This window comes from Blautia sp. Marseille-P3087 (assembly GCF_900120195.1).
Classification (GTDB): Bacteria; Bacillota; Clostridia; order Lachnospirales; family Lachnospiraceae; genus Blautia_A.
Map to the genome: position 1 here is coordinate 2,389,441 of NZ_LT635539.1, position 57,671 is coordinate 2,447,111.

Consider the following 57,671-nt stretch of genomic DNA (forward strand, 5'->3'; position numbering starts at 1 on the left):
TGGTCATGATCTGGTTGCAAATGTCAACATGTATGTGGTTTTGAAGATACGATAATGAAGCCGGAGCGGATAAAATCTGTTCCGGCTTTTATGTTTTATAAAGACAAGCATATAAAGGGTGAACACATGGAATTTTATCAGTTAAAAATCACAAGAAAAGGAACAAAACCTCCGATATGGAGACGCTGCCTGATACCGGCAGACATTAACTTTGAAAAATTGGCAGAAATGCTGCAGGACATTCTGGAATATCAGAGTACAGATCTGTATGAAATTGAATTTTTCCAGAAAAAAGTCAGAATTTCCAACCTGACTGCACAGGGAGCAGACACCGCAAAAGGAAACTATGAATATCTGGAAGCCAAAGATACAAAGACTTCAGAGTTTTTTGATACAGAAGCATGGTTTACCTTCCGCGTAAAAGAAGCGGATCTTCCGGAATACCGTGCAGATATTGAGAAAAAGGTTGAAGATGCAGAAATCAAAACAGCTGATGGTGTAAAGAAAGTTTCCACCCCGGTTATTTTGAAAGAGACAAAATCTTCGGACGATGATTTCTGGTCAAAAGAGTCAGAGGAAATCAATACACTTCTTAATAAAAAGTATGGTGTACTCGGACTTGCAGATGTGATCGCAAAGAAAATTACAGAGATGGAGCTGGAATCCGGAGCAGAGCAGCCGGAAGTTTCCTTTACAAGAAATCCGAAAGTAAAAGATTATCTGAATTCCTATAATAAAGAAGATCTGGTTGAAAGTGCAAAAGAACTGGAGATCCCGTATGAAGGACTTTCCAAAGAAGAGCTTGCAGAGCAGATTGCTGCGAAAGTGCTTGATCCGGAAGTGATGAAATCTATTTTTCTGCAGGCGGATGAATGGGAAATAGATGCTTTTGACCATGCATCTACAAGAAAATGTTTCCTTGCAACACATAAAGACTGGAAAGAACTGGAATGGTTCAGCAATAAGGGTTACATTGTAGCATACAGTGATAATCATGCAGAAGTTCCGCAGGAAGTTATTGCTGTTTATAATCAGATCAATACCCCGGAATTACAGGAAAAATGCCGTCAGCTTAGCTGGATGCGTTCCTGCCAGAGTATGATGGGACTGATTTATGCAATCGCACCACTCAAGATCGTATACCGCATGTACCGCAAACGCGATGGCTTCAGAGTGAACTATGAAAAGTTCATGGAAATTCTGAATGAGCTGTCTGAAAAAGATGATATATGCATCATAAAAGGTGATAAGATGATCTGGAAAGCGGTTCTTCAGGACAACCTTTATGAGAAGATCGAAGAGTTCCAGGGAGACAGAGACTTCTATATTCCGACAGTGGAAGAAATTCTGGACTATGCAAAACACGGATATCCTTCACAGGATGTTTCCTACAGAAAACTGGCTTCTTTCCTGAGAGATGAACTTCATATTTCAGAAGAAAAGATTGAAGAACTTCTTTACATTGTGTACAAAGAATTTTCCATGGATGGAATGCTTTCTGACATCATGGAAGAGTTCAAAAAACGTGATATTGTGTTTGATTCTGACCGTCAGATGGAGAGATTTGCTCCGATCATGATGGAAGTAAATAATAACACAAGAATGCTTGATTTCCGCGGATATACACCAAATGAGGTCAGCCGTGCCGAACAGGCTGCTGCCCCGGCCCCGGTTGCTCCGGCAATGCCGTCTTTCGTACCGATGGCAAATACTCCGGCAGTAAATATGAAGCCAAAGAAAAAAGTTTATCCAAATGATCCATGCCCGTGTGGAAGTGGAAAGAAATACAAGAAATGTTGCGGAAGAAACTGATATTTAATGAAAGCATAGGGTTTATACAGAAAGGTTGAAACAAAAATGAAATTATTGATTGTGCGTCATGGTGATCCTGATTATTCTATAGATTCACTGACTGAGAAAGGCTGGAGAGAGGCAGAGCTTTTATCCAAAAAACTTTCAAAACTTGACATCAAAGATTTTTATGTTTCGACTATGGGACGTGCGAAGGATACAGCTTCGTGCACATTGAAAAAAATGAACCGTACAGCAACAGAATGCGACTGGCTTCGTGAGTTTGATGTACTGATCCATCGACCGGATGTGCCTGACCGCAAAATCTGCGCATGGGACTGGCTGCCGCAGGACTGGACACAGGATGAGCGTTTTTATCAGTACGATCACTGGTTTGAGAATGAAGCCATGCAGGAAGCCAACATGAAATATTATTATGATCAGGTAACCGGTGAATTTGATAAAGTTCTTGCAGAGCATGGTTATGTCCGTGACGGACACTACTATAGAGTAGAAAAAGCTAATAATGATACGCTTGTCTTCTTCTGTCATTTCGGGCTGGGCTGTGTGCTTATAAGTCACCTGCTCAGTATGTCGCCGATGGTACTCTGGCATAATATGTGTGCAGCTCCGAGTTCTGTTACTACTCTGACAAGTGAAGAACGACGCAAAGGAATCGCAGGTTTCCGTATGAATTCCTATGGAGACATTTCCCATTTATATGCATATGATGAACCACCTGCATTTGCAGCACGTTTCTGCGAATGTTATGACAACGATGAACGACATGATTAAATAACAAAGACTATCCTTTTGGATAGTTCCATCTGTAATCCTCTTTTGATACAATTATTTTATGATAATTCGATTACATAAGATAAATTGTGCGAATCAAAGGAGGATTATTTTTTATGAAGAGAAAGACACTGGCTTTAATACTGGCAGCGGCTCTGACAGTAACTAGCGTGGAAGGAACGGCGGTTATGGCAAGCGCAGCCGAGTTCACATCGGAGGCTGTGGAAGAAACAGAGGCAGAATTGGAGACTGCGCCGGAAGATAGTGCTGATGTAGCAGTTTTGTCGGATCAGGGGGATTCATCTGAGTTGAATGAGATTGAAATTTCTGACAGTGAATCACAGGATAGCGATAGCGCAGAAGAGCAGATTGATGTATTCGAAGAGACGCAGGACGGTGCGGATGAAGAGGGAATAGAGATCACTGATGAAGAAGCGTTGACAGATGCAGACGCAGAGAATGAGGAAACGAATATTGAAGTTTTTTCTGACGGAGATGAAAGCACACCGACACTGACTGGTATGGAAGTAAAGGGAATAAGTGAGAATACCATGCGTGACGGTGTGGCAGGGATAGACTATTATGTTGCAGTTCAGATTACGTTAAAATTTGCTGATGATACGACTTCAGAGTTCATTTTTCCATTAGGTGAAACATCATATTGCGATGCTGAAAAGACAAAAGGATATACGATAAGGGCATCGCTGAGAAGAGGACCCGCAGGTGAAGATTTAATGGGACAGAAATTGCCGAAGGGCAATTACTATCTGTATTTTAAATGTGATGAAGATGAAACTATAAGCGCAGATATTCCTGCATATATACATAATCTTGAAGAAGTTGGAGTGTGCCAGAGTGAAATTACGACAGGAGAAACCCCAGTGATTTCGGTCAGAAATGCATACAGATATTATAAATTTGTGCCGCAAAGAGACGGTATTTACCAGGGCAGCACGAGTTCAGCCTATTGCATTCCATGGATTGAAGATAAATCTGCGGATGAAAGTACATCTTATAAAATCTATAAAAAACTTGAGGGCAGCAGGTGGGAGCTGAAAGCAAAGGAACCGGTTTATTTTCAGGTATATGGCGGAGATAAGGATGACTCTTCAAATGAAACGGCAACTATTACTTTAAGCGAAGTGCCACAGCTTGAAAGTATCAGCACCACACAGTCAGAAGTTACTTTGCTTGAGAATTACGAAACTTGGTATGGTGAAGCAATTTCGCGCCTTCTGCGCTTTAACTATACGAATCAGGAACCTAAGGATTTTGACGTAAAATTTGGTTATGCAACGTACAGAGATCCTGATGGAAATATAGTAATGTCAGATCTTGTTTATGCAGATGGTGAAAATAAGGGAAAGTCGTTTGACTGGAACAATGCATATGTGCCGAAAGGTTCTTATACGTACATTTTTACATTAGAAAAAGATGGTCAGGAACTTATGAAAGTGAAGGTTCCAATAAAAGTAGAATCTCTGGCAGACCGTTATGCTCAGCTGAATAGCATCAAAGAAGGAACACAGGAAATAGATATAACCAACAGACAGTTTTATAAATTTGAACCGGAAGTAACCGGAGACTATATGATCAGCGCAGAAACAGGGCTGTCGTATTTAGTAATAGAAGTGAAGGAAGACGGAACAACTGAGCGTCTGAATGAAATTAACGGAAGGGTTTTGTACAAACTTGAACAGGGTCATAAATATATCATTGATATTTATAATCATACGACAGATACCACCAGTACGAACCTGACTCTGAAACGACTGGCGAAAACGGAGTCTGTGGAAATTATATCTTATATGCCGCAGGAAATTAAGTGTATAGAGGGGCAGAAACCGGAATTCAATTTTATAAAAGTACGTATTAATACAGAAAAAGGATCTGAGGTTAGAAAACTGAATTACGGTGGTATTTTCGGAGTGGAAACAGATTCATATGGAAAGACTCTGAAATATTCCTTATATAAAAAAGAAAATGATCAGTATACGGAAGTATACGATCCGGAAGCAGGAGAATATGTATACAGAGTATTTTATGATGGCATAGAAGCGACGACTTCTATTCCGGTACATATTGCTTCTTTTGAAGAAGTGGCTCCGCAGGATAGCTTAGAAGAAGGCGAGAGCAAGACACTTTCAGCGAAAGACAATCAGATTTCTGCAAGGTATCTGGCTAATTTCACAGGCAGACACCGGTTTGAATTTAATAAGAAGGTAAATGTGTATTGTGTTGGGGATACAGGTACATCAAAGACCTATTCAAACGTTTCGGAATTTTGCGAAAAACTTGTAAGAGGAAACGCGTACTATCTGTACATTACATCAGACACAGGACTTGAAGATCTTCAGGTCAAAGTTACGGAATTGCAGAAACCGGTGAAGCTGGAAATACTTGCAGATAAGAACGAATACATTGCGGGCATAGATGATCTGTCGAATATCAATCTTCGAACCAGAGTTACATACAGTGATGGGTCTGGGCAGATAATAGGAATGAATGATCCGGTATACGGAGGTATGCTGTCATACAGAGCCAGTACAGAAGGTGGAAAAACAGCGGAATACTACAGTCTACTGACAGAAGGAGAATGGAACTGTGTACCGTATATTTACGGACAGGGGAATGAAATCTCACTGAGTGGAACTGAGATAATAGGTACAACAATTAAGGTAACGATGCCGAATGCAGAGAATCTTGAGGAGCTTGAAGAGGGGGCTTCAAAGACTGTCGAACCTGTAAAACGTAAATTTTATAAATTTATACCGAAAACAAGTGCCGGTTATGAAGTGAAGGTTTCTGACGGAGCGACTGTAAATGTGTATTCAGTTTATGATGGCAGCTTATCAAATCATGGAAGTATGCCGAATCTGACTACGGGTGTAACATATTTTGTCATGGTTTCCACACCGTATTCTGTAGATTTGCAGATCAAGAAAAGAGAGAATGCAGAAGATGATGGATATGTGATGGATGAAAAGTATGATCAGACATTTAACCTCAATGACATGCATAGGGAGGAACCGCTTTATTTTATATTTAAACCGACTGAAACAGGGTATTATAAGTTCTGGACAGAAGGTAATGTATATCCATATGTTGCACTTTATGAAGAAGATAAGAATATTGGAGATGTTTATCCTTATGCGGCAGATAATGTCGTCCTGACAGCAAAACTGGAAAAAGGAAAAACTTATGGATATTTAGTGATCTGGGATCCATATAAGGGGTCAAATCTTACCGTACATTTTGCAAAGACAGAACATCAGAGCATCAAGAGTCTGGAACTGGTTCTGAAAAAAGGTGCGACAGAGGATGCAATGACAGTTATGAACGGAGTACTGGATGTATATGATCTTCGGATTAATTATGCAGATCATTCCACTCTGGTTGAAGCTGCATCGGAATTCAGATCCTGGGGTTCATATGACTGTGAAGGAAGCGATGAATATGGCAATAAGTGGAAGATATTTGTAGATAACAGCGAAGCAGTGCTGGATGCAAAAGACACAAAGTACGAGATAAAACTGACATATTATGATCCTGAAAAGGAAAACACATATCAGAATACGGTTTGGATTCCGGTCAAAGGAATCGAGGGCATGAAGGCTATTGAAAATGGCACTTCTGTAAAACCATTCCAGAATAGTGGTGTAGATGCATATTTTACCTTTACACCATCTGAGTCAGGCGAATACATTATGCAGTTTGAGACAGAAGATGGAGAAGCGATACCATATGCTTATGCCTACAGTTATAATGTGCGATATAGTGACTTTCAGTCTATAGAAGTAAAGAGTGTACCTGCAGAGACACTTAACGAAAAAAGTGTAACTGCAATGCTTACCGGTGGTGAGACATATCTTGTCAGAGTCGGCAGAAGGAACATGGACTGTAACGGAAGCACCTCCTTCAAAATCGAAAAGGCAAAAACAGTAAAAAGTGTAGAATTCAAGAATAAACCGATTCAGAATACGGTGTATAACACAGATGGTAATATAGAGGCTTCTCTGGAAGGACTGATTCTGACAGTTTACTACAAAGACGGAACTGAGGAAGATGTTGCTTATGGCGAAAATGATGCAGCAGGATATGGTATAACCGTAGAGGATGGGTATTGGAAAGATGCAGATACCTACACAGTCACTGTATCACTTCGAAAGTATTATCTTCAGGTAGATTATAAGAGAGTAGATATTCCGGATGAGATACAGACAGTGAATACAGGTATCAGTACAAAGATTCCTGCATCTGATCAGGTGGTTGTTCCGGTAATGTTTACCCCGAAAAAAACAGGTTATTATTTTGTTGATGTGGAAAATGGTTCTGTAAGCAGTGTACAAAAACTGGCAGCACAGGAGTCAGCGCAGGCCCGGATGCGTGGAACAGGAACTTCTTCGAATGCCGGAGATACGCAGTATTTTGAAGTAGATACTAGTTATATGATCTACATTTATACAAATAAAAAAGAATCTACGGTGACCATCCGGGAAGGTGCATGCAAATGGGAAACAATTGCAGGAACCATTGTTAAAGCCTCCTGTACAACCGGTGCATCCTGCAAACAGGAATGCAAAGTTCATAACCATACACGTGTGGTTGAAGGTGATAAAGCAGCCGGTCACGGTTACAGTTCATGGAAAGTAACGAGGGAAGCTGACTGTACGAGAGCCGGTGAGAAACAGAGAAGATGTGTTTATTGTGGTCATGTAGAGAAGGTACAGACGGAACCGGCTAAAGGACATAAATATGGGTACTGGAAAACGACAAAAGAATCCACTGTCCTTAATACAGGACAGAAGGAACGTATCTGTCGCGTATGTAAAAAGAAAGAGAAAAAATCTATTGCGAAACTGAAGGCAACGATCAGTTTAAATGTATCAGGTACGATTCCGCTTAAGACGAGACAGACTTTCACAGCAAGAGTTACGATGGGAAAAGGCGACAGAGTTGTTTCCTGGAAGTCGAGCAATACAAGAGTCGTTTCTGTTGATAAAAACGGCAAAGTAAAAGGACTGAGAGCAGGTAAAACTGCGACGATCACTGTGCAGCTTCGGAGCGGTCTGAAAAAAAGTTTTAAGGTCAACGTTCAGAATGCAAATGTTGCGACAAGATCTCTGCAGGTGACAAATGCGTCTACCAGAAAGAGGGTTTCTTCACGGGTAAGTCTGAAACGCAGACAGACATTGAAACTTGCGGTGACACTCTCGCCAATTACAAGCAGAGAGAGAGTAGAGTATTTTTCTTCTGATAAGAGAATTGTAAGTGTATCTTCCAGAGGTGTGATCAGAGCAAACAGGACAGGCAGAGCAATCATTACTGTCAAATCCGGAAGAAAAATTTACAGGATCAGAATAACAGTTAAATAAAATGTGAGATATTTGATACAAAAAGTCATGCCGGGGGAAATCAATCCTCCGGCATTGCTTTTTGTACTTTCAAAACAAAGCATTTCGCGATACAATAGGAGCAGATGTAAAATATGAATTTGAGGATTAACAAATGAATGAAAAAATCCTGAAAGAGAACAAAAGTCAAAAGGAGAAAATATTTGATTTCAAAGACAATGCGCACGATCTTACACGCACTATCTTATGGAAATATTGAGGTGGAAGCATCCAGGCGGCTGGCAGATATCAAGAAGCTGGATGCAATGCGGATTTTTTTTAAGACATTAGATACAAAGGTTTATAATGGGAATCACGAGGTGCCGGTGCGGCTTTATTTTCCATCGGAGGAAGCCATGAGCGGCGATGTAGTAGAGGGAGAAAAATATCCGGTACTGCTGTTTTTTCATGGTGGCGGCTGGGTGACTGAAAGCATCGAAAATTATGACCGGGTATGCAGCCGGATGGCGCAGTCCACCGGACATATCGTGATGTCGGTGGAATACCGCCTGGCACCAGAATACCGTTTTCCGATTCCGTTTGAAGACTGTTATGAGGCGGCAAAAGCACTCTATACAGGGCGGTTGATATTACCTGCTGATCCGGATCGAATCACGATCATCGGGGACAGTGCGGGCGGAAATCTGGCAGCGGCGGTTTGCCTGAAAGCCCGTAATACAGGAGATTTTACACCGAAAAAACAGATTCTGATCTATCCGGCAGTAAACAACTGTTATACAGCAAAATCACCTTACAGATCAGTACAGGAAAACGGAGAAGACTATCTTCTCACGGCAGCCAAAATGGAAGATTATCTGACCCTGTATGAGAGTTGTGCAGAGGACAGAAATAATCCGTATTTCTCTCCGCTGATGGAAAAAGACTATACAAATTTACCTGACACACTGATTCTTACAGCGGAATTTGACCCTCTCCGTGATGAGGGCGAAGAATATGGAAAACGATTAAAAGAAGCCGGAAATTATGTGGAAATACACAGGGTTTCGGATGCGCTTCATGGCTATTTTGCACTTGGAATCAGATTTTTGCATGTACAGGAAAGTTTTGATATTATGAATCGTTTTTTAAGTAAAGGAAGCGAATAAACGTGGAAAAAGGATACTCAAAATGGAGAAAATTAGATAACGCAGCACTGGCTTTTCCACTTGTCACAGATAAAAATGACACCAGAGTTTTTCGGTTCTACTGTCAGTTAAAAGAGGCTGTCAACAGTGAAATTCTGCAGCGTGCACTGGATCAGACAATGGAGAAATATCCGTTGTTCCGTGCAGTTCTGCGAAAGGGACTGTTCTGGTTCTATCTGGAGCGAAGAGATATAGATGCATTTGTAAAAGAGGAAAAGAGGCCGCCGTGCAGCAGCCTTTATATACCGGATAAAAAGAGCCTTTTATTTCAGGTGAGTTATTACAAAAACCGTATTAATTTTGAGGTATATCATGCGTTGACAGACGGTACCGGAGCAATGAATTTTTTAAGTGAACTGGTACAGAATTATCTGATCCTGACGCATCCGGAGGCAAACTTACCACGTGTAGAACATGCAGAGGAACCGACACCGGGAGCGCAGGAAGAAGATAGTTTTTCACAGTATTATTCCTCAGATATTCCGAAAAACAAAGAAAAAAAACCGTCAGCTGTGAAGCTGAAAGGTGAAAAATTACTGCATGCAGATATGCAGATCACAGAGGTAGTTATTCCGGTAAAAGAGACATTGGCGAAGGCGCGTTCTTATAGTGTTTCGATTACGGTTCTGCTTACTGCAATGTTGCTTTGTTCGATACATGAGGAGATTCCGAAGAACCGGCAGAAGAAGCCAGTTGCATTGATGATACCGGTCAATCTGCGCAATTATTTTCCATCTCAGTCGATGGGGAATTTCTTCGGATGGATTGAAGTTGGATATACTTTTTCCGATGAGACAATCTTTCAGGATGTATTATATGACGTAAAAAAACAGTTCAAAGAGAAGCTTGTAAAAGATAAAATAGCGATGGATATGAACGGATATGTGCGTCTGGAAAAGAATCCGGTAATACGTGCGGTGCCGCTTGAAATTAAAAAATATTTTATGATGGCGGGGGCGAATCTTGGCAGCAGGAGTATTACAGCGGTATATTCGAATATCGGGATTCTGCGTTTCCCAGAAGCGTATAAAACCTACATTGAACGGTTTGGTATCTTTGCAAGTACCAATTCTTTGCAGCTTTGTTCCTGTTCATATGAAGATCAGATGGTGCTTGGATTTACATCCAAAATTCCAGATGACAGCATTCAGAAGAACTTTATGCGGATGCTTCGTGAGGAAGAAATTCCATATAAAGAAGAGAAAAATGACTTTCCCGGATGTGGGGAGCAGCAGAAAAAAGAAGAGAAGAAGGTTTTACAGACATTCAGTTTTCTGTGTCTTGCCGTAGCTGTGATCTGTGGGATGATCAACTATCTGATGCTGGAGACACTGAACTGGTTCTGGTTTGCTGCGGCTGGCTGTCTGTGTGCATGGCTTGTTGTCGGAGTGGCATATTTTAAACGCAGAAACATCCTCAAAAACCTGGCATGGCAGTTGTTGCTCATTACGATTTTGTGCGTATTATGGGATCATTTCATCGGATGGAAAGGCTGGTCCGTAGATTTTGCATTTCCGTTTGGGGCACTTGCGGTGCTTGGAAGTGTCCCTGTAATCGCAAAGGTCAGCCATCTGGAGAGGGAAGAATATTTGTATTATCTGCTTCAGGCGGCGATGATCGGATGCCTTCCGGCAGTTCTTATCTGGATCGGAATCATAAAATATACGATGCCTTCCGTACTTTGTACAGGCATCAGTTTTCTGGTTCTGGCGGGGATGTTTATCTTCCGAAAGAAAGATACATTAAGAGAATTTCGAAAAAAACTGAGAATGTAAAATGTGATTTACGAGAAAGGAAAATACCGATGTTAGAATGTGATTATGAAGTGAAACGGATTGATGGAGATTATGCACATCTGCAGAGAATCGACAGACCGGAGGAAGAACTGAAGCTGGTGGCGAGGGCACTGCTTCCGATGGAAATCTATGAGGGATGTATTCTGCATTATGAAATGATGCAGTATTCCATGAAATAGAGGAGCAGGAAGCGGAGTTGTCTGCAATGCTTTGAGAAAAACCTCGGGAGAAAGTTATGGAACAGTATTACTACAACCATATGAATAAACAGGAACAGGCTGCCTATCATGGAATCCTTCAGGGACTTTCCGGACTGGCGGATGAGTTTCAGATTCCGGCACTGGACGGAGAGACTTTGTATAATGTCTTTTTCCAGCTGCGTCTGGATCATCCGGAGATTTTCTGGGCAACGGGATATAAATACCGATATTACAAAGAATCACCGAATATTATTTTTGTTCCGGAATATCTGTTTGATAAAGGCAAAATAAAAGAGCATCAGAAAGCAATGAAATCCAGAGTTGAAAAGCTTGTGCGTCCGGCGAAGAACATGTCCGAATGGGAAAAAGAGAAATATGTACATGATTTTATCTGTCAGAATGTACACTATGACAAGCTCAAAAAGGCTTATTCTCATGAGATCATCGGCCCGCTCGGACAGGGCGTGGGTGTCTGCGAGGGCATTGCAAAGGCAGTAAAAGTCCTTCTGGATGAGCTGGGCGTCTGGTGCGTGATCGCAATATGTGGAAACAATCCGGAAAAAGGTATCAAATATCGTCATACCTGGAACATTGTTCGGATCGGAGGGACGTATTATCATCTGGATGCGACTTTTGATAATACACTCGGAAACAGTGATAAAGTCGAAGATATTCGTTATGATTATTTCAATCTTGATGACAAAAGTATCTTCCGGGATCATGAGCCACTGATCGCAGCAGCACCTCATTGTACAGATCACGACCACTTTTATTACAGAGAAAAGAAGCTGTCTTTTACAAAGACAGAAGATGTGTATAAACGTTCACTTCAGGCAGCAAAAAAGGGAAAAACGCTGACATTTCACTGGAGAGGCGGCTACCTGACAAGAGAAGTTCTGAATGAACTCCTCGGACTTATCCGTAAAGCCGGTGAAGAAAAAAACAAGACAGCAGCAGTCAATATCAACTGGCCGCAGGCTGTACTGCGTCTGCATTATACAGAAGCACAGATGCAGGAATGCATCACAATGGAAGATGCAAATGAAGGGGAAAAGGAATAACAGATACACGGCAGTACAATGGCAATAAAAGGGGAGACAGACATGCTTGAGACATTTAATGTTTTACGTATTGATGAGCCGGATTTCGGATGTGAGGGACGTCCGGACGGGATGGCAGTGAAGGACAATGTCCTTCTGAAAAGTAATTATACAGGTGAAGAAATGACAGTCAGAGAGAAGGATGCCCGGCTGTATGAGCTGGATATCAATGAAGGAGATCAGGTATTTCTGATTGATGGTGAGATGCGTAAGATCCGCTGAGATGATGTGCCCTGACTGAACGCGGCTTACGGAGCGCTGATAAAAATAGACTAGAAAGTGCAGGAAGATAGATGGAATTAAATATTCTTGACTGGTTCCAGACGTTACATACACCGATTCTGGATAAAATTATGACATCAATCACAAAGCTGGGGGATGCGGGGATTTTCTGGATTATCCTGACACTGCTTTTTCTTATCATACCAAAGATGAGAAAAACAGGAATCATTATGGCAGCAGCACTGATCATGGATCTGCTGATCTGCAATATAGCAGTAAAAAATCTGGCAGCAAGAACAAGACCATACGATGTAAACACCAGTGTGCAGCTGCTGGTGGCAAAGCTTCATGATTATTCATTCCCATCGGGACATACAGCCGCATCTTTTGCTTCGGTTACCGCGTTATATCTCGCAGGTGAAAAGAAGCTCTGGAAACCGGCACTGGTACTTGCCTGTCTGATCGCAGTATCGAGATTATATCTGTATGTCCATTATCCGACGGATGTTCTGGGTGGTATGGTTTTTGGAATCCTGGCAGGATATGTGGGCTACCGGCTGGTGAAATTTCTGGAAGCAAAGCTTTCCGGAAGGAAGAACGCAGGGAAACAGATACGGAGGTAACGACATGCACAGGATAAGACAATCCATTCAGTTTTATGGAAGAGTTCAGGGTGTGGGTTTCCGCTACAAGCTTGGTTATCTGGCAGACAAATACAGTGTGACCGGATGGGCGAGAAATGAATATGACGGATCTGTTTTGACGGAGCTGCAGGGACTGGAAGAAGATATTGACAAGATTGTACAGGCACTTTACAATGACCGTTATATAGAGATTGACGATATCCGAAGACGTGAGATTTCTGTGGATGAGGAAGAACGGAGATTCAGAGTTCGGTATTAAAGGAGGGCACACGAATGGACGAATTATATCAGGCAATAGAAGCGAAGATCAAAGCAGCGGGATATCCGAGAGAGATTTCCGGTCAGGCTGTGTACGAAGATATCTGTGACCAGATTGAGGGAAAAGAGAACGGCAGTTATGTGTTACTGTCCAAATTTGAGGATGATGTGATTTTTGAGTATCACATTACGATCATGGATCATGAATTTAATCTCGGGATTCTTACAATGAGACTTCCGGAAGGCATATATGCGGCAAACTTTGATGAAGACTGACAGAATGAGCGGGTGAAAACCTGCTCTTTTTGTATGATGGTTATGGTAAGTACTATAGCTACATGCAAACATTTCGCATTTTCGTGAAAAACTACAGAAAAACATTTTGCTATTTCGTGAAAAAACAGGGATGTGCAGAATCTTTTCATAGATGAGATGGACGATTTGGATAGCTTTTTCCGTAATTTATTTCTTTTGAAGGGACGGGAATTGAAGGGGAAAAAGTGTGTCCTGATTTTTGATGAAGTTCAGTTGTTTCCGCAGGCAAGACAGGCAATTAAATATCTGGTAGCAGATGGTCGGTATGATTATATTGAAACAGGATCATTGATTTCGATACGTAAAAATATTCAAAATATCCTTATTCCATCAGAAGAATATAGGATAAAAATGTATCCAATGGACTTTGAAGAATATCTGTGGGCACTGGGCGATACGGTCACATTTGAGGCGATTAAAAGTGCTTACGAAAAGCGAAAACCACTGGGTGATTCTATTCACCGAAAAATAATGAAAAAGTTCCGGACATATATGGTTATAGGAGGAATGCCGCAGGCTGTCAGTGCATTTGTTGAAGGAAAAACTTTTGCACAGATTGACTTTATAAAAAGAAATATACTGAGTCTTTATGAAGAGGATCTGGCAAAATATGATCGAGATAATCGGGAAAAAGCGTCGGTGGTTTTTCGAACGATTCCGGAACAGTTGGAGAATAAGAATTCACATTTCAAATTTTCTGTGATTGATAAAAATGCAAGATATCAAAACTACGTAGATGCGGTAAGCTTCATATCAGAGTCTATGATGGGGAATGAGTGTATTAATGTAACGAAACCGGAAGTGGCACTTGAATTGTTTGCAGATCGTAGCAATTTCAAACTGTATATGGGCGATACCGGACTTCTGGTAACACAGATTATGAAGAGTAGAGATGAGACAGATGAAGATTTGTATAAAGCACTGATTATAGATAATCTCAGCGTTAATCAGGGGATGATTATTGAAAATGTGGTTGCACAGATGCTCAGAGCATCTGGTCATGAATTGTATTTTCATGAGTATTTATATACTCCGGAAGATTCTGTCAGGGAAAAGAAATATGAAATAGATTTTATGACTGTTAAAAAGAAAAAAATCTGTCCGATTGAGGTAAAATCTTCCGGATACATGTCTCACAAATCTTTTGATTATCTGACGAAAAAATACCAGTTGAAGATGCAGGATCGTTATATTATTTATACGAAAGACTTAAAATATAAAGATGAGATTATGTATATACCTATTTATATGACAATGTTGATATAATAGAAGTTTTGTAACTATTCAGAAGGTGATTTGGAATGCATTTTGACTCGTAACTGTGAGGGTGCTGAACAGCACTTCAGAAGGGGGATATCAATAAAGTCGTCCTGATCGATAAGTCCAGTACGATTCTGACGATTTTACTTGCGCTGATTTTTCTTCATGAAGGATTATCATGGGCAAAGGCTGGATGTGTTATTACCGGGCTTTGCAGCAGGGACCGGCAAGTGTGGTCGTGCCAATCGATAAACTGAGCATTCTTGTGACGATTGCATTCTCATGGATCGTATTCCATGAAAAACTGACACGGAAATCAGCGGTGGGGGTTGTATTTATCACGGTGGGAATCGTATTGATGACAAAGCTATAAAGATTAGGAGTTAGAGATTATGGGACATTTTTATTTTATAAGACATGGACAGACTGTATGGAATGTAGAGAACAAAATCTGATTTTGAATAATCTACAAATTATGTGCACTGTGTTTAAAGGATTTACAGGTTGTACGTTTTACTGCAATATGCTATAATACACACTTGAATACTAGGTTAAAAGGAGCGCTTTATAGTGACTATTCATGATAAATATAGAGTACTACAGGAGAATCTTAAAGCACTGGGAAGTGCAGCAGTTGCGTTTTCAAGTGGAGTGGATTCTACATTTCTTCTGAAAGCAGCACAGGAAGCTCTTGGTGACAAAGTAATCGCGGTTACGGCAAGCTCCTGTTCTTTCCCGAAGAGAGAATTAGAAGAAGCAAAAGCATTCTGTGAAAAAAACGGAATCCGCCAGATCATTGTTGAATCCGAAGAACTGGATATCGACGGTTTTCGGCAGAATCCGAAGAACCGCTGTTATCTGTGTAAGCATGAACTGTTTGAGAAAATCTGGGAGATTGCGAAGGAAAACGGCATGAATGCTGTAGCCGAAGGATCCAATATGGATGACAACGGAGATTACCGTCCGGGTCTGATCGCAGTCAAAGAGCTCGGTGTCAGCAGTCCGCTTCGTCAGGCAGAGCTTTCCAAAGCTGAGATCCGCGAACTGTCCAAAGAAATGGGACTTCCGACCTGGGATAAACAGTCCTTTGCATGTCTTTCTTCACGTTTTGTATATGGAGAAACGATCAATGAGCAAAAGCTTGGAATGGTTGATAAAGCAGAGCAGCTGCTTCTTGACATGGGATTCCATCAGGTACGCGTCCGTATTCACGGAAATATCGCAAGAATCGAAGTTCTTCCGGGAGAGATCACAAAGATTGTTGAAGAAAAAAACAGAATGAAGATTGCATCGAAACTGAAAGAATATGGCTTTGATTATGTAACACTGGATCTTCTGGGTTACCGTACCGGAAGTATGAACGAAACACTTGAAGATAAGGAGATTAAGAAATAAATGTTGAATCAGTTTTCCAGAACACAGCTTTTATTTGGCAAAGAGGCGATGGAGAAACTGTCCGGCTCCCGTGTTGCCGTATTTGGAATCGGCGGAGTTGGTGGTTATACTGTCGAGGCACTTGTACGAAGCGGAGTCGGAGCAATTGACCTGATCGATGATGACAAAGTATGTCTGACAAATCTCAACAGACAGATCATTGCGACCAGAAGTACAATTGGCAAATACAAGGTAGACGTTATGAAAGAACGTATTCTGGACATCAACCCGAAGGTCGAGGTGAATGTTCATAAATGTTTCTATCTGCCGGAAACAAAGGATGAATTTGATTTTTCGCAGTATTCCTATGTAGTAGATGCGGTAGATACTGTGACTGCGAAGATTCAGCTTGTCATGGAGGCAAAAGAAGCCGGAGTTCCGATCATCAGCAGTATGGGTGCAGGAAACAAGCTGGATCCGACAGCTTTTGAAGTGGCTGACATTTATAAAACATCTGTCTGCCCGCTGGCGAAGGTCATGCGGCGTGAATTAAAGAAACGTGGAGTGAAAAAACTCAAAGTAGTTTATTCAAAAGAACAGCCGACCAGACCGATTGAAGATATGTCAATCAGCTGTCGTACTAACTGCATCTGTCCTCCGGGAGCTGCACATAAATGTACGGAGCGTCGTGATATCCCGGGATCCACTGCATTTGTGCCGTCCGTAGTTGGTCTTATTATAGCAGGAGAAGTCATCAAAGATCTTGCTGCAAAATAAATATGGCGGATGTCAGAACTAAATAAGGTCCCTGTTTCGGGCTGTTATCTTGCGATATATCGAATGAAATTGCGGATAATGGCCCGTTTTGGACTTGCTTTCTATAGCTAAAACGAATTAATGATAAGATGAAAGTATCGTTTTGACTCGTAACTGTGAGGGTACTGAACAGTTACCGTATTTCTATACAAAGGAGAAAATTCGTATGAGAAGAAATAAAAAGAGTAGAATTCTTGCAGTCTTACTTGCCGTGTCCCTGTCAGGAAGTTCTGCAGTTTACGCACAGGCAGAGGAAGTAAATAATCCGGATCCGGATATTGAGATATGTGGGGAAGAACATGAGATGAAAGAAGTGCAGGTAGTGGAACCTACCTGTACAGAAGCAGGATATGTACTCTGGAAATGTTCGAGCTGTGATTATGAGGAGAAACGTGATCTCAAAAAGGCACTTGGTCATGATCTTGAGGTGTTTTCTACAGAAGAGGCCACAGAAGATACTCCGGGAAAAGTTGTTTATAGATGTAAAAGAGAAAAGTGTGATTACACGGAGACTAATATCATTTCTGTAGCAGAACCAGGTACAGACGATAAAGAAAATGACAAAGACAATAAACCGGGAAACGGTGAAAAGTCAGATGTGCCAGCTGACCCGAACGAAAATGATAAGACTGATAACAATGGTGAGACAAAGCCGGATACCGGAAATGAATCCGGCGAAGATTCTGATAAGACAGAGGAACCCGCGGTTGACGAAGAAGAACTCCCGGATGTGGATGTGGATGAAGAATATGCGTCCTATGCTTCTTCTACATCTACAGAGGTTGTAGCAGAATATGATCCGACAACAGCTTCTCACACGATTAAAGTAGCAAAAGACGCGAAGCACCCGGAGGAAGTTGAGGAGATTGAGGGCAAAACTGTTGCAGATAATACAGCCAGAATCAGCAGAGATGAACAGGGAAACATTACGGATCTGGCGATATCTACAGAGATTGAAAAAATTAAAAATGGATTTTCACTTACCAGTGAAGCGAAAACGTTGAAATCTATTTCCATCATAAATGCGAAAGATCTGCCAAATGACTGGTTTACTTTAAATGCAGGCAAAACGGCAGGTGAACTTGGAATTCATGTAGAGTATACAAAAGATGAAATAGTTCTGACTCTGACGGAAAACAAGAAGATACTGAATATTGTAAACGTTACAGAGGATGAGACAACGATTACAATGAAGACTTCAACCGGCGGAAGCTTTGGGATTCGAAAAAATCTTCAGAAGTTTTCAACAAAACTTGAGGGCGTGGTAAAAGGCACAAAGAACCGGATCGTACTGAAAGGTACAGAAGGTGCGAAACCATCTGTGGAGCTGTCTTATGTGAAAGAGAAGAGAGAGGACGACACGGCAGTTAAAGAAACAGCAGAAAAAGATAATGAAACTGAAAATAAAGAAAACGATGAAGACTCTGCAAATGCAGAGGAAGAAAGAAATGAAGAACATTACTGGATCAGAGCCTATAACGACGAGGTGGAGGATCCAATTGTGATCACTGTTTATAAGAAATAAAAATTAACGGGGCATATCAAAACGATATGCCCCGTGATTTTAGTATTCGCCTACAACTGTAGCTTTAAGCAGGTTGGTGTTTCCGGAACGTCCAAGCGGAACTCCGACAGTCAGAACAACGACATCGCCTTTTTTTACATAGCCGTTTTCTTCGGCGGCTTCTGTAGCGTGAAGGAGAAGGATCTCCATGCTGTATTCTTCTTTTGTCAGGATCGGAGCAACACCCCATACCATGTTTAACTGACGCCATGTACGTTCATCCGGAGTACATGCGATGATCTGGCATCCTGGACGATATTTGGAAACCATGCGTGCAGTGTTTCCGGAACGGGTAACTGCGATGATGGCTTTTGCATTCAGGTCGATGGCTGTCATGCAGGTAGCATGAGAAATCGCAGTTGTTACGTTGGTAGTGTCATCTTTTGTACGAACACTGAACTGTTGGTTGTATTCAACATCAGCTTCTGTACGGCGGGCAATCTTGACCATCGTCTTGAGTGCTTCAATCGGATATTTACCGGCAGCAGTTTCACCGGAAAGCATGATCGCACTCGTTCCCTGATAGATGGCATTGGCAACGTCTGTAGTCTCTGCACGTGTCGGACGCGGATTCTTGATCATGGAATCCAGCATCTGAGTTGCTGTGATAACCTGTTTGCCGGCACTGTATACTTGGGAAATGATATCTTTCTGAATAACCGGAACGTCTTCAAGCGGAATTTCAACACCCATATCACCACGGGCGATCATGATACCGTCTGCGGCTTCAATGATGCTGTCGATGTTGTCAACACCCTGCTGGTTCTCGATCTTTGCGATGATCTTGATGTCGTGGCCGCCGTTTTTCTCGAGGATATCGCGGATCTCTTTGACATCGGCTGCTGTTCTGGTGAAGGAAGCAGCGATGAAATCATAGCCTTCTTTGATACCGAAAAGGATATCGTCATGATCCTTTGGGCTGATAAATGGCATATTTACTTCGACGCCAGGAAGGTTTACACCTTTTTTGTTGCTGAGGACACCGCCGTTTATAACGGTACAGACAATGTCATGACCTTTGATCTTTTTGACTTCAAGTCCGATCAGACCATCATCGATCAGAATGCTGTTGCCAGGTTTGACATCTTTATATAAATCCTTGTAGGTAACAGAAACGATTTTTTCATTTCCTTCGATCTCATCTGCAGTCAGAGTAAATTCCTGACCTTCCTTCAGAGTGATCTTTCCATCTGCAAATTCGCAGATACGAATTTCAGGACCTTTTGTATCGAGAAGCGCTGCAACTGGTTTGTTAAGACGTGTGCGGATTTCTTTTAATTTATCAATACGGCCTTTCTGTTCATCGTGTAAACCATGAGAGAAGTTAAAACGTGCTACATTCATTCCTTCTTTAATTAATTCTTCCAGAACACCGTCTTTGTCAGTAGACGGACCAAGGGTACAGATAATTTTTGTTTTGCGCATTCAAATTCCTCCTACTTTTCCTAAAAAATACACCTTTATTCTAACATATAATTTTCATTGTACAAGTTAAGTTTTTGATAAAATACACGTTAAATTTATAACATAATATCAAAGATTGTGGGAGCAGTTTAATACAAAACAATCTTTGATATCTAAAACACAACAATCGCCATACCAGTTTAAAATCTGGTATGACGATTGATGTATTTTGCCTTATATTTAGAATATACGATCGTCTGATCTTTATACAGTCCGTAATAACCGGAAACGGCATAGCTGATGGAAACTGCGATCAGATAATAGGAAACACCACGGAATCCGAAGAGCTCAAATGCGATCAGGATCGAGGTGATCGGGCAGTTGGTAACACCGCAGAAAAGTGCTGCCATTCCGGCGGCTGCGCAGATAGACGGGGAAAGTCCTATCAGATGCCCCATGAGACATCCGAAAGTTGCGCCGATGCAGAACGACGGAACAATCTCACCACCGCGGAATCCGGCACGCATGGTCAGCGCGGTCAGAAGAATTTTCCAGAAGAAATCCAGTGGACGCGTCTGTCCCTCTTCAATGGCAAGCTCGATCAGATTGTTGCCTGCGCCCATGTAATCAGTAGTTCGTAAAAGCAAAGTGATCGCAATGATGATCGCACTGGCAGCAACAATACGAATATAGGGATTTTTGAAATATTTTGTGTAAAGTTTGCTGATTCCCTGCAATGTCATGCAGAAAATGATACTAATCGCGGCACATGCGACAGCGACGAGAACCATTTTCAGACCGGTTTCCACAGTAAGAGCCGGAATATCTACAACGTGAAAAGATTCTGGATGGATTCCGAAGTTGGCAGCAAATTCCGAAGCAATAATAGAAGATATCACGCATGGAACCAGTGCTGCATAGTACATGATACCGACGCTGACTACTTCCATGGAAAAAACAGCCGCAGCCATCGGAGTACCGAAAACAGCGGAGAAAGCCGCACTCATTCCACACATGACCATGACGTGACGGTCTTCTTCGTCGAGACGGAACCAGCTTCCGAGCTGATTACCGATGCTTCCGCCAAGCTGGATCGCTGCACCTTCACGTCCGGCAGAACCACCGGCAAAGTGTGTCAGGATCGTGGAAATGAAAATCAGCGGAGCAGAACGGAAGGGAACGTCATCCTGTGAGCGGATGGTGGAAAGTACCTGATTGGTGCCGCCATCGTCCTGTCCGAGTTTCTGATAGAGAAAGACGATGACAAGGCCGGTAGCGGGCAGCAGAAAGAACACCCAGAAGTGTTCTGTGCGGTAAGTTGTAACAAATTTCAGTGCCCGTGCAAAAAGACTGCTGATGAAACCGACCATCAGCCCGGTCAGGACTGCGAGAAGCAGCCACTTGATCAGATTTGTCATGTCATACTGGATGTGCCCGGCATAATAGTGCAGATCGTGAGTTTTTTCCGGATTTTTATTATCCTGTGTGTTGTTCATAAGCTCCCCCAAAAGTTAAATAGTGTTTTGCATATTCCCGAAGTATTTCTGTTTATATCAGGACATGCAACAAACGGTTCCGGGAAATATTCTGCGGAACCGTCTGATGCTTGTACCTATAAGTCGGTATGGTTTGGTATTACTCCTGAGTAATTCCTGTAACCTCATATCCTGCTTCTTTGATCGTAGCGCGGATCTTGTCTTCGTCAACTCTTTCCGGTGCTGTGAAAACAGTTGTGTTGCTTTCATGGGAAGATACGACATCTTCTGCGCCGAAAGCTTTTTTGATTGCTTCATTTACATGTGCTTCGCAGTGTCCGCACATCATTCCTTCTACATTAACTGTAACTTTTACCATAGTTTTTTGCTCCTTTTCTTTTATATTATAATCATTTTTTACTTCAATGGAAGTAGCTTGTTTTATTTTTTTGTCTTTTCCTGCATCGTGAATTTTAAACAGGTTCAGACGAAGGGCATTTGTAACGACGCAGAAGCTGGAGAGGCTCATTGCTGCAGCGCCAAACATCGGGTTGAGTGTCCAGCCGAAAATCGGGATCCAGACACCGGCAGCGAGCGGAATACCGATGACATTGTAGAAAAATGCCCAGAAAAGATTTTCGTGGATATTTTTCAGGGTAGCACGGCTGAGACGGATCGCAGCAGGAACATCACTCAGGCGGCTCTTCATCAGGACAACATCGGCAGCGTCGATTGCAATATCTGTTCCGGCACCGATCGCGATTCCGATATTAGCTCGTGTAAGAGCCGGAGCATCGTTGATACCGTCACCGACCATGGCAACTTTGCCCTGCTCCTTCAGGGAACGGATCACGCTTTCTTTGCCATCAGGGAGAACTCCTGCAATGACATCGTCTACGCCTGCCTGAGCACCGATTGCTCTTGCGGTACGTTCGTTGTCACCGGTCAGCATAACTACGCGGATGCCCATGTTCTGAAGTTCTGTGATTGCCTGTGGGCTGTCCTCTTTGATAACATCAGCGACTGCAATAATTCCGACCAGTTTGCTGTTTCGTGCAAAAAGGAGGGGAGTTTTTCCCTGCTCGGCAAGTTTCTCTGCTTTCCGGGAGAGAGAAGCAGGAACGTGTACTCTGCTGCTGATGAATTTCATACTTCCGCCGATCAGGGTTTCATTATTCAATACCGCGGAAAGACCATTTCCCGGAAGTGCATGGAAATCGGAAACTTCCGGTGCAGTAAGGTGCAGGTTTTCGGCATGCTCTAAAATTGCTTTTGCAAGCGGATGCTCACTCTTTTTCTCAAGGGCAAATGCCATTGTAAGAAGCTCTGTTTCAGAAATTCCGTCAGCCGGGAGAAGGTCTGTTACCTCTGGCTGTCCGCTTGTGATGGTACCCGTTTTGTCGAGTGCTACGATCTGGACTTTGCCTGCTTCTTCGAGAGAAACCGCTGTTTTGAAAAGGATGCCGTTCTTTGCGCCCATACCATTGCCGACCATAATTGCTACAGGAGTGGCAAGTCCAAGTGCACATGGACAACTGATGACAAGAACAGAAATTCCACGTGCAAGTGAGTAGCCAAATTCATGTCCGGTCAGAAGCCAGATAATGGTTGTAATGACTGCAATTGTGATGACTGCCGGGACAAAAATACCGGAAACACGGTCTGCAATCTTTGCAATCGGAGCTTTGGTGGCGGCGGCATCACTGACCATTTTGATGATCTGGGAGAGTGTGGTGTCTTCGCCTACACGGGTTGCCTCGCACTTGATAAATCCGGACTGGTTGACGGTTGCTGCGGAAACAAGATCACCGGCAGCTTTGTCAACAGGGATGCTTTCGCCGGTCAGTGCAGATTCGTTGATGGCGCTGGTACCTTCGATGATCACACCGTCGACCGGAATGTTTTCTCCGGGCCGTACGATGAAAATATCGCCTTTTTTTACCTGTTCGATTGGAACGGTGGCTTCCTGGCCATTACGGAGAATGACAGCTGTTTTCGGTGCAAGTTTCATAAGACTCTTTAATGCATCGGTTGTTTTGCCTTTAGAGCGTGCTTCGAGCATTTTTCCGACGGTGATCAGAGTCAGAATCATGGCAGCGGATTCAAAATAAAATTCCATCATGTAGTTCATGACTGCGGCGGAATCACCGTCAACCTGTGCTCTTGTCATGGCGAAGAGTGCATAAACACTCCATACAAAAGATGCCATGGAACCAAGTGCGACAAGGGTGTCCATGTTCGGAGAACGGTGCCACAGACTCTTAAAGCCGCTGATAAAGAATTTCTGGTTGATGACCATGATGATTCCGGCAAGCAGAAGCTGTACAAGCCCCATGGCAATATGGTTGTCGTTGAACCATGCAGGAAGCGGCCAGCCCCACATCATGTGTCCCATGGAGAAATACATGAGGACGAGGAGAAAACCTGTCGAGGCGATCAGTCGGCGTTTGAGAACCGGTGTCTCGTGGTCTTCGAGTGCTTCTTCAGCCTCGGACATGGAAACCTGTTCTTTGGCAGCGCTTTTGAGTGAGGCTCCATAGCCTGCCTGTTGTACGGCAGTGATGATATCGTGGGAAGAGGCAGTTCCCTCAACTCCCATAGAATTTGTCAGAAGGCTGACGGAACAGGATGTGACTCCCGGAACTTTTGATACAGCCTTTTCTACACGGGATGAGCAGGCAGCGCAGCTCATGCCGGTGACGTTATATTGTTCCATTGCGGTACCTCCTTATGAAATACTGAGAGAATCTCCTTTAAAGTGGTATGCAGCCTTGTGTGCTGCAAAGATCATGGCAATAATGACGATCAGTAAAATAATAATGTCATCTGGTTTCATGGTTATTTTTCCTCTGAAAATTCTTCAGTTTTATGTTTATCCAGTTGTTACAGTTACTTCATCAGTTTCTGAAGAGTTGCGACAAGCTCGTCAATTGTCTCGTCTTTGCCCGCGCGGATATCGCGTGCAACGCAGGTTCGGATATGATTCGCGAGAAGTTCTTTATTGAATGAGTTAACTGCGGCATTTACAGCGGCAGACTGGATAAGGATGTCGTTGCAGTAAGCATCGTTTTCCAACATTCCTATGATTCCCCGTATCTGTCCCTCAATACGTTTCAGACGGTTGACAAGTTTCCTGCGATCAGCTTCTGAACGGTCTGTGTGCTTCATACTGCAGCAGGAACAGACCGGTGATTTATCGGATGTGGTATCACATGGCATTGCGTTTGCGGAAATATCGGCAGTTGTCTGATCTTTATTACAATTACAATCGGACATAGGTAAGACTCCTTTCTGAATGTGAGTGTATCATTCGGATAAATACCCTATAGGGGTATGATGATTCTGGTGATAATATATACCCCATAAGGGTATTTGTCAAGAGGGAATATAGAAAAAGTGAGAGGTGGGTGACTTGTGGAAGAGAAGGACTTGAGGAAGTCATCAAAAAGTGAGCGGTGTAATGACTTGCAGAGGAGAAAGTCATATAGAAGTCCACGAAATGTAGGTAAATCGGGTACCCAGCGGGAGAGAAAGTCATGAGGAAGTCATCGGAATGAGAAAAATCGGGTACCCTGTGGGAGAGAAAGTCATGAGGAAGTCATCGGAATGAGAAAAATCGGGTACCCTGTGGGAGAGAAAGTCATGAGGGGGTCCACGAAATGTAGGTAAACTGGGTACCCTGTGGGAGAGAAAGTCATGAGAAAGTCAATGAAACAGTGAAAAATGGTGGACTCTGATAGGGGAATGTTCAAATGGAATCAACAAGAACATGAAAAAAGGTAGACTTCAGAAAGAGAAAGTCCCGACAGGGTAAATAAATTCGAATTAAGATTTGAATAAAGAATAAGATTCGAATGAAAAATGAGGTGTTTGAATGAAGATGAACAGGAGGAAGATTTGCGGAGAACAATGAAATATCCAGATGAAAATAAGATATGGTAGTCGCTAATAAAAAGATAAGATTTCCATCCAATAGAATGTCAACATACAGAAAAGCCTTCTACATATGAAAACCAGGGATACAGTGTGTAAATCAATATATTACATACCTGATATATCAAGAAATCTTATATAACCCAGGGGTGCGCGAGGGGACTGGTAAGTCCCCTCGGTTGGGTCCCTGAGGGAAACTCCCTCAACAGGGGGCTTCGGGGCTACGCCCCGATTCCGATAACCTTCCGACTGATCATAAATGACACCCCGGCGGTCAAAGCTTCTGCAATCCAGAATGCATTCCAGACTCCGACAGCCCCAAAGAAGTGACTTAAGATAAACGCGGCCGGCAGAATGATGATCAGATATCTGCAGAGAGAGACAACCAGCGAAGCACTGCCTCGTCCAAGCCCCTCCAGAGCACCACAGGATGTAACAGATACAGAAGAAACAAGAAAACCTGCGCAGATGATCCGAAGGGCAGTTTTGCCGGCGGCAATTGTCTCAGGATTGGTGGTGAACATCCCGATAAGCTGTCCTGGCACAGTCAGACAGATGATCGTTCCGATAAGCATGATCACACCACTCATACACAGAGTAACAAAATAAATTTTTTTCACACGTTTATGCTCTCCGGCACCGTAATTATATCCGATGACCGGACGCATGCCCTGGACGATGCCGCTCGCCGGAAGATACAGGAATGTCTGGAGCTTGTAGTAGATTCCGAGGATGACTACATAACTCTGTGAATATGCAGCCAGAAGTCCGTTCAGTGCAGAGACCAGCACAGAAGGAAGTGCCAGATTTAAAGCGCCTGGAATGCCGACAGAATACAACCGTGCTGCAAGGGCTTTATCTGGATGGAGATATCGGCGACTGATTCGTACCTGAATCGGACGCATCTTATAAACAATCAAATAAAAAGCAAGATTCAGTACCTGACCAAGTCCTGTTGCGAGGGCAGCACCTTCGATCCCCATGGCAGGGAACGGACCAAGGCCAAATATCATCAGAGGATCGAGCAGGATATTGGAAACACAGCCGACCATCAGTCCGATCATAGTTACCTTCATATTGCCGACACCCTGAAAGATTTTTTCGTACGCAAGGTTTATAGTGGTCACAATGGCAAAAAGAAATACAATCGTGGAATAGCGGACGCCAAGGCTGCTGACATTTTTATCTGAAGTAAAAACAGAAAGAAATTTTGGCATGATTGAAATACAGATGACTGTCAGCAGGATTCCATGTAAGGCGGACAGCGCCAGACCATGTGTAGCGGCTTTGCTTGCGGTTTCTTTATTGCCGGCACCCAGACAGATTGCAATCTGCGAGCTGATACCGATACCGAAACCAATTGCGATTGCATTTGAAAAATTCTGCACAGGAAAAACAAGTGACAGCGCGGTCATGGCATCTTCGCTGATCTGGGCAACAAAGAAACTGTCCACGATATTGTACAGAGAATTGACCAGCATGGAAATGACCATTGGCATTGCCATGGATAAAATCAGTGGAAAGACCGGCCGTTCTTTCATAAACGTATCATTCATAACAAACCTCCATAATAGCATCAAATTAGTATCTGTAAAAAATATCCATAAAAAAACGCCGCACAACTACCGCAAAGGGTAATTGTGTGGCGAAAAATAGTCAGACTTTAAAAGCATTGAACCAGAAAAGTCCACACGATGTTTTGGATAAAAACGCAGATGCCTGCGAATCTGGATAGATTCTAGCATAGAACATGAAAAGCCGTCAATAGCGGATTGAAAGTAATCAGACAAAGTACCGATTAAGCTATTTAAAAAATCGATCAGACATAATTGCTGTCGGGATAATTTTTCAAATCTCCAGATCATCAGCATTCGCCATGTGAGTCTGGGTATAAAGGATAACGGTATCTCCTTCAAGAAGTATCAGGTTTCCGCTGGGGATGATCAGCTTTTTGTGGCGTCTGACAAGTACGATGATCGAATGTCTGGAAATATCAAGATCCCGGCTTTCAGAACCGTATCACCTTTTGGGACAAGGATACGGTGATCGCGCTGGATTACTGCAACAATGATTTTCTGTGGAAAATCAAGTTCAGCAATGTGGTGTCCGACCCATTTGTCGTTTTTGTCAAGACAGATGCGGATAAAATGTACATCTTCCTCCTGTCCGTATTCACCGATTCGCTTCAGGCGCGAGTACTGATCGACAAATCCGGCGGAAATAATACCGGTGGGGATGGCAACCATACCGACACCAAGAAATGCGATAAATATTCCGAAAATCTTGCCCATGGTGGTGACAGGATAAATATCACCATAGCCAACGGTAAGCAAAGTGGAGGCAGCCCACCAGATTCCGGAAAAAGAAGTCAGGTATTTTCCAATCGCCCGTGGTTCTGAAACATCAGGATAAAGATATTTGGCAGTAAATACACGAAGCAGGAAATCAATAGCAAAGAAAGCAACCGTCAGGCGCTCCAGCGTCAGAAGGAGCGGGCCATATTTCATTTCCATATTATCGAAGGTGTACATGATGCTGACTGTCAGATTCAGCAGGATCGTAAAAGTATTAAAAAAGTCGTAGCCCCAGCACCACGCATCGTAGTTGGAGCCGATTTCAATCAGTTCAAAGAGGCCTGTTCTTAAGATGACTTTGTATACAATGGCATACAAACGGACTTCTTGCGACTCCTTCTGCGATGTGCTACACTAAAGTGGTTGTTTATCTTATTTTCAAAAGACGGTGAACAACTATCACAGAAACACAATTCAAGAGAAAGGAAATAGTGTTTTCGATAAAAACGCAGACACTATATAGTAAATTTATGATAACTCTGCTTACACTGCAGCTCACGATCTTTCTTCTGGTAGCTGTAGGATTTTTAATGAAAAAAATACATATTATCGGACCACAGGGACAGAAAAATATCAATGATCTTGTCATTTATCTGATCCTGCCATGTAACATTCTTCATGCATTCACGCAGAGCGCAGCAGATGGAAGCCTTATGAATTATCTGGCAATTCTTTTTATATCCATCGGTATTCAGGTGTTCTGTGTGATCTACGGAAAATTGATGTTCCGGAGAGAAGCGGAGGGGCGTTATAAATGCCTGCAATATGGTACGATCTGTTCAAATGCAGGCTTTCTCGGCAATCCGATCACAGAAGGAATTTATGGGGCAGAAGGGCTGGTACTTGCCAGCGTCTATCTGATTCCACAGCGAATTATGATGTGGTCTTCCGGCCTGGCTGTTTTTTCCGGAAGCAGTGATAAGATGAAAACACTGAAAAAAGTCGTAACGCATCCGTGTATTCTCGCCTGCGTTCTCGGAATAATCATGATGGTGACCGGCACGCAGCTTCCGCCGGGACTTGACGGAGCGGTTACATCAGTCGGAAACTGCAACACAGCGATGTCCATGATGGTTATCGGAATGATCCTCGCGGATATTGACCTGAAAGATTTCTGGGACTGGACAGTCGTGAAATATACAGTTCACAGACTGGTGATCATTCCGGCGGTTGTTTATCTTGTATGCAGAATGCTTCCACTCAGCAAAACAGTTCTTGGTTTATGTGTACTTCTTGCGGCGATGCCGGCAGGTGCGACAACGAGTATTCTGGCAGAAAAATATCAGGTAGATTCTCCCTTTGCAACGAAGATGGTTATTTTTTCCACGTTGCTGTCACTTCCGACAATCTGTCTGTGGAGCATCTTCCTGCAGTGAAATACACTTTCAGACAACAATGTGTCTAATTTTCTTTGTCAAAATTGTAACAACACATCCCCCCTACAGGCTTGTGGAGGGGATGCTTTTTTTATATAATGAAAAAATATGAGGGTGGAAATTCAGAGAAAATTTTACTTTTGTGCAATAAAAATTATGAATCGCCCCGATTAACATGACAAGCATGAAAAGAGAACAGACTTATGAATAATTTGAAAAACGAAATTCATGACTACTGGACGAACCGTGCCAGAGGTTATTCAGAATATAATCAGCAGGAAATGGCAGATGCCCGCAGAACGATGTGGAGGGACAAGCTCCTTTCCCTGCTTGGAAATCAGTTTCCGGAAAAGAAACCGCAGGAGATCAAAATTCTCGATGTCGGAACCGGCCCGGGATTTTTTGCAATTCTTCTTGCAGAAGCCGGGTATCAGGTTACTGCAATCGATTATACCGAAGAAATGCTGAAAGAAGCACAGAGCAATGCAGGTGAGCTTGCAAAGTGTATTGTGTGGAAAACAGGCGACGCACAGGCGCTTGATGTGGAAAACAACAGTTGTGATGTGATTGTAACGAGAAATGTTACATGGAATCTGCCGCGCCCGGACCTTGCATACAGAGAATGGCTTCGTGTCCTCAAACCGGGAGGTGTCCTTTATAACTTTGATGCTGACTGGTACGGTCATCTTTATAATGAAGAGAAACGAAGCAGTTACGAGAAAGACCGTAAGCAGACGGAAGAGCAGAATGTGGAAGATTATTACAGCGGAACAGATATTGAGAAGATGGAAGAAATTGCCCGTCAGGTTCCGCTAAGCCGTCTGGAACGTCCGAAGTGGGATATCGAAACGATGCAGAAAGCAGGATTTCTTGATGTTTCCTGCGATGAAGAAGTCTGGAAAGAGGTCTGGACAGAGGAAGAGATCATCAACAACAGTACTTCTCCGATTTTTCTGCTGACAGGAAGAAAAAGAGATGCTTTTCGTCTGAAAAATGTAACGGTGCAGCCGGGACAGAAGTGGCACGGGGAACTGGAGCTTGCAAATGGTGAGATCAGACTGCCGGCGACTGTTCTGCATGGACATGGCACAGGAAAAACCATGCTGATCACAGCAGGTGTTCATGCCGGTGAATATGTAGGGATCCAGGCAGCCATCGAGCTTGCACAGAAACTGAAAATCGAGAAGGTAACAGGAACGGTCATTATCATAAAAGTGTTGAACCGTCCGGCATTTGAAGCACGAAAAGGTAGCATGGGGCTTACAGATGGGAAGAATCTGAATCGTGAATTTCCGGGAAATCCGGACGGAACGGAGATGGAACGTCTTGCATGGGCTGTTTCTCAGGAATTGCAGCCGGTGGCAGATTATTATATCGACCTGCACAGCGGAGATGATTATGAAAAACTTACTCCATATGTTTATTATGCAGGAGCGGCAGCAGAGGAAGTTGTCAGCTTTTCGAGACAGATGGCAGAACAGGTCGATGTGCCTTATATGGTAAAATCCAACGTGGCATCCGGCGGTTCTTATAACTATGCGGCTTCACAGGGAATCCCGAGTATTTTGATTGAGCGTGGAGGAATGGGTGACTGGACTTATGAGGAAGTCAGATCCACCCGCAGGGATGTCCGTAATATTCTCTGTCATCTGGGAATTTATCAGGGACTGAAAGATTTCCGTACCTACTATCCTCTGGATGTAGCTGATATTCGCTATCAGGATGCCGAGGAAAACGGACTCTGGTATCCGTTTAAAAAAGTCGGTGACATGATCCGGGAAGGTGATATTCTCGGAGAAGTCCGCGATTATGAAGGCAATGTAAAAGAAATCAGTGTCGCAGAGTTTGACGGTGTGCTTCTTTATCAGTGCGGCACGCTGCAGGTGCTTGAAAACGGTCCGATGGTCACATATGGAAGAATTGTCAGCCGGTATGATGAGCGCAAGGAGAGAATCGTTAATTACTGGGAAAAACGAAGCGACAGTTTTCTCGTGCAGAAACGTCAGGAACTGCACAGTGCCATGGCAGAACGCTGGATGAAAGAAATACGTGCGCAGCTTCCAAAAGGAAAAAAACTGCGTATTCTTGATGTGGGATGCGGTGCTGGATTTTTCTCCGTTCTGCTTGCAAAAGAAGGCCATCAGGTGACAGGTATCGACCTGACACCGGATATGATCAAAAATGCACGTCTTCTTGCATCAGAGGAAAAAACAGACTGCGAATTTCTGGTAATGGATGCCGAAAATCCAGAATTTCCGGAGGGTACATTTGATGTGATCATTTCCAGAAACCTGACATGGACACTGCCGCACGTAAGCCATGCTTATGGCGAGTGGCTCCGCGTCCTGAAAAAGGGCGGGGTTCTGCTTAACTTTGATGCAAACTATGGAATCACAGATTTTTCCAATGTTGCAGATCTTCCGGAAAATCATGCACACAACATTCTCGGTGATGATATGATGCGTGAGTGTGAGGAGATCAAGCGTCAGCTTCCAATCAGTTCTTACAGCCGTCCGGCATGGGATCTGGAAACCTTAGGTTCTATGGAAGTAAAAGATTTCAGAGTGGATCTGGGTATCAGCAGCAGGATTTATCTGGAAAAAGACGAATTTTATAATCCCACTCCACTGTTTATGCTGCGGACAGTTAAATAACGGGCAGACAATAGGACAGACTATAACAATATGCGGAGAATCATATGGATTTAAAACAATTACAATATTTGGTGACATGTGCGCAGGCCGGATCTTTCAGTGATGCGGCAAAGATCCTTTATTCTACACAATCAAGTGTCAGTAAGGTGATAAAGGCACTGGAGGATAATCTCGGAATGCAGCTTTTTGAGCGGCTGCCACGTGGAATACGCCTTACGGTACAGGGACAGAAGGTTTATCATTATGCCTGCCGGATCACAAATGAGGTTGAAGTTCTGGAAAATATGTCGGCAAACGGCATGACAAAATGGATCCGTATTTCCATGAATCCCAGTTCCTGGTTTGCCGATCTGTTTGTGGATTTTTATAATGAAACATATGAAAAAAATTATCATTTCCAATTGACGACAGCAGGTGTGCGAAGTGTTATGGAGCGCGTCCGTGACTATATGGATGATATTGGTTTTGTCTATATCCTGAGCCAGCAGAAAGAGAATTTCCTGCATGAACTGGCAAAAAACAAGCTGCAGTTTGTATCTCTGTATGAGACAGATGTGATCCTTTATCCGGGACGGCAGACAGAACTTTATGATTTGGAAAAAGAGACTGTAAATCTGGGAGAGCTTGAGGGAGTACGGTTCATACAGAATTATCAGGATGAATTTTTTGATATCGGATCTGTCAATGAGGAGGCTTTTCAGTGGAAAGACCTTGATATTTCCGTGCTGACCAACAGTGATTATATTATGGAAAGAATGCTGAAAAACAGTAAAGTCTCCAATGTGAGCGGAAGCTATCTTTCCGAAAATAAGGCAGGCACGGCACCGGGAATCCCTCTGAATATGGGGGACAGCAAAGTTATTTTTGGCTATATCCTTCACAGAGGAGAAGAAATGGATGAAAGTATACAGGAATTTCTCGAGTTTCTGATGAGCAGACTTCCAAAAAGTTAATCCACTGTGAACGAGTATAAAGTTAATCCACACTTATTCCATAACATGCATAAAGTATTCAATTTAAGAATAGCACAGAACCCTCCTACGGGGTTGTGTGCTTTTTTGACATTTGCTAGACTGTAATTGTTAAATTATTGTAACTGTGAGGATACGGGCCAGTTACGATTTATCATGCGGATATGTTGTCTGATGCTATGCAGGCATGAAGGAGAACAAATGATTAAATATATTTTAAAAAGACTTCTTCAGTTGATTCCGATTCTGATCGGAATCACTTTTTTGTCTTTTGCCATGATGCGTCTGGCGGGCGGTGATGCAGTGACCTACATGTATGAAAATGCAGGTTCGGCAGTCTCACAGGAAGTCATTGATGAGACGAGAAAAGAGTACGGGCTGGATCAGCCGTTTCTTGTGCAATATGCAAAGTGGTTTGCAGGAATGGCAACCGGAGATATGGGCAAGAGCTATGTATCGAAGAGAGATGTTTATGAAACTTTCATAGAAAAACTTCCGGCAACAATCATGCTGACGGTTTCTTCAGTATTGCTGACAATGCTGATTGCAATTCCGTTTGGAATCCTTTCGGCAGTAAAACATAATAAATGGATCGATTATTTAATTCGTTTTTTCAGTTTCATAGGAAATTCCATGCCGAATTTTTTTGCGGCGCTGGTGCTGATGTATTTCTTTTCTATCAGACTGGGATGGCTTCCGGTCATTACCAGTGACAACGTCGCGTTAAGTCTTGTCCTGCCTACGCTGACGCTGGCAATCTCCATGGCATCAAAATATACCCGTCAGGTAAGAGCGACAATCCTTGAAGAACTGAATAAAGACTATGTAGCCGGAGCCAGAGCGCGAGGTGTCAGAGGCAGTGTGATCATCTGGAAAAATGTGATGAAATCTTCCATGCTCACGATCATTACGCTGCTGGCATTGTCCATAGGAAATCTTCTGGGTGGAACCACGATCGTTGAGACTATTTTTATGTGGGATGGTGTCGGTAAAATGGCAGTAGATGCCATAACTATGAGAGACTACCCGATCATTCAGGCGTATGTGGCATGGATGGCGATTATTTATGTAGTGGTAAATCTGATCACAGATATCATTTATCATTATCTGGATCCTCGCGTAAGACTGGGAGGTGACAGAGTATGAGTAAAACGAAAAAAACGATAACTGTCCGCAGGCAGAAAATAAAGAAAAACCATGTGAGAGAAAAGCTGATCTTTTTTACAATACTGGTACTGATCCTGCTTGTAATTGCAGCCTTTGCCCGGAAACTCTGCCCGTATGATCCGGATATGCAGGATCTTCTGCTGGCGCAGAAACCGCCCAGCGCAGAACATATACTGGGAACTGACCGTTACGGAAGGGATATGCTTTCGAGAGTACTGGTGGGAAGCACGACGAGTATTTATGCAACACTGCTTCTGGTAGCACTCATTACTGTAGTCGGAACCGCAATTGGTATTATATGTGGCTGGTGCGGAGGAATTCTGGATACTGTTCTGATGCGTGTGTCCGATCTGTTTCTGGCATTTCCGAGCCTTGTATTTGCCCTTGCGGTAGCTGGCGTGCTCGGTGGAGGTATTCAGAATGCAATCATAGCTCTGGCTGTAATTGGATGGCCGAAGTTTGCCAGACTTGCCAGAGGACTGACTCTTGCACAGAAAGACTCAACGTATCTGATGGCGGTGAGACTGTCGGGAAGCAGCACATTTAAGATTATGTTTAAACATATTTTGCCGAATATTGCCGGTCCGATATTGGTTACTTCGATTCTTGATATCGGAACGATGATGATGGAACTGGCCGGACTTTCTTTTCTCGGGCTTGGCGTACAGCCGCCGATGGCAGAGTGGGGAAGCATGATCAATGATGGAAGAAGTATGCTTCAGATTTCACCATGGATGGTACTCGCACCGGGATTGGCCATATTTATAACAGTTATGATCTTTAATCTTCTCGGAGATACACTCAGAGACTATATGGATCCAAAAGAAAGAACAAAAAGATAAGCATATAAAGAAAGGAAACAACGATTATGAAGAAGAAACTGATTGCGGCAATTCTTACAGGAGCAATGCTGGCAGCAGGAATGTCCACAAGTGTATGGGCTGACGGAGAAAAGACATTCGTATATGGAACGACAGGATACAGTGAAGAAATGGGGGATGCGGGACTGAACCCACATGATAACTATTCCGGATGGAGTGCACTCCGTTATGGTGTAGGGGAAACTCTTTTCAAATACAACGACAACATGGAAGTAGAGCCATGGCTGGCAACTGATTATGAGTTTGTAGATGACACAACCGTTAAGATCACACTTCGTGACGATGTCAAATTCTCCAGTGGACGTGATATGGATGCAGAAGCGGTTAAGGAATGTCTGGAGGATCTGATCGCTGCTCATGACCGTGCACCATACGATCTGAAAATTGACCATATTGATGCAGACGGACTGACACTTACTATTTATACGACAGAACCATGTCCGGCAATCATCAATTATCTTGGCGATCCTTATGGTGCAATCATTGATATGGACTATGGAATCCAGGGAGAAGGCGGTTCAGCGAATGTGGCAGGAACAGGCCCGTATATTGCAGAGAATGTTACTCCAACCCAGATCGATCTGGTCAAAAATGAGAACTACTGGGGTGGCGAAGTAAAAGTAGACAAAGTTACTGTCAAATCTTTTGCAGACGGAAGTGCGCTGACAGCAGCCCTGCAGACCGGAGATATTCAGGGAACTTATGGACTGCAGTATGACAACTATCCTCTGTTTGAAAACAATTCAGACTATACCATTAACTCCTGTGCGACCAGCCGCTGCTTCTTCGGACAGTTCAATATGGATTCAGAGATCATGCAGGACCAGAATGTCCGCAAAGCTGTTGAGATGGGAATCGACAAAGACGGATTCTGTTCTGTGATCATGCAGGGACGTGGCGTTCCGGCCAAAGCAGCCTTCCCGAGCAGCTTTTCCTATGGAAATGACGCTGTAGAAACCGTTTCCTATGATCCGGACGGTGCAAAGAAACTTCTTGAAGAATCCGGATGGACAGATACAGACGGTGATGGATATGTAGACAAAGACGGACAGAAACTCAGCATTAACTGGCTGACTTACCCGACCCGTCTCGAACAGCCGAAGCTGGCAGAGTATGCACAGGCTACGTTGAAGGATATCGGTATTGATGTGCAGGTAAACAATACTCCAGATCACAGAACATTTGCAGAAAACGGTGATTTTGACGTTTATGTAAGTTCTGTTACCACAGCACCGACAGGAGATCCGGAATACTTTTTTACAAGTACGGTGACAGGTTCTAAAAATTACGGAAACTACCAGAATGAAGAGGTAACAAAGCTTACAGATCAGCTTCATCAGACTTTTGATAAGGACGAAAGAGGTAAACTTGCAATAGAACTTCAGCAGGATATTCTGGATGATGATGCATACTTCTTTGTATCACATCTGAATATGGGAATCGTGACAAAATCAAATGTAAAAGGAATGGCAACGCATCCATGTGATTATTATGAGATCACGGCAGAACTGGATGTGGAGTAGCCTGAGGAGAACAAAATATTATGGATTCTTTGCTTCGTGTAGAGCATGTGACAATTTCATATAATGGAGAGCCGGTGGTTCAGGATGTCAGTTTTGAATTAAAACAGGGCGAGATTCTTGGAATCGTGGGAGAATCCGGAAGCGGTAAAAGTACGATTGTCAAAGCCATCATGGGACTTCTGGGGGAAGAAGGCCTGGTTACAAGAGGTGATATCTGGTATAAAGGTGAAAATCTTACAGATATGAGTGAGAAAAAGCTCCGTAAGCTTCTGGGAACAGAGATCGGAATGGTATTCCAGGACTGCAAAGCTGCATTATGTCCTGTCCGGACAATCGGGGCACAGATACATGAGGCAGTGTCAGAACATGAGAAAATCAGCAAGAAGGAAGTCCGGGAACGTGCAGGAGAGATCATGAAGAAGATTGGTCTGGATGACAGTGACCGTGTGCTGGAAAGCTATCCGTTTGAACTCTCCGGTGGAATGAATCAGAGAGTAGGGATCTGTACAGCCATGATCATGCATCCGAACCTGCTTCTGGCAGATGAACCGACCAGCGCCCTGGATGTAACGGTTCAGAAGCAGGTAGTGGAGGAACTTCTGCTTATGCGTAAAGAATACAATACTGCAATGATTCTTGTAACTCATAATATCGGTGTTGTAAGGATGATGGCAGACAGGATACTGGTTCTCCAGAACGGACAGGTAAGAGATTATGGAGCAACCGAAGAGGTTCTGGATCATCCGAAAGATCCATATACTAAGAAACTGATGAGCTCTGTGCTTCATTTGAAACGGGACTGAACTCAGGAGGCATGAAGAAATGACAGAGATTATTTTAAAAGCAGAACACCTTAAGAAGGTTTTTGTCTCAGGAAAGAAGTCCATGACAGCGGTAGATGATGTCAGTTTCGAACTGAATCGGGGCGAATGTCTTGGAATCGTAGGCGAATCCGGTTCGGGAAAGAGCACGATAGCCAAAATGCTCACACATCTGGAGCCGGTGACAGATGGACAGATTTTTCTTAAAGGAAAGGATATTACCCGCCTCAGAGGCAAAAGCTTAAGAAAAACCTATCAGGATATCCAGATGGTTTTTCAGATGCCGATGGAATCTTTTGATCCGAGACGTACTCTGGGAGACGGAATTGGGGAAAGTCTTCGGAACATGGGGATAAGCCGCGCAGAAACACGGAAACGTGTGGAAAATCTTCTCGAAAGATGTGGTCTGGATGCGGAATACGCAGATCGCTATCCACATCAGGTCAGTGGAGGACAGTGCCAGAGAGCAGCAATTGCCAGAGCGCTTGCAGTCAGTCTGGACATCCTGATCTGTGATGAGGCAACCAGCGCACTTGATGTAACCGTGCAGAAACAGATTCTGGAACTTCTGACCGAACTGAAACAGAAAGAAAATCTGTCATTTATCCTGATCTGCCACGATCTTGCACTGGTGCAGGCCTTCTGTGACAAAGTCCTGGTTCTCTATCATGGAAAGACCGTAGAATACGGAACTCCGGATGATATCATCGATCATCCGAAGATGGATTATACAAAGAAATTAATAGATTCAGTTTTATAAAATTAACAGCATAATAATCAGAGACAATAACCGGAGGGCAGGAAGTATGGTTGTAAATGTTTTTCTGTCTGATGATTTTGAAGTGATGGATGCGTTTGGCCCGATACAGATTTAAGAGCATGAACTGAAAATGGTATAAAAAAAGTACTTCCTGCGGAATGGAAGTACTTTTTTAATGGGTTGAATGTGCATCATAATATGTGGAGGTCTGTGCACTTTTATTTGGTAGATAACACAATTCATGTGTTGATTGTATTTTAACAAAATGCAGTGTAAAAACAAGCCTCCCAGGGGGATACAGAGCTATGAAAAAAATGCAGGATCTATGCGATATATGAATAGGTTAATATCCCCCTGGGATGGTTATATACGGTCAAAATTGATGGTATACTGATAGAACTTGTTATGCATAATAAATAAAAACAAATCCTGAAAATGTTGATAGAAACAGCATTGTGCATAAATGAGAACAAAAGGAGGAAATGAGATAATGAAGAGAAAATTACTGGCGGTTATGATGGCGGTCTGCATGACTGCATCCTTTGCAGGGGGAACTGCGACTGTATTTGCAGCACAGGAAGAAAGTACAGCGAAGGACGAAGTGATCGTAACTATGCCGACAACATCAGAGCCGGAATCTGGTTTTGATCCGGCATATGGATGGGGCGCAGGAGAGCACGTACATGAACCTCTGATCCAGAGTACGCTTACTACTACAAATACAGATCTTTCTATCGGGAAAGACCTGGCAACTGATTATTCGGTAAGTGATGACGGACTTACCTGGACCGTTAAGATCCGTGATGATGTTAAATTTACAGACGGAGAACCGCTGACAGCATCGGACGTGGCATTTACATACAATAACTGCCGCGATAACAGTTCCGTCAATGATTTTTCCATGCTGAAAGAAGCAGTGGCGGTGGATGACACAACTGTTGAATTCCATATGAATACACCATTTGCAGTCTGGCCATATACCATGGCAATTGTAGGAATCGTTCCGGAGCATGCTTATGATGAAAATTACGGACAGAATCCAATTGGTTCCGGACGCTATATCATGAAACAGTGGGACAAAGGACAGCAGGTTATTTTTGAGGCAAATCCGGATTACTATGGAGAAGCACCAAAAATGAAAAAAGTAACAGTTCTTTTCATGGAAGAAGATGCAGCACTGGCAGCAGCTCAGTCTGGCACGGTAGACGTGGCACATACAGCGGCATCCTATTCAGATATAACGGTTGACGGATATGATCTGTTCAGCGTGCAGACGGTAGACAACCGTGGATTTAATCTTCCGGCAACTGCGGCAGAGGAAATTGACGGAGTAACTTATGGAAATGACTTTACCAGTGATGTAGAAGTAAGACGTGCAATCAATATTGGCATTGACCGCGAAGAAATGATCGAAAATGTTCTGAACGGTTACGGAACTCCGGCATACAGCGTGTGCGACAAGATGCCATGGTACAATGAAGAAGCAGAAGTAGAATACGATCCGGATAAAGCAAAAGAAATTCTTGAAACAGCAGGCTGGGCAGAAGGTGATGACGGAATCCGTGAGAAAGACGGTGCGCGTGCAGAATTTACCATGCTGTATCCGGCATCTGATTCTGTTCGTCAGGCACTGGCAGAGGACAGCAAGAATCAGCTTGCCGAACTTGGAATTGAAGTGACAACAGAGGGTGTTGACTGGGATACTGCCTACACAAGAGCAGAGTCTGAGCCGCTTGTATGGGGATGGGGTGCACATACACCAATGGAACTGTACAACATCTATCATACAATGAGCGAGACAGGTCTTGCAGAATATTCTCCATATGCAAACGAAACCGTAGACAAATACATGGACGAAGCACTGAAATCCAGTGATCTGGAAGCGTCTTATGATCTCTGGAAAAAAGCACAGTGGGATGGAGAGAACGGCATTATACAGGAAGGTGATATCCCGTGGATCTGGCTCTGCAATATCGATCATCTGTACTTTGTCAAAGACGGACTTAAGGTAGCTGACCAGAAAATTCATCCACACGGACATGGCTGGTCTATCGTAAATAACGTAGATCAGTGGTCATGGGAGTAACAAATTTTGAATAATTTAAAAGCAAAATTTATTTTAAAAAATTTCATCAAAGTGCTGCTTCTGCTGTTTGCAGTCAGTGTTGCTGCTTTTGCACTTATGACAGCTTCTCCGATCGATCCTCTGAAAGCGAATGTCGGACAGGCCGCCCTTGGAAGCATGAGTCAGGAACAGATTGCAAAACTTGAAGAATACTGGGGCGTGGGACAACCGCCCCTGCAGCGCTACATTGCCTGGTTCAGGGATTTTGTAAGGGGAGATATGGGAATATCTCTCCTTTATCGCCAGAAAGTTACGACAGTGATCGCGGTAAAACTTGGGAATTCTTTGTTCCTGATGATCATTGCGTGGGTTTTGTCCGGACTGATTGGATTTTTGCTGGGTTCACTTGCAGGTATGAATCGTGGAAAGCCGATTGATAAGATCATCAAAGGATACTGTCTGGTGATCTCCAGCACTCCGGCATTCTGGATTGCCATGCTGTTGCTGATCATCTTTGGGGTATGGCTCAAAATACTTCCCATAGGATTAAGCGTACCGATTGGAGTAGAGGCAAGCGGAGTGACTTTTCTTGACCGCGTGCGTCATGCGATTCTTCCGGCAGTGACACTTTCCATTACAGGAATATCCAATATTGCCATGCACACCAGGGAAAAAATGATCGACATCTGCGACAGTGATTACGTGCTTTTTGCAAAAGCAAGAGGAGAGAGCAGCTGGCAGATTTTCAAAAATCATGGTTTCCGCAATGTCCTTGGACCGGCCGTGACACTTCAGTTTGCTTCAATCAGCGAGATCTTCGGCGGCTCAGTACTTGTGGAGCAGGTCTTTTCCTATCCGGGACTTGGACAGGCAGCGGTCAGTGCAGGTCTTGGAAGTGATATGCCGCTTCTGATGGCGATTACGATCATAAGCGCATTGTTCGTGTTTGGAGGAAACTTTATAGCGAATATTTTGTACGGAGTCATTGACCCACGAATCCGAAGAGGGGGTGTGGGAAGATGAATAACAGATGGAATCGCAGAAAAACACTGGTACTCTGGCTTGTTATCGCAGTGGTGTTTCTTGCAGCAGTCTGTATCGGCGGTCTGTTCTGCGAAGATGCGGCAAGGGCAACAGATTTTTCCAGAAAGAACATTGCACCCTGCCTGAAATATCCGTTTGGTACAGACTGGCTTGGAAGAGATATGTTTGCGCGGACAGTCAGAGGACTTTCTATCAGTATCATCATAGGAGTATGTGCAGCTACGTTCAGTGCGGTCATGGCATTCATTCTGGGGGTTGTATCTGCAACAATGGGAAAAACAGCAGATACCATTGTGACATGGATCATAGATTTGGTTATGGGAATCCCACATATGCTTCTTCTGATCCTTATCTGTGTCGCATGCGGAAGAGGACTTAAGGGAGTCATTCTTGGAGTTGCACTGACGCACTGGACATCTCTGGCGAGACTGATCAGAGGTGAAGTGCTGCAGCTCAAAGAACAGATCTATATAAAAACAGCCAGAAAACTTGGAAAAAGCAACCTGTATATTGCGATGAAACATATGGCTCCACATCTGCTTCCGCAGTTTATCGTCGGACTTGTTCTTCTTTTTCCACATGCGATCCTTCATGAATCCGGTATTACTTTTCTTGGGTTCGGGCTGTCAAACGAGCAGCCTGCAATTGGAATTATTTTGTCAGAAGCAATGAAATATCTGATCACAGGCAAATGGTGGCTTGCACTGTTTCCGGGAATCATGCTGGTGATTACCGTTGTATGTTTTTATACAACAGGAGAAAACCTTCGCAGACTGCTGGATCCGGCAAGTGCACACGAATAGGAGATTAAAATGGATAAGGAAAAAATTCTGGAAATCAACAATTTGAAAATATCCTTTACCCAGTACCAAAAGGGAATGCAACAGACAGAACTGTCTGTGATCAAAGACTTAAGTGTCACAATCCACGCAGGAGAAATGGTGGCAGTAGTCGGCTCTTCCGGCTCCGGCAAAAGTCTGCTGGCACATGGAATCCTGGGGATTCTGCCATATAATGCAGAAATGGGTGGAGAAATACGATACTGCGGAAAGCCTCTGACAGAAAAAAACATTCGAAAACTGCGGGGAAAAGAGATTGTTCTGGTTCCACAGAGTACGGCTTATCTGGATCCTCTGATGAAGGTAGGGAGGCAGATCTGCAAAGGACAGAAAGATAAAGAAAAGAAGCATCGTCTGGATACAATTTTTGAGGAATATTCGCTGGACAAAAAGGTTCAGGAGCAGTATCCGTTTGAGCTTTCCGGAGGAATGACCAGAAGAATTATGATCTCTACAGCGTTGGTCGAAAATCCTAAGCTGGTTATTGCAGATGAGCCGACACCGGGACTGGATCCGAAACTTGCAAAACGTGCAATGGAACATTTCCGGCAGCTTGCAGATATGGGAGCTGCCGTTCTGGTCATTACACATGACCTGGAGCTTGCGTTGGAAACAGTGGACAGGGTACAGGTATTTTATGCCGGACATACGATAGAAGATGCGTCGGTGGATGATTTTGAGAGAGAAGAAACTCTGCGCCATCCATATAGCAGAGCACTCTGGCGTGCAATGCCGAAGCATGGTTTTCATTATATTGGTGGTGTACAGCCCTATGTAAAAGATAATCTGCAGGGATGTCCGTTTGCACCGCGATGTGACATGGCATCGCGGGAATGTCAGGGTGAAATTCCATGGAAAGTTTCCGGAAGTGGATATGTGAGGTGCATATTATGAAACTTGAGGTCAGAGATCTGTCCTTTTGGTATGAGGAAAAAGGCAGACAGATATTGAGTCAGTTCAGCCTGAGTGCAGACAGCAGTGAACGTGTGGGAATCATAGCTCCCAGCGGCTTTGGAAAAACAACTCTGTGTAAGATTCTGTCCGGATACGAAATGCCGCAAAGCGGCGAGGTACTTCTTGACGGCAAAACACTTAAAGAGTATGGTACATACTGCCCGGTACAGATGATCTGGCAGCACCCGGAGCAGGCGGTAAATCCGAGACTTCGCATGAAAAATGTAATCGAAGAGGGAGACAGGACAGATTCGGAACTGATTGAAAAGCTGGGAATAGAACCCGACTGGATGAACAGATTTCCGACAGAACTTTCGGGAGGAGAACTTCAGCGATTCTGCATTGCAAGGGCTTTGGGACAGAGAACACGTTTTCTTCTCGCGGATGAGATTACAACCATGCTGGATCTTATTACCCAGAGCCAAATCTGGCATTTCCTCATAGAGGAGACAGAACGGCGGGATATCGGGATGCTGGTAGTCAGCCACAACCCGGAACTGATAGGGAAAGTATGTACAAGAATTGTTGAACTGAATAAATAATTAGGCACCGGTTTATCAGGCTGTAATATGGAAAGTCAGGCTTGATAGACTGGTGTTTTTCTTTTTCTCTGTATGAAAAACCACCAAAATTTGTTGATCCAAATTGTGCATAAGAGATAAAAATATAATATTTTATTTAAGTATATTGACATAAGTAACAAATATTGTATAATGACATCATAAATTGGTTCAACCAATCAACCACAGTACCACAGAACCAGAGAAATGTGCAAAGAAAGGAAAGAAAGAAATGACAGACAATCAGGATTTACTGGCAATGACACATGTGGGTGAAGATCCGCATAAATACATGAAATCAGTTACACCACCGATTTTCATGAACTCACTTCATGTATTCGACACAGTGAAAGACTATTTTGATGTAGATATTTTTAATGATGAATTTTACTATGGAAGAGCATCCAACCCGACTGTTGCAATTCTTGAGAAAAAGATCGCAGCACTGGAGCACGGTTCAAGAGCAGTTGTATTTTCTGCAGGAATGGCAGCATGCGCAGCGGCAATCTTAAGAGTCTGCACAGCAGGAAGCAATGTAATCTGCATTAAAGAAAGCTATGGCCCGGTACAGCATCTTCTTGATGAGTTCCTTGGACCGAAATACAATGTTTCTGTTACATATGTAGACGGAAGAACAGTCAAAGAATTTGAAGATGCGATCCGTCCGGAAACAAAGATGATCATTCTTGAGAGCCCTACAACCCTCTTATTCAATGTTGTAGATCTGGAAGGTGTTGCAAAACTCGCAAAAGAACACGGCATTAAAACTTACATCGACAACACATATTCCACACCGCTTTTCCAGAAGCCACTGGATATGGGAATCGACATTGTTATGCATACAATGACAAAATACATCGGCGGACACAGCGACCTGGTAGGTGGAGTACTTGTTTCCAAAGATGAACAGCTGATGCGTGACCTTATGGTTCAGAGAGACTGGTTCGGCGGTGTTATGGGACCTATGGAAGCATGGCTTGCAATCCGTGGACTCCGTACACTTGATGTACGTATGCAGAGACATTATGAGACAGCAATGGAAGTTGCAAAATTCCTTGAAAAACAGCCAAAAGTAAAACGTGTATTCTTTACAGGACTTCCGTCTCACCCACAGTATGAACTTGCGAGAAAACAGCAGAAGGGTGAATGTGGTCTGATGAGCCTTGAAATCGACGGAACACTTGAAGAGACAGAGACCTTTGTAAACAGTCTGAAACTCTTTGAAAAAGGATGCTCATGGGGCGGATTCGAGAGCCTTGCAATCGCTTATACGTACAACTGGACAGACGAGCAGTGTGCATTCCTGAATGTATCACGTAATATCGTCAGAATCCACTGTGGACTTGAAGGAACAGAAAACCTGATCGCAGATCTGAAACAGGCGCTTGACAAAATTTCATAAAGGAGAACTTTCATGGAAGCAAAGAAGAAAGAAATCAGGAAACCAACGCTTTTTACGGCAGTACTGCCATTGATTTTTATGTTTGTTGTCCTCTTTACGGGACTGGTAATTTACAGCATTGATATCAAGATCCTTCTGATCATCTGTGCAGCATTTACAATCTGTGTGTGCATGTATCAGGGACACACATGGAAAGATATTGAAGATGAGATTGTTGCGAAACTTGCAAAAGCTTTCCCGGCGATCATGATCCTGATCTGCGTAGGTCTTATGATCGGCGCATGGGTAGTAAGCGGAACAATTCCGTTCCTTGTATATATCGGACTTCAGATCATCAGCCCTAAATATATTATCATCACTTCCTTCCTCGTTACTGTAATCCTTTCTGTAAGTACAGGTACTTCCTGGGGAGCAGCAGGTACAGTAGGAGCCGCTCTTATCAGTGTGGCAGCAGGTATGGGAGCACCGCTTCCGGCAGTTGCAGGTGCGATCGTAGCAGGTGCATACTTCGGAGATAAAATGTCACCACTTTCTGACAGTACAAATATGTCTGCCATTGCAACAGAGACAAACCTGTATCAGCATATCGGACATATGTTTTATACAACCGTTCCTGGATTTATCGTAAGCTGTATTGTTTATCTGGTCGCAGGAGCACATTTTGCAAGTGATTCACAGGTTGGACAGGTAGATGAGATCATCAATACTCTTGGTAAACTTTTCAATCTTTCCATGCCGACAGGACTGCTTCTTCTGATTCCATGCGTGATCGTAATCGCAGGATCACTTATGAAAAAACCTACAATTCCGGTTATGATCATTTCTTCAGCAGTTGCAGTAGTAATTGCCATGGCAATTCAGGGATTCTCTTTCTCAGACTGCGCAGCAAGTATGGTAAGCGGGTTCAAGATGGAAATGCTTCACACATCTGTAGATCTTGAAAATATTGTTGAGCAGATACCGAACCTTCTTCAGAGAGGTGGTATGAGTTCCATGATGAACACCGCATTGATGGCATTCTGTGGTTTCTCCTTCATCGGCGCACTTACCGTATGCGGAAGTATGGAACTGATTCTGGAACGTATCATGAAACATATTCATGGTACCGGCCAGCTGATCACACTGACTGTTGCTCTTGGCGTAGTTATGATTACAGTAATCGGAGAAGCTACCGTAACATTCCTTATGATCGGTGGTATGTTCCGTCCGGAATACATCAAACGCGGACTTGAGTCCAAAAACCTTTCCAGATCTTTGGAAGACAGCATTACAGTCGTAGAGCCGCTGGTACCGTGGTCACTGGCAGGTGTATATATGACATCTGTACTTGGTGTACCGACTGTTCAGTATGCTCCGTGGGCAGTTCTCTGCTACACAGGTGTATTCTTTGCAATCCTCTGGGGATTCACAGGATTCGGAATCAAAAAGATCACAAAAGATTCTCCGGCATACGAAGAGTATCTTCAGTTATCCGGAAAATCAGCAGAGGAATAATACCGGTTTAATCGGGGAGCCTCTATTGACGTTTCTATAAGATTTCCTTATAATTAAAAGGATTCAGTGTCCATCAGGGATATTGAGTCCTTTTATTTGGTGTCAAAGTATGCGAGAGAAGCTGCCACTGGCAGCTTCTCTGTATCGTGGATTCTGCAGAGAGCAGAAATTTATAGAAATTGAGGAAACTTTATGAATAATGAAACAAATACTTCTTCGGATCAGGGAAACAGAATCTCGATGAAGCCGATCGAGAAAAAATCTCTGTATCTGAAAATCTCGGATTCGATTTATCGTTATATTCAGATGAATAATCTGCAGCCGGGAGATAAACTTCCATCCGAGCGTGATATGTCCTCTATGCTTCAGACAAGCAGAAATTCAGTACGTGAAGCTCTGCGTATACTGGAAGACAGGGGGCTGATATATGTAAAGACCGGAAGCGGTGTGTTTATTAATAATCCATATGGAGAGAATAATTCTCTGACGATTCAGCTTACGAACTGTTCGTTGACGGAGATGGAGGAGCTTCAGAGTGCGCTTGATCACGAAGCAGTAAAAAATGCGATGGAGAGAGGCACGATTCAGGAAAAAGACCAGCTGCTAGCTACAGCAACAGAGATGGTTCGCCTGGCTTCTGATAATCTTTACAGCCATGTGCTGGACCGCAGTTTTCATGACAGCCTGTACAAGATCGGTCGAAATAATGCGATTGAGCAGATGATCAACAAGATTCGTTCATATCGTTTTATTCAGCAGGAAGATTCCCAGAATGGAAATGACTCTATCTGGCTGGCTACGATTCCGCAGCATCTGGCGCTGGCGCAGGCTCTTAAAGACTGTAAGCTGGCAGCCGCGATTCAGGCGATCGATGAGATCAATGAGTATGGATTCAAAATTGCAAGAAAGTAAGATACAGTTTTTGAAGTTTATTTGTAACTATTTCAATAAAATAAAATCAGGGAACGGAAAGAGGCAGGAGAAACCATGTCGGCAGATGGACAGAGCATCAAAGAACTTCACAGAGGTATCATTGAGGGCAAAACACAGGAAGAGCTTGACGTTCTTTTATGGGATGCAGTTCTGACATATCAGGATCAGACGCTGCATACTTTATCCGGTCTGGAATTTTCCTACACAGTAAAACATAAGAAAAATGGCGAATACAGTGGGGAACTTCTTATTTCCCGCAAGGAAACCAGCAAGACACTGACAAGAAGCTCTGTATTGCTGGCTTTTCATAAAGTTCTGGAAGCAACAGAAGTAACTGCGGAAGGTGATGAGGCATCCTTTCAGCCACCGGCATACCGCGGTCCGAAGGCAATCGGACAGATTTTTGGGATTTCTTATATTTTCAGTCTGTTTCTGGCATTTGGTCTGATTCGTCTACAGGGGAATGGTCGGGGAAGAAAAGCATGAATAAAAAAGTGTTGATTTTTTTCTTGACATTCTCTTTTTTTAGATATATACTTTGATAATCAAAATATTCTAAAACCAAAACAAATAAGAATATGAGGAAACAACAATTATGAATAAAGAACAGACCATAACCGGTGTCATCCGGGGAACGGGAGCCTGTGTACCGGAGCGTATTCTGGATAATAAAGAAATTGCAGGCTTTGTAGACACCAGCGATGAGTGGATCCGGGAAAGGACGGGCGTGAGAAGGCGGCGCATCGCAGAAAAAGAAACGACAGTTTCGATGGCATGCGAGGCGGGACGCCAGGCAGTTGAAGAAGCCGGAATTTCACCGGGTGAGATCGACATGATCCTTGTTGCAACAGGTTCACCGGATCAGATTTTTCCGTGCACTGCCTGTCGGGTGCAGGAAGCACTTGGAGCGGATGGAGCGGTCGGATTTGATCTTAATGCCGCTTGCAGCGGATTTCTTTTTGCTTACAATACTGCACAGGCATACATTGCATCTGGTATTTACCGAACCGTGCTTGTAATCGGAAGTGAGAGCATTTCGAGGTTGGTTGACTGGACAGACCGCGGTACCTGCATTTTGTTTGGAGACGGAGCCGGAGCGGTTCTGATTCAGGCAGCAGAGGGAAAAACTTACCGTCCGGCGGCACACTCGGATGGAAGTGGCGGTGCAGCACTTACGGGTCCGGGTGTCAGAAACAGGATCCGCAGTATTGATAAAGATGGCAGAGAAGCAAAAACAGAATACATTACCATGAATGGCAAGGATGTCTTTCAGTTTGCAGTCCGCAAAGTTCCACAGGTGATACAGGAAGTTTTAAAAGAAAATGAACTTTCTGTGGAGGATATTGACTGGTTTGTTCTTCATCAGGCGAATGCAAGGATTGTGGATGCAGTTGCAAGACGGCTTCATATAGGAATGGAGAAATTTCCGATGAATCTTCAGGATTACGGAAATACCTCATCTGCCAGCATTCCGATTCTTTTGCATGAACTGAACCGAAATGGTGTCCTGAAAAAGGGACAGAAACTTGTTCTGGCAGGTTTTGGAGCAGGCCTTTCGTGGGGAGCCAGTATTCTGGAGTGGGATATCAAGGGCTGAAAATTTCAAATATAAAAGCAGATATCCTCAATATAAAAGTAGATATTCTAAAATAAAAAATGAATTGTAAAAAAGGAGAAAACGAAAATGTTAGAAAGAATTATTGAACTTACAGCAGAAACTTTAGGAGCAAATGCAGCAGAGATCACAGCAGAGACCTCTTTCATGGATGATCTTCATGCAGACTCTCTTGATCTCTTTGAACTGGCAATGGCACTCGAGGAAGAATTCTCTGTAGAGATTCCGAGTGAAGACCTTGAAAAGATTACAACTGTAGCAGATGCAATGAATTACCTGACAGAGCATCAGGCATAAGAGCTGCAGATTAAGAGGATTTTATTATGAAGACAGAAATCACAGAATTATTGGGAATTGAATATCCGGTGATTCAGGGCGGTATGGCATGGGTGGCAGAATGTCATCTGGCAGCAGCCGTATCCAATGCAGGCGGTCTTGGACTGATCGCAGCAGGCGGAGCACCGGCAGAATGGGTAAGAGAGCAGATCCGGGAAACAAAAAAACTGACCGATAAACCGTTTGGTGTCAATATTATGCTGATGAATCCGGAATCAGAAAAAGTCGCGAAGGTAATTGTGGAAGAAGGCGTGAAAGTCGTGACCACAGGAGCCGGAAGCCCGGAAAAATACATGGCAGACTGGAAAGCAGCCGGAGTTAAAGTGATTCCGGTCGTAGCATCTGTAGCACTTGCAAAACGTATGGAACGCTGTGGCGCAGATGCAGTCGTTGCGGAAGGATGCGAAGCAGGCGGACATATCGGAGAACTTACTACGATGGTGCTGGTTCCGCAGGTCGCAGATGCAGTGAACATTCCGGTGATTGCCGCCGGCGGCATTGCAGACGGCAGAGGAATGGCGGCGGCATTTATGCTTGGCGCAAAAGGAATCCAGATGGGAACTGTTTTTGCTGCATCCAAAGAATCTGTGATTCATGAAAACTATAAAAACAGCATTCTTAAAGCAAAAGATATCGACAGCCGTGTTACAGGAAGAAGTACCGGTCATCCGATCCGTGTTCTGCGTAATGATATGGCGCGTAAATATCTGGAACTGGAAAAATCCGGAGCACCGTTTGAAGAACTGGAACAGCTTACCCTGGGAAGCTTAAGAAAAGCAGTTCAGGAAGGTGATACAAAGAACGGAAGTCTGATGGCAGGACAGATAGCAGGAATGATCAAAGAGGAACGCACCTGTGCAGACATTATCAGCTCGACAGTATCAGAAGCCTGCAAACTGATGAATGGAGTAAGTGCAAATGAGTAAGATTGCTTTTATTTATCCGGGACAGGGGGCACAGGCTGTTGGAATGGGCGCAGATTTTTATGAAAAAAGCCCTTTATCAAAAGCTGTATTTGATCAGGCATCCGAAGTGGTTTCACTGGATCTGAAGAAACTCTGTTTCGAAGAAAATGATCTTCTGAACAAAACAGAATATACACAGGTGGCAATGGTAACTGCCTGTCTTGCGATGACAAGAGCTGTAGAAGCCATGGGACTTCATGCTGATATGACGGCCGGTTTAAGTCTTGGTGAGTACTGCGCAATTGCGGTGGCAGGCGGGATGTGTGATCTGGATGCGATCCGTACGGTGCGTGCAAGAGGAATTTTTATGGAACATGCAGCACCGGAAGGAACAGGAGCAATGTCCGCGGTACTCGGCCTTGACGCAGGCGTGATCGAGGATGTTTTAAGAGACAGAGAGGGCGTATCCATTGCGAATTATAACTGTCCGGGTCAGATTGTGATCACCGGAGAGGCGAAGGCAGTTGACGAAGCAGGAAATGCGCTTAAGGAAGCAGGTGCAAGAAGAGTACTTCCGCTTAAAGTCAGTGGGCCTTTTCATTCACCGATGATGCAGCCGGCAGGAGAAGAACTGGCGAAGGTTTTTGCCGGAGTCAGCATGAACCCATTGAAGTTGCCATATGTGGCAAATATCAATGCGGAAGTTGTCACGGACTGCGGAAAAATTGAAGGACTTCTGGTAGCGCAGGTTAGCGGTTCTGTTCGCTGGCAGCAGAGTGTGGAGACCATGATCCGCGAAGGTGTAGATACTTTTGTGGAGATTGGACCGGGCAAAACACTGACCGGATTCCTTCGAAAAATTGATAAAAATGTAAAAGCTTATCACATCGGAAGCTGGGAAGAAGCTGTTTCGGTGTGCGAGGAACTGAAACAGAAATAGACAGATATAGCCAGATGCCGAGAGGAGAGAAATAAGTGGCAGAGCAGAATAAAAAGAAAGTAGCTGTTGTGACCGGCGCATCCAGAGGAATCGGAAGAGCCATTGCCCTGGAACTTGCATCAAGAGGTGCAGCAGTTGTGATCAATTATAATGGTTCGGAAGAACGTGCAAAAGAAGTACAGAAAGAAATTGAGGAAAAAGGTGGCGAGGCAGAAATCAGACAGTGGAATGTGGCTGATTTTGCGGCCTGTGAAAGAGCAGTAAAAGATATCGTAAAAACACATGGAAGTATCGACATTCTGGTAAACAATGCCGGAATCACAAAAGACGGACTTCTGATGGGAATGTCAGAAGCAGATTTTGACAGTGTGATCGATGTCAACCTCAAGGGGACTTTCAATATGATGCGTTTTGTTTCTAGACAGATGCTCCGCCAGCGCTGCGGTCGAATTATCAGTATGGCATCTGTAGTCGGAATTGCCGGAAATGCAGGACAGGCAAACTATGCGGCATCCAAAGCAGGAATCATCGGCATGACAAAAAGCGCGGCAAGAGAGCTTGCATCCCGTGGGGTTACAGTTAATGCAGTGGCACCGGGATTCATTGAGACAGAGATGACAGCAGTATTATCCGAAGAAGTAAAAAAAGCATCTGCCGCACAGATTCCGCTCGGCCATTTCGGAAAACCGGAAGACATTGCAAAAACAGTAGCTTTTCTGGCGTCAGATGATGCAGCATACATTACAGGACAGGTAATTCAGGTTGACGGAGGTATGGTCATATGAGTAAGAGACGAGTAGTTGTCACCGGACTTGGTGCAGTCACTCCTATCGGGAATAATGTAAAAGATTTCTGGGCAGGTATCCGTGCCGGAAAGGTCGGTATCGGACCGATCACAAAGTTTGACACCACAGATTACAAAGTAAAAATTGCCGCAGAAGTAAAGGATTTTAATGCAAAAGACCATATGGATCCGAGATCGGCAAGACGTATGGATCCGTTCTGCCAGTATGCAGTAACAGCGGCAAAGGAAGCACTTGAAGATTCCGGTATTGATATGGAAAAAGAAGATTCTTTCCGTGTCGGCGTGATCGTCGGATCAGGAATCGGAAGCCTTCCGCAGGTTGAAAATAACTATGAAAAAATCATCACGAAGGGACCGGGAAAAGTTAATCCGCTGATGGTGCCGATGATGATCTCCAATATGGCAGCAGGAAATATCTCCATTCAGTTTGGGCTTCGCGGCAAATGTACTGACGTTGTAACAGCCTGCGCTTCGGGAACACACAGTATCGGCGATGCGTTCCGTGCGATTCAGTACGGGGATGCAGAGGTTATGCTGGCGGGAGGAACCGAAAGCTGTATCTGCCCAACCGGTGTAGCCGGGTTTACCGCACTTACCGCACTTACTAAAACAGAAGATACCACAAGAGCGTCCATTCCGTTTGATAAAGACAGAAGTGGCTTTGTACTTGGGGAAGGTGCCGGAATCGTTGTTCTTGAAGAACTGGAACATGCAAAAGCAAGAGGTGCCAGAATTTATGCAGAACTGGTTGGTTATGGTGCAACAGCAGATGCATTTCATATCACATCCCCGGCAGAGGATGGGGCAGGAGCGGCCAGAGCAATGGAACTTGCCATGGAAGAAGCGGGTGTACAGCCATCCGAGGTTGAATATATCAATGCACATGGAACAAGTACCCATCACAATGACCTGTTTGAGACAAGAGCTATCCATAAGGCATTTGGTGATGCGGCAAAAAATCTGGTTGTAAATTCTACAAAATCCATGATCGGACATCTTCTTGGAGCAGCCGGTGGTGTGGAGTTTGTGACATGTGTTAAATCTCTGGAAGATGGTTTTATCCATCAGACAGTCGGAACAACGGAGCCGGATGAAGAGTGTGATCTGAATTATGCGATCGGTGCACCGATTGACAAAGAAATCCGCTATGCAATGAGCAATTCACTCGGATTCGGCGGACACAATGCAACACTTCTTGTAAAGAAATATGAGGGTTGATAAATAATGGAATTTGAAAATCTTCTTACATTAATAAAAACTGTGTCAGACTCTGAGCTGACAGAGTTTTCCTATGAAGAAAACGGAAGCAGCATTCATCTGAAAAAGAAAAAAGAAACTGTGGTGGTTGCAGGAAATACATCTGATATACCTGTTATGGGACTTGAAAATATGCAGACAGCAGGAAATACAAGACTGAAAGAGTCAGATATCGTACAGCAAAAATCAGATGAGCCGGAAGGCCAGATCGTCAAATCTCCACTGGTCGGAACTTTTTATGCAGCACCATCGGAGGACGCGGAACCGTTTGTTTCTGTCGGAGATTCTGTAAAAAAAGGACAGACACTTGCAATCGTAGAAGCGATGAAGCTGATGAATGAAATTGAGAGTGATTTTGACGGAAAAGTTGCAGAAATTTATGTAGAGAATGGACAGGCAGTGGAGTATGGACAGCCATTGTTCCGCATTGTGTAAAGTTACGGAGAAAAGAGTGGACAATTCGGACGTACTAAGAAAGCAATGTGTATAAGTTGTTCATTGCGAACGGGAGTATAGATTATGAATAGATTAGGTGTAAAAGAAATAGAACAGATTCTTCCTCACAGACATCCATTTCTTCTTGTGGATTATATCGAGGATTATGAGCCGGGTAAGTTTGCCATCGGTTATAAATGCGTGACTTTTCGTGAGGATTTTTTTAAGGGACATTTTCCGCAGGAACCGGTCATGCCGGGAGTCCTGATGGTGGAAGCACTTGCACAGACAGGTGCTGTGGCAATCTTGAGTCTCGAAGAAAACAAAGGCAAGATTGCATATTTTGGCGGAATCAAAAACTGCAGATTTCGCGGAAAAGTTGTTCCGGGAGACAAGCTCCGTCTGGAAACAACGATTATCAAATGCAAAGGACCGGTTGGCGTCGGCCATGCGGTTGCAAGCGTTGATGGCAAAGTAGTTGTTGATGCAGAACTGACTTTTATGATTGGATAGGTGACACACAATGATTAAAAAAGTGCTGATTGCAAATCGGGGAGAGATTGCTGTGCGGATCATCCGTGCATGCAGAGAAATGGGAATAGAGACCGTAGCTGTTTATTCAGAGGCAGACAGAGATGCCCTGCATACACAGCTTGCAGATGAAGCAGTCTGCATCGGACCGGCTCCGTCCTCCCAGAGTTACCTCAGCATGGAAAACATCATCAGTGCAACAATTGTTACAGGCGCCGATGCAATTCACCCGGGATTTGGATTTCTCTCGGAAAACAGCCGTTTTGCAGAACTTTGTGAGCAGTGCAACATCACATTTATCGGACCTCCGGCAAATGTGATCGCAAGTCTCGGTAACAAACAGGCGGCAAAAAATACCATGGCAAATGCTGGCGTTCCGATCATTCCGGGTGGCAAAAATCCAATCTACACAGTAGAAGAAGGGCAGAAAGAAGCGGAAACGATCGGATATCCGGTTATTATTAAAGCCGCGCTTGGCGGTGGCGGAAAAGGCATGCGTGTGGCTGATACACCGGCGGATTTTGAGGAAAGTTTCCGCACCGCGCAGAAAGAAACGCAGATGGCTTTTGGAGATTCTACCATGTATGTAGAACATTTTGTGCGCCATCCGAGACACATTGAATTTCAGATCATGGCGGACAAGTTTGGAAATGTGATTCATCTGGGCGAGCGTGACTGTTCTATTCAGAGAAATCATCAGAAGATGATTGAGGAATCTCCGTGCGAAGTGATTTCAGAGGAACTTCGTAAGAAAATGGGTGATGCCGCCGTAAAGGCAGCAAAAGCAGCCGGTTATGAAAATGCCGGAACGATAGAGTTTCTTCTTGATAAAGAAGGAAGATTCTATTTTATGGAGATGAATACCCGTATTCAGGTTGAGCATCCGGTGACCGAGTGGGTAACAGGTGTGGATCTTGTCAAAGAGCAGATACGTATTGCATCCGGACTGCCGCTTTCCTTAAGCCAGGAGGATATTCATCTGACCGGTCATGCAATTGAGTGCAGGATCAACGCAGAAAATCCGGCGAAAGGTTTCCGGCCTTCACCGGGCACGATTACGGATATGTATTTTCCGGGAGGAAAAGGAATCCGCATCGATTCCGCAGTTTACAGTGGTTATACGATCCCGCCGTATTATGATTCTATGATCGCGAAGGTGATCGTGTGGGCAAAGAATCGTACAGAAGCAATACGCAAGATGCAGAGTGCGCTTGGTGAGGTGATCATCGAGGGAATCGACACCAATGTAGACTATCAGTATGAAATTCTGGAGAACCCGGATTTTCAATCAGGAAACACCGATGTGGAATTTATTGAGCGGATGGAGGCGAACTGACGATTATGAAATTGGACAACATGTTCAAAAAGACAAGAATTGTTTCCAGAATACAGAGCCATAATGCAGCACGCGCTTCCAGACCGGAAGTGCCGGAAGGACTTCTTCGTAAGTGTAACAAATGCGGTGCAGCGATCATCACAGAAGATGTCAAACAGAATAATTATACCTGTCCGAAATGTGGCGGATATTTTCGTGTTCATGCATATCGCAGAATCCAGATGGTGATGGATGAGGGAACCTTTGAGGAATGGGAGCATGACCTGATCGGTGAAAATCCGATGAATTATAAGGGATATCCGGAAAAGGTGAATGCTCTTCAGGCAAAGAGTGGGCTGAAAGAGGCAGTTGTCACGGGAAAAGGAAAAATTAACGGAAGGGAAACCGTAATTGCTGTCTGTGATGGAAGATTCCTGATGGCGAGCATGGGCTGGGCTGTCGGAGAAAAAATCACGAGAGCGGTAGAACGCGCGACTAAGGAGAAACTTCCGGTCATTATTTTTGCCTGTTCCGGTGGAGCCAGAATGCAGGAGGGAATCACATCTCTGATGCAGATGGCAAAAACGTCCGCGGCACTTGAACGCCACAGTAAAGCAGGGCTTCTTTATGTCAGTATTCTGACTGAGCCGACGACCGGTGGAGTGACGGCAAGTTTTGCGATGCTGGGAGACATTATTCTTGCGGAACCTGGGGCATTGATCGGTTTTGCGGGACCTCGTGTGATCGAGCAGACGATTCGCCAGAAACTGCCAAAGGGTTTCCAGAGAGCAGAATTTCTTGTAGAGCACGGATTTGTTGATGATATTGTAAGACGTGAGAATCTGAAAGAGACGCTTGGGAAGATTCTGGAGATGCATGAGATTTCCAATTCCTCAGACGATTCAATAGATGAAATGCACTCAGCGAAATCTTCATCGGAGTCAGATTTTGAGTCTGCCGACATCAACCCTTACCTCACAGCATGGGATCGTGTGCAGCTTTCACGTAAGATCGACCGACCGTCCGGCAGTGATTATATAAAAGCTCTTTTTACAGATTTTATGGAATTCCATGGTGACCGCAATTACGGTGATGATAAGGCAATCATCGGCGGAATCGCGAAATTTCACGGCAGACCGGTCACGGTCATTGTACAGGAAAAAGGAACAAACACGAAAGAAAACATTGCACATAACTTCGGTATGCCGATGCCGGAAGGCTACCGCAAAGCGCTGCGTCTGATGAAACAGGCGGAGAAATTTCACCGTCCGGTTATCTGTTTTGTCGATACACCGGGGGCATTTTGCGGAATCGAAGCGGAAGAACGCGGACAGGGTGAGGCGATTGCCCGTAATTTATGGGAACTTGCCGGATTGAAAACACCGGTTCTTTCGGTTGTGACCGGAGAAGGCGGAAGTGGCGGTGCGCTTGCACTTGCAGCAGGAGATCAGGTATGGATGCTGGAAAATTCCGTGTATTCCATTCTTTCTCCGGAAGGTTTTGCGAGTATTCTCTGGAAAGACAGTACGAAGGCAAAAGAGGCGGCAGAGGTTATGAAGCTGACGGCTGCTGATCTTTATGAGAAGGGAATCATTGAGCAGGTGATCCCGGAACCGGAGAATCTGACACCGGAAAGTATGTGGCAGGTAACGGAAGAACTGGATAACCGGATTGACGATTTTCTGAAAAAATATGACAGTTTATCAGAAGAGGAACTTCTGGAGCACAGGTACACGCGCTTCCGCAGGTTCTGAGTTTAAATAATAATATAGTATATACGACAGACAGATCCCATACCGGGAAGGAAAATACCGCTGCGTCAAATGACGCAGTACCCGCGAGCATTTTCTTCCTCAGTATGGGATATTTTGCACGGATCGGTGTGCATGCAATTATCGGAAACTTTCCGGATCTTGCAGAAAAGGCATTGAATCCATATCGATAGAGAGCGTTTGAAAAAGAAAAATACAGGACAAAACCGGGAAAGTGTGGAAAAAGCGAACACTTTTCCGGTTTTGTCTATATAAAACGGCAGAATCAGGTATTATAATATGTGAAAATAAAAAGAAACTCAGACAGGGGGAACTACGAATGAAGGAAGTAAAATCTCCGAAGAAACCGTTGTTTTATTATTACGGTATCGTGCTTCTTATCATCATTGTTTTTAATGTGCTTGTGACACCGATGCTTACAAAAACAATGGTAAAGGAAGTGGACTATGGAACGTTTATGTCAAAGATCGAGGACAA

Annotated in this window: 50 protein-coding genes and 1 pseudogene (1 of these 51 running past the window's edge); 44 read left to right on the forward strand and 7 right to left on the reverse strand. The window is 43.8% G+C overall.

The window, feature by feature from the left end; genetic code table 11:
* The first annotated feature begins 126 nt into the window (after window positions 1-126).
* From BQ7344_RS11355 to BQ7344_RS11430, 16 genes and pseudogenes are all read left to right on the forward strand, one after another.
* Window positions 127-1,812: an IS1096 element passenger TnpR family protein gene (locus tag BQ7344_RS11355; protein WP_235816104.1), complete on the forward strand. Its 1,686-nt coding sequence runs from the start codon at window positions 127-129 to the stop codon at window positions 1,810-1,812.
* A 45-nt stretch (window positions 1,813-1,857) separates the two neighbouring features.
* Window positions 1,858-2,586 carry a histidine phosphatase family protein gene (locus BQ7344_RS11360; RefSeq protein WP_072522633.1) on the forward strand — a complete coding sequence of 243 codons (729 nt, stop codon included), beginning with the start codon at window positions 1,858-1,860 and terminating at the stop codon, window positions 2,584-2,586.
* Between the two features lie 116 nt (window positions 2,587-2,702).
* Window positions 2,703-7,961, forward strand: coding sequence for an Ig-like domain-containing protein (locus BQ7344_RS11365; RefSeq protein ID WP_072522634.1), 5,259 nt, complete (start codon window positions 2,703-2,705; stop codon window positions 7,959-7,961).
* Between the two features lie 197 nt (window positions 7,962-8,158).
* Window positions 8,159-9,085 carry an alpha/beta hydrolase gene (locus BQ7344_RS11370; protein WP_072523423.1) on the forward strand — a complete coding sequence of 309 codons (927 nt, stop codon included), beginning with the start codon at window positions 8,159-8,161 and terminating at the stop codon, window positions 9,083-9,085.
* A 2-nt stretch (window positions 9,086-9,087) separates the two neighbouring features.
* On the forward strand, window positions 9,088-10,899 hold the full coding sequence (locus tag BQ7344_RS11375; protein ID WP_072522635.1) for a DUF6320 domain-containing protein: 1,812 nt from the start codon (window positions 9,088-9,090) through the stop codon (window positions 10,897-10,899).
* Window positions 10,900-10,928: 29 nt separating this feature from the next.
* Window positions 10,929-11,099, forward strand: a complete 171-nt coding sequence (locus BQ7344_RS11380; RefSeq protein ID WP_072522636.1) for a chorismate--pyruvate lyase — start codon at window positions 10,929-10,931, stop codon at window positions 11,097-11,099.
* Between the two features lie 56 nt (window positions 11,100-11,155).
* On the forward strand, window positions 11,156-12,181 hold the full coding sequence (locus tag BQ7344_RS11385) for a transglutaminase domain-containing protein (RefSeq protein ID WP_072522637.1): 1,026 nt from the start codon (window positions 11,156-11,158) through the stop codon (window positions 12,179-12,181).
* A gap of 18 nt (window positions 12,182-12,199) precedes the next feature.
* Window positions 12,200-12,442 carry a hypothetical protein gene (locus BQ7344_RS11390; protein ID WP_235816105.1) on the forward strand — a complete coding sequence of 81 codons (243 nt, stop codon included), beginning with the start codon at window positions 12,200-12,202 and terminating at the stop codon, window positions 12,440-12,442.
* Window positions 12,443-12,513: 71 nt separating this feature from the next.
* On the forward strand, window positions 12,514-13,065 hold the full coding sequence (locus BQ7344_RS11395; RefSeq protein ID WP_072522638.1) for a phosphatase PAP2 family protein: 552 nt from the start codon (window positions 12,514-12,516) through the stop codon (window positions 13,063-13,065).
* A gap of 4 nt (window positions 13,066-13,069) precedes the next feature.
* Complete coding sequence (locus tag BQ7344_RS11400; protein WP_072522639.1) at window positions 13,070-13,345, forward strand: acylphosphatase; 276 nt, start codon at window positions 13,070-13,072, stop codon at window positions 13,343-13,345.
* A 14-nt stretch (window positions 13,346-13,359) separates the two neighbouring features.
* Window positions 13,360-13,620 carry a hypothetical protein gene (locus BQ7344_RS11405; protein WP_072522640.1) on the forward strand — a complete coding sequence of 87 codons (261 nt, stop codon included), beginning with the start codon at window positions 13,360-13,362 and terminating at the stop codon, window positions 13,618-13,620.
* 156 nt (window positions 13,621-13,776) lie between these two features.
* Window positions 13,777-14,925, forward strand: coding sequence for an ATP-binding protein (locus BQ7344_RS11410; protein WP_235816106.1), 1,149 nt, complete (start codon window positions 13,777-13,779; stop codon window positions 14,923-14,925).
* A 175-nt stretch (window positions 14,926-15,100) separates the two neighbouring features.
* Window positions 15,101-15,292, forward strand: a pseudogene (locus BQ7344_RS16565) (EamA family transporter); the annotation flags it as partial.
* 197 nt (window positions 15,293-15,489) lie between these two features.
* Window positions 15,490-16,314, forward strand: a complete 825-nt coding sequence (larE, locus tag BQ7344_RS11420) for an ATP-dependent sacrificial sulfur transferase LarE (protein ID WP_330392856.1) — start codon at window positions 15,490-15,492, stop codon at window positions 16,312-16,314.
* Entirely contained in the window at window positions 16,315-17,070 is a 756-nt protein-coding gene (locus BQ7344_RS11425) for a tRNA threonylcarbamoyladenosine dehydratase (RefSeq protein ID WP_072522642.1), read from the forward strand.
* A 205-nt stretch (window positions 17,071-17,275) separates the two neighbouring features.
* Window positions 17,276-18,634, forward strand: a complete 1,359-nt coding sequence (locus BQ7344_RS11430; protein ID WP_072522643.1) for a hypothetical protein — start codon at window positions 17,276-17,278, stop codon at window positions 18,632-18,634.
* A gap of 39 nt (window positions 18,635-18,673) precedes the next feature.
* Here the strand turns inward: BQ7344_RS11430 and pyk are convergent, their stop codons facing one another.
* The 7 genes from pyk to BQ7344_RS11465 all read right to left on the reverse strand — a co-directional run bounded on the left by pyk (window position 18,674) and on the right by BQ7344_RS11465 (window position 28,157).
* Window positions 18,674-20,098 carry a pyruvate kinase gene (pyk, locus tag BQ7344_RS11435; protein ID WP_072522644.1) on the reverse strand — a complete coding sequence of 475 codons (1,425 nt, stop codon included), beginning with the start codon at window positions 20,096-20,098 and terminating at the stop codon, window positions 18,674-18,676.
* 179 nt (window positions 20,099-20,277) lie between these two features.
* Window positions 20,278-21,573: a chloride channel protein gene (locus BQ7344_RS11440; protein WP_072522645.1), complete on the reverse strand. Its 1,296-nt coding sequence runs from the start codon at window positions 21,571-21,573 to the stop codon at window positions 20,278-20,280.
* Between the two features lie 139 nt (window positions 21,574-21,712).
* Window positions 21,713-24,268 carry a heavy metal translocating P-type ATPase gene (locus BQ7344_RS11445; protein ID WP_072522646.1) on the reverse strand — a complete coding sequence of 852 codons (2,556 nt, stop codon included), beginning with the start codon at window positions 24,266-24,268 and terminating at the stop codon, window positions 21,713-21,715.
* Window positions 24,269-24,441: 173 nt separating this feature from the next.
* A complete protein-coding gene (locus BQ7344_RS11450) occupies window positions 24,442-24,720 on the reverse strand; it encodes a metal-sensing transcriptional repressor (protein WP_117942848.1) in 279 nt (92 codons plus the stop codon).
* A gap of 986 nt (window positions 24,721-25,706) precedes the next feature.
* The gene (locus BQ7344_RS11455; protein ID WP_072522647.1) at window positions 25,707-27,041 is read right to left on the reverse strand and encodes an MATE family efflux transporter; all 1,335 of its coding nucleotides are present in this window, start codon (window positions 27,039-27,041) and stop codon (window positions 25,707-25,709) included.
* Window positions 27,042-27,333: 292 nt separating this feature from the next.
* The gene (locus BQ7344_RS16980) at window positions 27,334-27,477 is read right to left on the reverse strand and encodes a TrkA C-terminal domain-containing protein (RefSeq protein WP_083585593.1); all 144 of its coding nucleotides are present in this window, start codon (window positions 27,475-27,477) and stop codon (window positions 27,334-27,336) included.
* Complete coding sequence (locus BQ7344_RS11465; protein WP_072522648.1) at window positions 27,429-28,157, reverse strand: potassium channel family protein; 729 nt, start codon at window positions 28,155-28,157, stop codon at window positions 27,429-27,431. Before BQ7344_RS11465 ends, BQ7344_RS16980 begins: the two co-directional genes overlap by 49 nt.
* Window positions 28,158-28,309: 152 nt before the next feature.
* Between BQ7344_RS11465 and BQ7344_RS11470 the strand changes: the two genes are divergently transcribed.
* The 28 genes from BQ7344_RS11470 to ftsH form a co-directional block, all read left to right on the forward strand.
* Complete coding sequence (locus BQ7344_RS11470) at window positions 28,310-29,215, forward strand: AEC family transporter (protein WP_072522649.1); 906 nt, start codon at window positions 28,310-28,312, stop codon at window positions 29,213-29,215.
* 203 nt (window positions 29,216-29,418) lie between these two features.
* Window positions 29,419-31,869, forward strand: a complete 2,451-nt coding sequence (locus BQ7344_RS11475; protein ID WP_072522650.1) for a methyltransferase domain-containing protein — start codon at window positions 29,419-29,421, stop codon at window positions 31,867-31,869.
* Window positions 31,870-31,913: 44 nt separating this feature from the next.
* Window positions 31,914-32,822, forward strand: a complete 909-nt coding sequence (locus tag BQ7344_RS11480) for a LysR family transcriptional regulator (protein ID WP_072522651.1) — start codon at window positions 31,914-31,916, stop codon at window positions 32,820-32,822.
* A 219-nt stretch (window positions 32,823-33,041) separates the two neighbouring features.
* Window positions 33,042-33,986 carry a nickel ABC transporter permease gene (nikB, locus tag BQ7344_RS11485; protein WP_072522652.1) on the forward strand — a complete coding sequence of 315 codons (945 nt, stop codon included), beginning with the start codon at window positions 33,042-33,044 and terminating at the stop codon, window positions 33,984-33,986.
* On the forward strand, window positions 33,983-34,849 hold the full coding sequence (gene nikC, locus BQ7344_RS11490) for a nickel transporter permease (protein ID WP_072522653.1): 867 nt from the start codon (window positions 33,983-33,985) through the stop codon (window positions 34,847-34,849). Before nikB ends, nikC begins: the two co-directional genes overlap by 4 nt.
* A 26-nt stretch (window positions 34,850-34,875) precedes the next feature.
* Window positions 34,876-36,411, forward strand: coding sequence for an ABC transporter substrate-binding protein (locus BQ7344_RS11495; protein ID WP_072522654.1), 1,536 nt, complete (start codon window positions 34,876-34,878; stop codon window positions 36,409-36,411).
* A gap of 20 nt (window positions 36,412-36,431) precedes the next feature.
* On the forward strand, window positions 36,432-37,214 hold the full coding sequence (locus BQ7344_RS11500) for an ABC transporter ATP-binding protein (RefSeq protein WP_072522655.1): 783 nt from the start codon (window positions 36,432-36,434) through the stop codon (window positions 37,212-37,214).
* A gap of 19 nt (window positions 37,215-37,233) precedes the next feature.
* The gene (locus BQ7344_RS11505; protein ID WP_072522656.1) at window positions 37,234-37,992 is read left to right on the forward strand and encodes an ABC transporter ATP-binding protein; all 759 of its coding nucleotides are present in this window, start codon (window positions 37,234-37,236) and stop codon (window positions 37,990-37,992) included.
* A gap of 529 nt (window positions 37,993-38,521) precedes the next feature.
* Complete coding sequence (locus tag BQ7344_RS11510) at window positions 38,522-40,078, forward strand: ABC transporter substrate-binding protein (protein WP_417183600.1); 1,557 nt, start codon at window positions 38,522-38,524, stop codon at window positions 40,076-40,078.
* A gap of 6 nt (window positions 40,079-40,084) precedes the next feature.
* Window positions 40,085-41,080, forward strand: a complete 996-nt coding sequence (locus BQ7344_RS11515) for an ABC transporter permease (protein WP_235816107.1) — start codon at window positions 40,085-40,087, stop codon at window positions 41,078-41,080.
* The gene (locus tag BQ7344_RS11520) at window positions 41,077-41,904 is read left to right on the forward strand and encodes an ABC transporter permease (protein WP_072522659.1); all 828 of its coding nucleotides are present in this window, start codon (window positions 41,077-41,079) and stop codon (window positions 41,902-41,904) included. Before BQ7344_RS11515 ends, BQ7344_RS11520 begins: the two co-directional genes overlap by 4 nt.
* A gap of 9 nt (window positions 41,905-41,913) precedes the next feature.
* Window positions 41,914-42,834: an ABC transporter ATP-binding protein gene (locus BQ7344_RS11525; RefSeq protein ID WP_072522660.1), complete on the forward strand. Its 921-nt coding sequence runs from the start codon at window positions 41,914-41,916 to the stop codon at window positions 42,832-42,834.
* A complete protein-coding gene (locus tag BQ7344_RS11530) occupies window positions 42,831-43,436 on the forward strand; it encodes an ABC transporter ATP-binding protein (RefSeq protein ID WP_072522661.1) in 606 nt (201 codons plus the stop codon). Before BQ7344_RS11525 ends, BQ7344_RS11530 begins: the two co-directional genes overlap by 4 nt.
* A 250-nt stretch (window positions 43,437-43,686) precedes the next feature.
* Window positions 43,687-44,856 (forward strand): trans-sulfuration enzyme family protein, encoded by a 1,170-nt coding sequence (locus BQ7344_RS11535; protein WP_072522662.1) that lies wholly within the window; start codon window positions 43,687-43,689, stop codon window positions 44,854-44,856.
* Between the two features lie 12 nt (window positions 44,857-44,868).
* Window positions 44,869-46,350: a Na+/H+ antiporter NhaC gene (gene nhaC, locus BQ7344_RS11540; RefSeq protein ID WP_072522663.1), complete on the forward strand. Its 1,482-nt coding sequence runs from the start codon at window positions 44,869-44,871 to the stop codon at window positions 46,348-46,350.
* A gap of 192 nt (window positions 46,351-46,542) precedes the next feature.
* On the forward strand, window positions 46,543-47,262 hold the full coding sequence (locus BQ7344_RS11545) for a FadR/GntR family transcriptional regulator (protein ID WP_072522664.1): 720 nt from the start codon (window positions 46,543-46,545) through the stop codon (window positions 47,260-47,262).
* Between the two features lie 75 nt (window positions 47,263-47,337).
* Entirely contained in the window at window positions 47,338-47,769 is a 432-nt protein-coding gene (locus BQ7344_RS11550) for a hypothetical protein (protein ID WP_072522665.1), read from the forward strand.
* A gap of 109 nt (window positions 47,770-47,878) precedes the next feature.
* Window positions 47,879-48,880, forward strand: a complete 1,002-nt coding sequence (locus tag BQ7344_RS11555; protein ID WP_200793044.1) for a beta-ketoacyl-ACP synthase III — start codon at window positions 47,879-47,881, stop codon at window positions 48,878-48,880.
* Between the two features lie 87 nt (window positions 48,881-48,967).
* Window positions 48,968-49,195 carry an acyl carrier protein gene (gene acpP / locus BQ7344_RS11560; protein ID WP_015540647.1) on the forward strand — a complete coding sequence of 76 codons (228 nt, stop codon included), beginning with the start codon at window positions 48,968-48,970 and terminating at the stop codon, window positions 49,193-49,195.
* A gap of 26 nt (window positions 49,196-49,221) precedes the next feature.
* The gene (gene fabK, locus BQ7344_RS11565; RefSeq protein ID WP_072522666.1) at window positions 49,222-50,160 is read left to right on the forward strand and encodes an enoyl-[acyl-carrier-protein] reductase FabK; all 939 of its coding nucleotides are present in this window, start codon (window positions 49,222-49,224) and stop codon (window positions 50,158-50,160) included.
* Window positions 50,153-51,079: an ACP S-malonyltransferase gene (gene fabD, locus BQ7344_RS11570; RefSeq protein WP_072522667.1), complete on the forward strand. Its 927-nt coding sequence runs from the start codon at window positions 50,153-50,155 to the stop codon at window positions 51,077-51,079. The genes fabK and fabD overlap by 8 nt, the downstream gene beginning before the upstream one ends.
* A 35-nt stretch (window positions 51,080-51,114) precedes the next feature.
* The gene (fabG, locus tag BQ7344_RS11575; RefSeq protein ID WP_072522668.1) at window positions 51,115-51,864 is read left to right on the forward strand and encodes a 3-oxoacyl-[acyl-carrier-protein] reductase; all 750 of its coding nucleotides are present in this window, start codon (window positions 51,115-51,117) and stop codon (window positions 51,862-51,864) included.
* Window positions 51,861-53,102: a beta-ketoacyl-ACP synthase II gene (gene fabF / locus BQ7344_RS11580; RefSeq protein WP_072522669.1), complete on the forward strand. Its 1,242-nt coding sequence runs from the start codon at window positions 51,861-51,863 to the stop codon at window positions 53,100-53,102. Before fabG ends, fabF begins: the two co-directional genes overlap by 4 nt.
* Window positions 53,103-53,108: 6 nt before the next feature.
* The gene (gene accB, locus BQ7344_RS11585) at window positions 53,109-53,576 is read left to right on the forward strand and encodes an acetyl-CoA carboxylase biotin carboxyl carrier protein (protein ID WP_072522670.1); all 468 of its coding nucleotides are present in this window, start codon (window positions 53,109-53,111) and stop codon (window positions 53,574-53,576) included.
* An 84-nt stretch (window positions 53,577-53,660) separates the two neighbouring features.
* Window positions 53,661-54,089 (forward strand): 3-hydroxyacyl-ACP dehydratase FabZ, encoded by a 429-nt coding sequence (fabZ, locus tag BQ7344_RS11590; protein WP_015540652.1) that lies wholly within the window; start codon window positions 53,661-53,663, stop codon window positions 54,087-54,089.
* Between the two features lie 10 nt (window positions 54,090-54,099).
* Window positions 54,100-55,443, forward strand: a complete 1,344-nt coding sequence (locus tag BQ7344_RS11595) for an acetyl-CoA carboxylase biotin carboxylase subunit (RefSeq protein WP_072522671.1) — start codon at window positions 54,100-54,102, stop codon at window positions 55,441-55,443.
* A gap of 5 nt (window positions 55,444-55,448) precedes the next feature.
* A complete protein-coding gene (locus tag BQ7344_RS11600) occupies window positions 55,449-57,176 on the forward strand; it encodes an acetyl-CoA carboxylase carboxyltransferase subunit alpha (RefSeq protein WP_072522672.1) in 1,728 nt (575 codons plus the stop codon).
* 337 nt (window positions 57,177-57,513) lie between these two features.
* Window positions 57,514-57,671, forward strand: partial view of an ATP-dependent zinc metalloprotease FtsH gene (ftsH, locus tag BQ7344_RS11605; RefSeq protein WP_072522673.1) — the beginning only. Its footprint extends 1,735 nt past the window's final position; the window shows 158 of its 1,893 coding nt (coding positions 1-158); it begins with the start codon at window positions 57,514-57,516; its stop codon lies off the right edge, out of view.

Bases quoted from the DNA above. Each gene is read 5' to 3' on its own strand.
- BQ7344_RS11355 (WP_235816104.1), top strand. From the start codon at position 127: ATGGAATTTTATCAGTTAAAAATCACAAGAAAAGGAACAAAACCTCCG.
- BQ7344_RS11360 (WP_072522633.1), top strand. From the start codon at position 1,858: ATGAAATTATTGATTGTGCGTCATGGTGATCCTGATTATTCTATAGAT.
- BQ7344_RS11365 (WP_072522634.1), top strand. From the start codon at position 2,703: ATGAAGAGAAAGACACTGGCTTTAATACTGGCAGCGGCTCTGACAGTA.
- BQ7344_RS11370 (WP_072523423.1), top strand. From the start codon at position 8,159: ATGCGCACGATCTTACACGCACTATCTTATGGAAATATTGAGGTGGAA.
- BQ7344_RS11380 (WP_072522636.1), top strand. From the start codon at position 10,929: ATGTTAGAATGTGATTATGAAGTGAAACGGATTGATGGAGATTATGCA.
- BQ7344_RS11385 (WP_072522637.1), top strand. From the start codon at position 11,156: ATGGAACAGTATTACTACAACCATATGAATAAACAGGAACAGGCTGCC.
- BQ7344_RS11390 (WP_235816105.1), top strand. From the start codon at position 12,200: ATGGCAATAAAAGGGGAGACAGACATGCTTGAGACATTTAATGTTTTA.
- BQ7344_RS11395 (WP_072522638.1), top strand. From the start codon at position 12,514: ATGGAATTAAATATTCTTGACTGGTTCCAGACGTTACATACACCGATT.
- BQ7344_RS11400 (WP_072522639.1), top strand. From the start codon at position 13,070: ATGCACAGGATAAGACAATCCATTCAGTTTTATGGAAGAGTTCAGGGT.
- BQ7344_RS11405 (WP_072522640.1), top strand. From the start codon at position 13,360: ATGGACGAATTATATCAGGCAATAGAAGCGAAGATCAAAGCAGCGGGA.
- BQ7344_RS11410 (WP_235816106.1), top strand. From the start codon at position 13,777: ATGGACGATTTGGATAGCTTTTTCCGTAATTTATTTCTTTTGAAGGGA.
- BQ7344_RS11425 (WP_072522642.1), top strand. From the start codon at position 16,315: ATGTTGAATCAGTTTTCCAGAACACAGCTTTTATTTGGCAAAGAGGCG.
- BQ7344_RS11430 (WP_072522643.1), top strand. From the start codon at position 17,276: ATGAGAAGAAATAAAAAGAGTAGAATTCTTGCAGTCTTACTTGCCGTG.
- pyk (WP_072522644.1), bottom strand. From the start codon at position 20,098: ATGCGCAAAACAAAAATTATCTGTACCCTTGGTCCGTCTACTGACAAA.
- BQ7344_RS11440 (WP_072522645.1), bottom strand. From the start codon at position 21,573: ATGAACAACACACAGGATAATAAAAATCCGGAAAAAACTCACGATCTG.
- BQ7344_RS11445 (WP_072522646.1), bottom strand. From the start codon at position 24,268: ATGGAACAATATAACGTCACCGGCATGAGCTGCGCTGCCTGCTCATCC.
- BQ7344_RS11450 (WP_117942848.1), bottom strand. From the start codon at position 24,720: ATGAAGCACACAGACCGTTCAGAAGCTGATCGCAGGAAACTTGTCAAC.
- BQ7344_RS11455 (WP_072522647.1), bottom strand. From the start codon at position 27,041: ATGAATGATACGTTTATGAAAGAACGGCCGGTCTTTCCACTGATTTTA.
- BQ7344_RS11470 (WP_072522649.1), top strand. From the start codon at position 28,310: ATGATAACTCTGCTTACACTGCAGCTCACGATCTTTCTTCTGGTAGCT.
- BQ7344_RS11475 (WP_072522650.1), top strand. From the start codon at position 29,419: ATGAATAATTTGAAAAACGAAATTCATGACTACTGGACGAACCGTGCC.
- BQ7344_RS11480 (WP_072522651.1), top strand. From the start codon at position 31,914: ATGGATTTAAAACAATTACAATATTTGGTGACATGTGCGCAGGCCGGA.
- nikB (WP_072522652.1), top strand. From the start codon at position 33,042: ATGATTAAATATATTTTAAAAAGACTTCTTCAGTTGATTCCGATTCTG.
- nikC (WP_072522653.1), top strand. From the start codon at position 33,983: ATGAGTAAAACGAAAAAAACGATAACTGTCCGCAGGCAGAAAATAAAG.
- BQ7344_RS11495 (WP_072522654.1), top strand. From the start codon at position 34,876: ATGAAGAAGAAACTGATTGCGGCAATTCTTACAGGAGCAATGCTGGCA.
- BQ7344_RS11500 (WP_072522655.1), top strand. From the start codon at position 36,432: ATGGATTCTTTGCTTCGTGTAGAGCATGTGACAATTTCATATAATGGA.
- BQ7344_RS11505 (WP_072522656.1), top strand. From the start codon at position 37,234: ATGACAGAGATTATTTTAAAAGCAGAACACCTTAAGAAGGTTTTTGTC.
- BQ7344_RS11510 (WP_417183600.1), top strand. From the start codon at position 38,522: ATGACTGCATCCTTTGCAGGGGGAACTGCGACTGTATTTGCAGCACAG.
- BQ7344_RS11520 (WP_072522659.1), top strand. From the start codon at position 41,077: ATGAATAACAGATGGAATCGCAGAAAAACACTGGTACTCTGGCTTGTT.
- BQ7344_RS11525 (WP_072522660.1), top strand. From the start codon at position 41,914: ATGGATAAGGAAAAAATTCTGGAAATCAACAATTTGAAAATATCCTTT.
- BQ7344_RS11530 (WP_072522661.1), top strand. From the start codon at position 42,831: ATGAAACTTGAGGTCAGAGATCTGTCCTTTTGGTATGAGGAAAAAGGC.
- BQ7344_RS11535 (WP_072522662.1), top strand. From the start codon at position 43,687: ATGACAGACAATCAGGATTTACTGGCAATGACACATGTGGGTGAAGAT.
- nhaC (WP_072522663.1), top strand. From the start codon at position 44,869: ATGGAAGCAAAGAAGAAAGAAATCAGGAAACCAACGCTTTTTACGGCA.
- BQ7344_RS11545 (WP_072522664.1), top strand. From the start codon at position 46,543: ATGAATAATGAAACAAATACTTCTTCGGATCAGGGAAACAGAATCTCG.
- BQ7344_RS11550 (WP_072522665.1), top strand. From the start codon at position 47,338: ATGTCGGCAGATGGACAGAGCATCAAAGAACTTCACAGAGGTATCATT.
- BQ7344_RS11555 (WP_200793044.1), top strand. From the start codon at position 47,879: ATGAATAAAGAACAGACCATAACCGGTGTCATCCGGGGAACGGGAGCC.
- acpP (WP_015540647.1), top strand. From the start codon at position 48,968: ATGTTAGAAAGAATTATTGAACTTACAGCAGAAACTTTAGGAGCAAAT.
- fabK (WP_072522666.1), top strand. From the start codon at position 49,222: ATGAAGACAGAAATCACAGAATTATTGGGAATTGAATATCCGGTGATT.
- fabD (WP_072522667.1), top strand. From the start codon at position 50,153: ATGAGTAAGATTGCTTTTATTTATCCGGGACAGGGGGCACAGGCTGTT.
- fabF (WP_072522669.1), top strand. From the start codon at position 51,861: ATGAGTAAGAGACGAGTAGTTGTCACCGGACTTGGTGCAGTCACTCCT.
- accB (WP_072522670.1), top strand. From the start codon at position 53,109: ATGGAATTTGAAAATCTTCTTACATTAATAAAAACTGTGTCAGACTCT.
- fabZ (WP_015540652.1), top strand. From the start codon at position 53,661: ATGAATAGATTAGGTGTAAAAGAAATAGAACAGATTCTTCCTCACAGA.
- BQ7344_RS11595 (WP_072522671.1), top strand. From the start codon at position 54,100: ATGATTAAAAAAGTGCTGATTGCAAATCGGGGAGAGATTGCTGTGCGG.
- BQ7344_RS11600 (WP_072522672.1), top strand. From the start codon at position 55,449: ATGAAATTGGACAACATGTTCAAAAAGACAAGAATTGTTTCCAGAATA.